We start from the raw sequence: 57671 nt of genomic DNA on the forward strand, positions 1-57671 counted from the left end.
TTTCTTATATAAATAGATAATCTCGAAAATAAATGAGATTTAACATAGGGTTTTTATTTCCTGACCGATCATATTAGTACAAGCAAGTATTAATGCAATATTGTTAAATATAGCTCTCAGTTGTAATTATACTAGCCAAAGCAATAAATAGGTCTGCGACCTTAGTACAAGCAGATGATTATATCAACAATTAAATAATACCAATATGAAAACGACAGGTAAACAAATAGCAGGATTTCTGATTATCCTCTTTTTGGCTTTGAGTGTTTCCTCTGTATCGGCACAAAATGAATCTCATTATACATCGGTAAGTGGGGTGGTAAAGGATAAGAAATCGAAAAAGAAACTCGAGTATGTGAATGTCTCTATTCCGGGAACAGGCATAGGAACAATAACAAACGAAGACGGCGAATTTCTGATTAAGATAAATGATTCTATCAATGCAAAGGAATTGGAAATATCGCATCTTGGGTATTTTAATTACAAATTTCCGATTGACAAACGTGGAACTCCGAAAGCAGAGATATTTCTAACTGCCAATGTCAATTTGCTGGATGAGGTTATAGTAGAATCTATGGATCCTCTCGAATTGGTGAAGAGAGCAATTGACCGGATTGGTAATAATTACTGTCCAGAGACTAATCTTATGACAGGATTTTATCGTGAGACGATTAAGAAAGGACGTAACTACATCAATATTTCGGAGGCTGTGATTGACATCTACAAAACTCCTTACGACAAGGGTGCCGTGGATGACGATCGTATACAAATAGAAAAAGGACGTAAACTATTGAGCCAAAAATCAGGGGATACACTTGCGGTGAAACTGATAGGTGGTCCTAATCTTTCGGTATATCTTGATATAGCTAAAAACAAGGATCTTTTGCTTGATAAAGAAGCGTTGGCAAATTACAAATTCAAGATGGAAGAATCGGTCATGATAGACGAGCGCCCGCATTTTGTAGTAAGCTTTGCTCCGCAAGTAAACTTGCCTTATGCCTTGTATTTTGGAAAACTGTATATTGATAAGCAAAGCATTGCTTTTACACGTGCAGAGTTCAGCTTAAGTATGGACGATCGTAACAAAGCAACTCAGGCTATTCTGAAAAAGAAACCATTTAATCTACGGTTCAAACCCGAAGAAGTTTCGTTTATGGTAACTTATAAATTGCGTGATGGTGTAAGTTATTTGAATTATATAAGAAGTGAATTCAGATTTAAATGTGACTGGAAACGGAAATTATTTTATACCAATTACAGTATTGTTTCGGAGATGGTAGTAACAAGTGGAAAAGTAGGTAATGTTGATAATATTCCGTCGAAACTAGCATTCAAACAAAGTCAGTCGCTATCTGATAATGTGAGTAGCTTTAGAGATGCCAACTTCTGGGAAGACTATAATATAATAGAACCTTCGGAGTCTTTGGAATCAGCAGTAACCAAATTGAAAAAACAGCATTGAGAATAAATGCAAAGAGATATTTATTACTATATTCACCTTCTCCCACTCTTTCTATAACGGAAGTAATAATTGCTTCAATGAAAGAAAGATAGGGAAGACCGAAAAGAATCAGCCTAGCAATCTGATGTTTGTAACAATCTGTTATCTACTGCCTTTATGTTAAACGATTTTTTTATAGTTAGAAAGATAAAAGAGGGAGATATAAAAGTCTTTGAGCAAGTGTTCAGACGCTATTATTCTCCCCTTTGTCTCTATGCTGCCGGAATAACAGGAAGGACAGATATTGCAGAAGAAATTATACAAGATTTATTCTATGTATTATGGCGCGACAAGGAGAGTCTTCAAATATTTACATCTCTAAATGGATATTTGTATGGCGCTGTCCGTAATCGCTCACTTCAATATTGCGAACATCGGGGTGTTCGCGATCGTCACAAGGATAAAACATTCTCAGAAAGTGTAGAGATTTTAGACGCTACTCCCGAAGAACAATTGGAGTACAAAGAATTGGAAGAGCTAATAAATAAAACTCTTGGAAAAATGCCCGAAAGACGACTTCGCATATTTAAGATGCAGCGTTTTGAAGGGAAAAAATACGCTGAAATAGCGACCATACTCTCTATATCGATTAAAACAGTGGAGGCTGAAATGACAAAAGCACTTCAATCGTTACGTAAAGAAATAGAGAATTATACTCAGATATTATGACTCAGATAGAAAAAAAGAAAACACATACTGATCAGGCTTGGGATCTGCTTTACAATCGGTTGGAGCAAGATGGGTTATTGCCTGACACAGAAGGAAACAAAAGAACCTTTTTACGTTCAGCAACGTTTAAATGGGTAGCAAGTATAGCAGTGCTTTTGGTGAGTATGGCTGTTGCTTCTATTGTTATCAACAACAATTTGAAAGAACAACAATTACTCTCTTTACACAACGAAAAGGATGAGGCTACGCTTGTAACAACTTTAGAAGATGGGTCAATAGTATATTTGGCAGATCAAACCTCGTTACATTATCCGAAGCATTTCGAAAAGAAGAAACGAGAGGTCTTTCTTGAAGGAAACGCATTCTTTGATGTAAAGGGAAACAGAGAGCGTCCGTTCGTTATAGAAACAGACCAGATTCAAGTAGAAGTACTCGGAACAGCTTTTAATGTAAAAGGAAAAGATGTAGATAATTTTTCTTTGTCTGTAGATCGTGGAGAAGTAAAGGTGACATTGAAAAAGACGGGACAAAGCATTCATATAAAAGCAGGAGAGACAGGCTTACTTCATTCTAATCAATTGGAAACTGTCGCAACGAAAGATATGAATCAGTTCCAAAGATATACCAAACAAATACAATTTAAAGATGAACGTTTGGTGGATGTCGTTCGGGTAATCAATAAGAATGCAGATGGCGTAGAGTTAGAGGTTGCTCCGGGTCTTGAAGACAGATTACTTACTGTAACTTTCTCTAACGATTCTCCATATTCAATGGCTCAACTTATATGTATGGCTCTCAATTTGGAGTGCGTACAACAACAAAATAAAATACGCATTTCGGAACTAAAATAAACCGTAAATATGAAAAGGACGACTCAATACCTTTTTCATTATGTCATTCCTTTGTTGTTGCTGTTTTCTATAGCTACAACCGCTTTTGGTAATGATGGTGATATTTTGAGTCGTAAAATTGAGTTAAGCAAAAATAAGGGAACAGTATATCAACTATTAAAAGAAGTCTCCGATAAATCGGGTTACCTGTTTATCTACGATAGTCAGATTGTAAATAATGACAAGGCAGTAAAAGTTCCTAAGAAAGAATACACACTTCGTGAGGCTATCTATGCAATAACGGGTAATAAAAGTCTTAATATACGCATTGTTGGAAACCATATTCTTTTGAATCTGCAACCTGTGGAAGATGTGGTTATTGAACCCGTTGTAAAGTTGCAGCCAGAAAAGAAAGACAGTATAATACAATATATCACCTTAGGCGGAACTTTGGTTGATGGTATTAGTGGAGACCCTATTCCTTATGCTGCTGTGGGCATTCTAACTTCAACAATAGGTACTATCACAAATCAGAATGGAGACTTTAGGCTCATACTTCCCGATTCGTTGAGGCATTCTAAAATAAAACTATCACATGTCGGTTATCAATCTCAAGAGGTCGAATTATCCTTTTTAGCCGATCAGCATATAATATTTACTCTTGACCCAAAGGTTATTCCATTGCAGGAAGTGGTTATACGTATCGTAAATCCAGCAGATGTTTTGCGTAATATGTGGCTTAAGCGGAGCGAAAATTATTCATCTTCACCTGTTCATATTACAGCTTTTTATAGAGAAGGTATAGAGCACAAAAATACAAATGTTAGCCTTACCGAAGCTGTTCTTGATATATACAAGATCGGTTTCCAAAGTGGAGAAAAGGGCGATCAAGTGAAGTTGTTAAAGATGAGGCGAATTATAGATAGGCAGAGCCCTGATACATTGATAACCAAAATGAAGTCGGGTATAAACTCCAGTTTGCTACTCGATCTGATAAAGAGTGATACACCCGGTTTTCTGAATCCTATAAATAACGGGCATTATATATACAGACATACGGATATAACGGTGCTTGATGGGAGGCGGGTAAATGTAATTTCTTTTGAACCAACATCGGGAGCAGAGCCTCTATACAAAGGCGAACTGTACATAGATGCTGAAAGTTATGCCTTGGTTCAGGCGAATTTCGAAATTCTACCCGATTATGTAAAAAAGGCTACTGATATGTTTATTGTTCGTAAAAGTCGCGATATAAATATTACTCCTCAGCATATTACTTATGTGGTATCTTATAAATCGTTAGATGGTATTTATTACCTAAGCCATGTTCGTGGCGATTTATATTTCAGAGTAAGAAAGAAGAAGCGAATTTTCAGCACGCCTCTTCATATGTGGTTCGAATTAGTGAATTGTGAAACCGATACCTCTGATAATTCGCGTTTTGCACGTAACGAAAGGTTATCTACCCAAAATATATTTTCGGATACTTCTTTCGAATATGACCCTAACTTCTGGGGACACTTCAATGTTATTATGCAAGAAGATAAATTAAAGGAGTCAGTCTTGCAGATTCTCAAAAAGAATAAGTAGTAGCTGATAAACTATTCGGCAATGAGCTCAACCCTATTGTTATCTACATCAAGTACAACACTTTCGAAGTAACCATCTCCGCTTGTTCTGGGCTCGCCTACTATTTTATAACCATCGGCTCTTAAGCGTTCGGTCAGCTCCAATACCTGATCTTTTGTACCTACCGTAAAAGCGAAATGACATAAACCAAGAGATTCAACTTCTACTTTGTTGGTTATATCCTTACGTCTCATTATTTCGAGAGTTGTATCACCTTCGAAAGTGATGAAATACGATTCAAATTTTTTTACAGGATTGACATATTTTGCATTCGAAATACCTCCAAAATAAGTAGTGTAAAATGTTTTCATTTCTTCCAGATTCTCTGTCCAGATGGCTATATGTCCTATTCTCATATCTATTTAGTTGTTAATTTATATTTTCTATTTCATCTGCTTATTGTGCTGAATGAAGTCCTAACTTATTTCCTTCTGTATCCATAAACAGTGCAAAGAATCCCATTTCAGGACTGATTTGGGTTTTCTGGACAATGATTTGCCCTCCATTTTTGCTTACCTTTTCGAGCATTGGTTGTAGGTCATTTCCTGCATTCAGATAAAGAACCGCTCCATCACTTGTCGGTTTGTAATCGTCGCCTTTAACTAAAGCTACATTTACGGTTTCTCCGTCACTGGGAAACACTCCCATTTGTGTTCCGTCCATATCGACTTCTTCGATTGTAATGCCTAAGATCGTTTGATAAAAATAAACCGCTCTAGAGAAGTCTGTTGTTGGAATTTCTACGATTGAAATTAAATTACGCATAATTTTATTATTTTAGTTAATTAAATTGATTATATCTTACAAAGATAAAATACAGTTAATCTTCAAAATTGTAAAAATACGACAGCCTTAATCTTTTTGGTAGAAAAGGGATGAAAGCACATTTTGTTTGTCTCCTAAAAACTTTTTAGGATTGGTTCCTGTAAATTCCTTAAAGTCTTTAATAAAGTGGGCCTGGTCGTAATATTCGTTTTCGTAAGCGATTTGAGTGAGTGTTTCGGTTTCATGGTTAAGTAACATTTTTAGGGCAGTTTGCAACCGGATTACTTTTCCTAATTGTTTGGGGCTGATTCCGATTTGCTTCATAAAATTTCTTTCCAATTGTCTGCGTTTGGATAAATTTTCTTTGAGGATTGTACTGATCGATGAATTTCCATTTGTTAAGAAAAGTGTATCAATAGTTGATTTTACAATATTGTCGATTGTGATTTTTTCGTTGATTTTGTTCAATAAAAAAGTTTCGACAATCTTAATTCTTTGTTGCGTACCGGTTGCGTGAATGATGTTTTGTTCCAACTCGTTTGCTTTTGTTGCTTCAAAAAGCTCTGTGATCGGGGTTTCCTTATTTGCAAGATTTTTGATAGATGTTTTTACAAAATTTGCAAAACCATAAGGATAGAAACGAACAGCAAAAGTATTTACATAGCCTGTTGGTTGAATGTAAAAAGGGTCGATGGTCTGACCAAGAACCATTGCACGAGGTTGAAGGATAAATTCACATTCGGAAGTAAAACGTCTAATATCGTCTCCGAGAATGAAAGCCATTTCCAAACAGCCGTCGGGTACAATTCGTTGTTTGTCTGTGTTGTTTTCGGCAGGAACTTCCAACGTCCAGTAACATTTAACTAATGACTTAAGGAGATTGCTTGGTTCAAATATTTCGTATTGCATTTTTTCTAAGAGCTTGTTTAAATTTTATTGAATTGTCGTAGACTAGCTGTTCGTTAGTTGTTTAAGTTATGGTTTGTTCGTGGGTTTAAGGATGTTAATCACTTAAATTAATTATGAGTAAAATTTATTCAATCTCTAAGTTATTATGCATTATTTTTTCATTGCTTCAATTCTTAAATCTTGAGGCATCTTTTCTATGGTATATCGTAAAGCCGTTCGGGGCATAATGGTTTTCTTTGATATCACATAATCGAATACTTCGTTTTGATGTGCTTCGCTTGCTGCTTTCAGCATCCATCCGTATCCTTTCTGTACCAAATCGTCGTTATCAAGGAGCAGTATATCTGCGATCTCAAAAATCTCATTCAGAAATAAACCTTTTCGGGCAGGAATTATGAGTGTTACGGCAGCAGCCCGTTTCACCCACCGATTATCCGATTTTGCCCATTCTTTTAACTTGGTTATATATTGAGGATACATTTCTACAAATGTTCCGATTGTATGGTTACACAACGTATCACACGAAGCCCAATTGTTTACATATGTATTTACCCATTCTTCGAAAATGTCGAAGTCTTTAGTTTCATAATTGGAACGAATGTTATACGACCAATTGCAGGCCATAAAAGATTCTTCCAAATACTCCGATTTCCATAATTCACTGCATAATCCGAGAATGTATTCTTTAGGCTTATCCTTGATAATTGCGAATGACTCTTTGCTAATCTTATTGACCAGAGGTACTCGTACCCCATAGAACTTTATCTTCTCTTTGAAGAAGTTTTGACTATTGCTTTTAGTTTTCTCGTCAACACTATCTTTTAAAGCTTGCCGAATCTCTGATAATATATTTTCCATCTAGCTTCTGCTTTATTTTATAAGTAATATACAATTTTAATATTACATTTTATAAAGTTCATAGGCTCTGATTTTATACTAACCAAAGCACTAAATAGGTCTTAGACTTTAAAGGTAGGGTTAAATTGCATAGTAGACAAAAATGAAAGAAGGAACTATTCCTATAGAATAACTCCTTCTTTCATCTATTTATAAACCTTGATATTTTAATATTCAGCAGGTAAAGCCTCTAATTCAACCTTAGAAAATACAGGACCGTCTTTACATACATATTGACTCCCAACATTACAGCGTCCGCATTTGCCGACTCCACATTTCATACGGTTTTCTAAAGTGGTATAGATATTTTCGTCGGTAAATCCTAACTTCTCTAATACTGGAAAAGTAAATTTTATCATAATTGGAGGACCACAAACAATGGCTACTGTATTTTCGGGAGAAGGATTCATTTTCTCTAAAACAGAGGGGACGAAACCTACTTTACCTTTCCAATCGGAGGTCTCACCTCCCGGATCGACAGTTGTAACCAATCGTACATCAGGTCTTTCTTCCCATTCCTTTAGTTCATGTTTATATACCAGATCGGCTACCGATTTAGCTCCATATAGAATACTTATGTCACCAAAATTTTCACGTGTATCTAAAGCATTCCATATTACGCACCGCATCGGAGGCAGAGCAATACCTCCTGCAATAAACAGAAGGTTTTTGCCTTTCCATTCATCCATTGGGAAAGTGTTTCCAAAAGGACCTCTGAATCCCATGGTTTGACCTTCTTCTAGTTTAGCTAAGGCTGATGTCACTTTCCCTGTTTCACGGAAAGTACATTCAATATATCCTTTGCGGGTGGGGGAGGAGGCTATACAAAAAGTACTTTCCCCTTCACCGAAGGCAGAATATTCACCGAATTGTCCTGCTTTAAACTCGAAATTATTTCCTGCTTCTTCATCTTTAAATTTCAAACGGAAAGTTTTTACTCCGGGAGCTTCCTGAGTAATTTTCTCGATGAGCATCAGATTTGGAAGATATATATTAGAATTATCCATATTAAGTAATTTCAGCTATTTAATGAATCATTTTAAAAGCATAAGTATCCATTGTCGTTTCACTAGTCAAAGTAATTAAAAGGTCTGCGACCTTAGTCAAAAGGGTTATGATTTACAGGGTGGCTATTTCACTTAAATGTTCTGCAATATTCATATCCACAGGACAAGCACGTGAACATCTGCCACAGCCCGTACAACCTCTTACGGAAATACGTTCGGGCATATATGAGAATTTATGTAGCAGGCGTTGTCTCCATCGCTGACTTTGTACCTCTCTCGGATTGTGCCCCGAAGTATGCATTGTAAATAGTGAGAAACCGCATGAATCCCAGCAACGAAGTCTATTTCCTGAACTTCCGTGAGCATCTTCTTGAATATCAAAGCAGGCACAAGTAGGGCAGACGTAGGCACATGCTCCGCACCCTAAACAGCGTTCGGACTGTTGTTTCCAAACGGGACTTTCGAACATATTGGAAATCTTTTCATGTAATTCTTCTAAGCTAAACTGAACAGGTACTTTTGCGAGATATTCTTCTTTATTTACATTCGGATCAGCTTCGAAAAAGCTGATGTGTTTATTGACCAGATTCTCTCCTTTTTCGGTAATTATTTCCACTAGATAACCCTCTTTTATGGGCGTTAATAGAATATCGCTTCCCTCTGTATTTCCGGGATTACCATTTACAGATGTGCAGAAGCAAAACTCATCGCATTGAGTACAACTAACTGCAATTAGTGTAGTGCGTTTCATCCTCTCATTGAAAGGTAAATCGGGAGTATCCCAATTGAAAATACCTGAGAGAGGTTTGAATCCTGCCGCATCACATGGATGAATGCCAAAAACAACAGTTTCGGGAATAGTAGTTGTGTCAAAATTTTGAAGCGTTACATTACCCTCTTTTTTTGTGTAGGAGAATAATTTCTCAGTACGAGGAAATGCTATGGCTTTTGCAGATTGTGTAGTTTGTATATGATCCATAGAAATTTCTTCCATAGAGGTTATATGTTTATAGTCAGTTTTATTTCCTTTAGCAACGGGAGCATAAATCTGACTTCCCTCGTCGTTTAGTTGGGTGAGCCAGTTCATTAATGATTTGTGGCTTATGTATTTTCTTTCCATAGCTTACAGTATAAAAGATTCTTTATCCTCGGGTTTGAATGTTGACAGTACATTGCCTTTTTCACTCGAATCACCAAAATTGATTTTTACAGTCTCCGACATTTTGTGTGTCAATAGATGTATTGGAATGCCGATCGGGCACGCTGTTCCACATGAACCGCAGTCGGAACAACGACCAGCCATATGCATTACACGATTGATCTGCCATTCCATATTTCCCAGAGTACTTGCCCATGGTTGAATCCATTGAGGGCGATTTACCTCCACTATGCATTTAGTACAATAACACATCGGACAAGCTGCACGGCAAGCATAGCATTTGAAGCATTTCGATAGCTCGTCTGACCAAAATGCCCAACGTTCGGCAGACGACATTTCATCTATTTGCTTGATCAATTCATCATCTTTGAGCTTGGGAGGTGGAGGAGTATCTTTGAGGTATTGTTTTATTTCTTCTAATGAATTAAGAGCTTGAATTTTTCTATCACTCGATAATCCAAATACTTTTAAGCTCTCTTCTTTTAGCTGATTTTCGACAAAAAGTTGAGCTATACTTTTCAATGCATAATAAGATGCTGATATTCCGACTCTCTTACCCTTTACTAAATCTTTTCGGGTTAAATAAACAGCGAGATTTCCGGTACACATATCATTGAACACCAGTTTTTGAGTCTCATCCGCATTATTCGCAAAAAGAGGTCTTGGATTTCGTGTGCCTTCTTCATATCCGATAAAAATATCAATCTCTCCTTTTTCGAATAGTTCTTTGGCTTTGGTTCTCAATTCATCCATTATTCACCTCCATTTCTTTGGCTAATTCTTCCTCGTTATTGGCTAGGAAATCACCAGCTCTTTGGTATTCGGTATAGGGTCCAAGTTCACGGATAGATGCAACCGTAGTATTTACAATGTCTGCCCATTTTGCTCCTTCGGCAGCCGATACCCACGAAAACTGGATTCTGCGTATATCTATTCCCATAAAATCGAGTAGACTCCTGAAAAGTATCCAACGGCGTCGGGCATGAAAATTACCCGAAGTGTAATGGCAGTCATTAGGATGGCATCCCGATACTATTACCCCATCCGAACCATTCGCAAAGGCTTTGAGCAACAGCATGAAGTCGATACGTCCTGTACAGGGAAAGCGAACGATTTTTACATTAGAAGCATATTTTATCCGGCTTGTACCTGTTAAATCTGCTCCGGCATAGGTACACCAGTTACAGACAAAGGCTAATATTTTAGGTTCAAATTCGTTATTCATATTGTTTGTTTTTTCAAATACAACAAAGTCTGTTTTGTGACTTATGCTTCTAATACAGCCATTACCTCGGCGTACATTTGCTCGTTGGAAAATCCTTGTATGTCGATAGATTTAGATCGACAGAAAGAAACACATGTACCACACCCCTGACATAATCCAGGGTTTACCTGAGCTACAGTTTTGATAACTTCACCCGCTCGGTTTTTAATTTCCTCGTGTACTATTGCTTGATAAGGGCAAGCGGTTTCGCATAAGAAACAACCGACACAAGTAGATACTTCGTGCGACGCTATACGGTTCACAACTGCAACCACGGGTTCACGAGTCAATTCGCTATTCGAGAATAATCCGATTACTTTGGCTGCTGCTCCTGATGCCATTCCTACTGTTTCTGGAATGTCTTTCGGAGCTTGACAAGCTCCACACAAAAATATTCCTGCGGTGTTAGTTTCTACGGGTTTTAATTTAGGGTGAGCCTCTGCAAAAAATTTATAGGGATCATAAGAAATGTGCATCTTTTGAGCCAGTTCTTCTGCTCCGTGACTGGCGACGCCCGCACTGGCAAGCACTACCATATCGGCTTCTATCTCAACGGGCTTACCTCCTAAAAGAGTATCTACACCTTTTACAATCAGTTTACCGTCTTTTTCATACACACGAGCTACACGACCACGGACGTAGTTTACTCCATCGTCTTCAATTGCACGGCGAACAAATTCTTCGTAATTCTTACCTGCTGCCCGAATATCCATATAGAATACATACGATTCGCCATCGTGTACTTTATGTTGATATAACATAGCATGTTTTGCAGTGTACATACAACATATCTTAGAGCAATATGGCAATCCTTTAGCCGGATCACGTGAGCCTGCACAAGCAATAAATACTATTTTCTTGGGTTCAGTACCATCCGAAGGGCGACGGATTGCACCCAAAGTAGGACCTGATGCAGATGCCAAACGCTCGAACTGTAATCCTGTAATTACATCTTTGTATTTACCGTAGCCATATTCGGGGAAGAAATTGGGTTTCAGAACATTGAATCCTGTTGCTGTAACTACAGCACCAATATCTTCGGTTATAAATTCATCGGGTCTGTCGAAGTCAATTGCTCCTGTAGGGCACACTTTCTGGCAAACCTTACATTTTCCTTTCGTATAATAAGTACAATTTGTTTTATCAATAACAGGCTTATTAGGTACAGCCTGAGGAAATGGCGTGTAAATAGCTGTGCGTAAACCAAGTCCTTCGTTAAACTCACTGGGGATTTTCTTTGTGGGACATTTCGAGTAGCAAACACCACAGCCTGTACAGAGTTTAGGATCAACACTTTTTGCTTTAAGACGAATAGTTGCTTTGAAGTTTCCGATGAAACCTTCTAACTTCTCCAGCTCAGCATAAGTATATAGTGTAATATTAGGATGTTGAGCTACTTCCACCATTCGTGGGGTAAGAATACACTGCGAACAGTCGAGGGTAGGGAATGTTTCCGATAACTGAGACATGTGTCCCCCAATAGATGGGTCTTTTTCTACCAGAATAACTTGATGCCCTGCATTGGCAATATCCAAACTTGATTGAATACCTGCTATACCTCCACCTATAACAAGAGCTTTTTTATGAATCGGAACTTTTATCGAATTGAGAGGTTTGTTGAGTTTTGTCTTTTCAACAAGCATTCTCACCAGATCAATTGCTTTTTCTGTTGTTTGATCTCCTTTTTCGTGTACCCATGAACAATGCTCACGCAGGTTGGTCATTTCGCACATATATGGATTTAGTCCTGCTTCGGAACAAGCTTTCCGAAAGGTCGGTTCGTGCATACGGGGAGAGCATGCAGCAACCACAACTCCTGTGAGACCTTTTTCTTTAATAGCCTCTTTTATCATTGTTTGTCCGGGATCCGAACACATATATTTATAGTCAACACTGACTTCTACCCCTGTTATTTTAGAAGCTTCTTCGGCTACTTTCTCACAATCGACAGTGGCACTTATATTCTCTCCGCAGTGGCAAACAAATACTCCTATTTTTGACATAATTTCTTCTGTTTTGGTCGTTTATGCAAACGTTGGTGCTACAAATAGTTTCTTAAGTCCAACCTCCTCTTTACTTAATCCCACGGCTAAACCCATAGCCTGAGTGATATACATAACAGGCGTTTTGATATTCATCTGTAAGTAACTATTAATCTGAGGGCGGCGCATATCCAGATTCGATTGGCACATAGGGCATGCAACAATTATCGCTTCTGCTCCTCTGTCCGAAGCATCTTTTACAATCTTACCTGACAGTTTGGCCACAATATCTGTTCGTGAAACAGAGAATCCTGCACCACAGCATTCGGTTTTATAGCCCCAATCCATAGAGTCAGCACCTATCTTTTTCATTAGTGTATCCATTGATTGCGGGTCTTCTAAGCGGTCAAACTTCAATATATCTTGAGGGCGAACAAGCAGGCATCCATAATAGCATACCACTTTATGCTCGAAAGGTTTCACTACCTTTTCTTCTATTCTATTGGTAATGTATTTGTCTATAAATTGCATCACATTGAGAATCTGAAGATTTCCCGAAAGAGGCATTTGTAAAACTTCGGAAATTTTATCTCTTAATTCTTCGCTTTGATTTAGCTCATGCTGAGTAACTGTCAGTCGGTTATAGCAAGCAGCACAAGGCACAACTATTTCGGTCATACCGTCTTTTTCAGCCAGAGCAAGTACCCGAGCAGGAAGCGCCATTGCCAATTCGTGATTTAGATTGTGAGCAGCAGTTGCTCCGCAACAATTCCAGTCGGTAATCTCCTTTAAGTTGATATCGAAAGCTTTAGCGAGAGCTAATGTCGATTGGGCGTACTCTGAAGAAGTCCCTTTCAGAGAGCATCCCGGATAGAATCCTATTTCCATAGTTTATAATTGATCTTGCCAGACTTCCGAATCATTGAAAGTCGGCGTGTTTTCTTAGTTAATCTTTGGCCTGCTTATTTCTTCGTATTGGAGAAAATAGAAGCAATTTGTTTTTTGTCTTCGACCATTTCGGGTAGGATAGGAAGTTTTCCTTTCGAAAACATTTTAGGAGCTATGTTCATGTCTTGTAATAGATTCAAGGTGCGAGCTTTATAACCTGCAACCAAACCTATTTCATATAATCGTCCGGTAAATTTTACCGAGTCTAGAAAAGCTTTGTGGAAAGAAACTATTTGACTTGATTTTTTATTTATGGATTTCTTCTCAATAGATTTCTCTCTCATATAATCCATCAATTGAGGAATATCTATTTCCATAGGACAGCGGGTCAAGCAATTTTGACAAGATACGCATAGCCATATAGTTTCGGATTGTAGTAAGCTATTGTAATTAGAAATGTCATTGGTTTGCAGCATTCTCATTACCAGACTGGGCGGATAATCCATATCTTCAGCTAAAGCACAACCCGCCGAGCATTTGCCACACTGATAACAGCGGTTGACATTCACTCCCACTTTAGATCTGATTTCAGATATATAACTTTCTTTTTCCATAGAATAGTATAGTTTAGGTCTCTTATCTCTATATTTAGTTTTGTGGCGTTTTATAATCTTTGAATATCACAAAATGAATATTTTGACAAGTATGGATAGCAAAGTACGGGAAAATAAATTTAACTAAAACTATTTATACCCTTTTTATTTTATGTTGTAGGGCATAATTTAAGGTTGAAATTCAGTTTTTAATCTTGTATGGCTTAAGTATGTATCTGTTTACTCTGCGAGAAATTCTGGTTTTATATCTCGAATTATATAGTATCGAATCTAACTGTAGAGTTGTTTAGGCAGTCCTTTGTCTTAGTTTAAGCCCTCTTTCGGCTATGTATACACCAAAGAGTATAAAGACTGAACCAAGTAGAGCTATAGTTGTAATTTGCTCATTTATGACAATGGAAGAAGTTAGCAAAGTTACTAGTGGAACAAAATAGATATAATTTGAAGTTTGTATTACTCCCAGTTCTTTGACCGCACTATTCCACATGATATAGCATAATAATGATGCGACTACTCCAAGGAAAAGTAAATTTGCAATTATTGTAGGATCAGTTAGTAGATGCGTGTGAAAAACATCAGAACTGAATAAAATAAAAGGCAACAAAGTTATAATACCATAAAAGAATACCTTACGGGTAATAAAAAGTGTAGAGTAATGACCGTTAAGTCGTTTGAGTATTATCCCATAGAAAGCCCATGATAATGCTGCCAAAATTGTAAGAATATCTCCTAATGGATTGATCTGTAAAATAAAACTGCCATTGAATACAACAAGGGCAACGCCAAGTAGAGCTATTATTGAGCCAAAGATAAGATGAGGCTTTATATGTTCTTTTCGATAAATGAAATGTGATAGAAATGCGGTGAAGATCGGAGCCGTGCAAATGATAAGAGATACATTAGATGCAAGGGTGATTTTAAGGGCTGTATTTTCGAGGACGAAATACAGTGATCCGGCACTTAAACCTGTACCAACAAATAGTAATTCGTCTTTGATGTTTTTCGCAAAGAGCTTGCGTGGACAGACAAACCAAATACAAACGTATGCTAAGAGGAAACGATAGAATAGAATCTCAATAGGAGATAGTCCATATCCGATAAGTACTTTAGTGGATACAAAAGTAGTACCCCATATAGCTACCGTTAAGATTGTTATTATGTGATACCAATATGCTTTGGATTTTTGCATGATAAGTCTTGTGAATTTCTATATGCAAAAATAAGATCTATTATTGTAATGTTGGTATCTCCACAGCTTTTTGTTCGAATAAAATCTATTCCCTCAATAATCTGAGGATATTATAAGAAAAGAAAGATAAGGAATGATTAATTGTGATAGAAGCTATAAATAGATCGAATTTGAAATTGATTGCTTCTGAGAGTTTGCACAGATAAAAAAGGGCGAATAATTTATTCGTCTTTTGAGTTAGGTCAATCATCTTACTTTAGATGCTGAATGTAGATGAAATAAAAGGTAACTATTTAATCATTGTCATCGTCGTCATCATATAGATTGTTCAATTCAAAGGATAAACTGTCATATTCTTTTATCCACAACTCGCGTATCTCTTTTGGTGTAGCGGCTGGTGGATTATCAATTTTGTCTTGTAGTATCTCAATTTCTTTTTCAAGTTCATTACGCCTATTAGTCATTGGTATAGATATTAAGTTCGTAATATAGATTTAGTATAAGCAAATATTGTCTTATCCTTTCAAAGTACAATAAATTCTTTTTATGCAGGTTCAAAATTAAAGGATAGCATATTATCCTCTACTTTCCATACTTTCCTCGTCAGGGTTTATTTTATTTGTGGCTGCCTTTACTTCCTTCTTTGTTGCAGGTTCGGGAGCTTTACTCGAATCTTGAACTATTCTGGCAGTTTCATAAGACTTAAATTCTTTCGCTTTAGTTGGCTTGTTGATTATCTTCATAATAGTCAGGTTTTTTATATAAACGTATAAGTAAACGATAAAGTTTTAAGAAGATATTGTTAATCCTTATAGTATAACTAAAAAAAGAGGACGAATAATTTATTCGTCCTCTTTTCAATATTATGATGTATGAGTGATTACTACTCTACACTGTCAAAGTCTACAACAGTTTTTCTGTTAGCCATTACTCTGTCAAAATCTTCTTTAGTACCTACAACAAGCTTATCAAAATCTCGTTGACCAGTACCTGCAGGAATCAAGTGACCACAGATAACGTTTTCTTTTAGACCTTCTAATCTGTCAACCTTACCATGGATAGCAGCATCGTTAAGAACCTTGGTAGTTTCCTGGAACGAAGCAGCCGACATGAAGCTGGTTGTTTGAAGAGCTGCACGTGTAATACCTTGAAGTATTTGGTTAGCAGTTGCTGGGATAGCATCACGAACCTCTACGATACGAAGGTCACGACGTTTCAACATCGAGTTCTCGTCTCTAAGTTTACGTGCTGTAACAATCTGTCCTGGTTCGAATGTAGAAGAGTCTCCTGCATCTACAACGACTTTTTTACCCCAGATACGATCGTTTTCTTCCATTACAACATGCTTGTCAATAACTTGTTGTTCAAGGAAACGAGTGTCTCCCGGATCAACCACTTCTACCTTACGCATCATCTGACGTACGATAACTTCGAAGTGTTTATCATTGATTTTCACACCTTGCAGACGATATACATCCTGCACTTCGTTTACGATATATTCTTGTACTGCGGTTGGTCCCATAATTGCAAGAATATCCGAAGGAGTGGTAGCACCATCCGATAGAGGCATACCTGCACGGATGAAGTCATTCTCCTGTACCAGAATTTGTTTAGAAAGAGGTACCAGGTATTTCTTTATTTCACCTGTTTTAGATGTAATAATTACTTCTCTGTTACCACGTTTGATTTTACCAAACGAAGCCTCTCCATCAATTTCAGATACAACAGCAGGGTTAGAAGGGTTACGTGCTTCGAATAACTCGGTAACACGAGGAAGACCCCCCGTAATATCACCGGCTTTACCTACTGCACGAGGTATCTTAACTAGTACATCTCCGGCTTTCATTGTATCGCCATCTTCTTTGATAACGTGAGCACCAAGAGGTAAACTGTATGTTTTGATTATGTTGCCTTTCTCATCCAGAATGTGTGCCTCAGGAGCTTTAGTCTTATCACGCGATTCAATAATGATCTTTTCTTTCAAACCGGTTTGTTCATCCGATTCTACTTTGTAAGTTACATTTTCGATAACGTTTTCAAATTTGATCTTACCTGTTGCCTCTGATACGATAACAGCATTAAATGGATCCCATTCGCAAATTACATCACCTTTTTTAACCGATGTGCCTTCTTTGAAATAAAGTTTAGCACCATAAGGAATATTGTGAGTAAGTAATACGATTTTAGTATTAGGATCTACAACACGTATTTCTACAAGACGGCTTACTACGATTTGTACTTTTTTGCCTGTTTCGTCGATAGTCTCAACAACACGCAAGTCATCAATTTCCAAAATACCATCGTATTTTGTCATGATGCTGTTTTCAGTAGCAATATTCGAAGCAATACCCCCTACGTGGAACGTACGAAGTGTAAGCTGTGTACCTGGCTCACCGATTGACTGAGCAGCGATAACTCCAACGGCTTCTCCTTTTTGAACCATACGACCAGTAGCAAGGTTACGACCGTAACACTTAGCACATACGCCTTTTTTAGATTCGCAAGTTAATACCGAACGGATTTCAACACGCTCAATTGGTGAGTTTTGAATAATTGTAGCAGCTTCTTCTCTGATTTGTTCACCAGACTCTACAAGGATTTCTCCTGTTAGAGGATGTTGAATATCATGAACAGAAACACGACCTAATATACGTTCGTATAATGAAGCTACAACTTCTTCGTTGTTTTTAAGTTCTGTACAAACAAGTCCGCGAAGTGTACCACAGTCTTCTTCGTTGATGATCACATCTTGTGATACGTCAACCAGACGACGAGTAAGGTATCCTGCATCGGCTGTTTTCAATGCTGTATCGGCAAGACCTTTACGAGCACCGTGGGTAGAGATAAAGTACTCTAACACCGACAGACCTTCTTTAAAGTTAGAAAGGATAGGATTCTCAATAATCTGAGCACCTTCCGCTCCACTTTTTTGAGGTTTTGCCATCAATCCACGCATACCTGACAACTGACGAATCTGTTCTTTCGATCCACGAGCTCCAGAGTCAAGCATCATATATACAGAGTTGAAACCTTGGTTATCTTCTGAAAGTTGTTTCATCAAAATGTTCGACAACTTAGAGTTGATGTGTGTCCAGGTATCAATAATCTGGTTGTAACGTTCGTTATAGGTGATGAATCCCATATTGTAGTTTCCTAGAATCTGTTCAACTTCATCATATCCTTGTTTAACAAGCGTTTCTTTTTCTGCGGGGATAATTACATCTTCAAGGTTGAACGACAATCCTCCACGGAATGCCATTGTATATCCAAGATCTTTAATATCGTCAAGGAACTGAGCCGTTTTAGCAACTCCAGCCAATTTGATGATATTACCGATAATATCTCTAAGAGATTTTTTAGATAAGATTTCGTTGATAAATCCTACTTCGATTGGCGTGTTTTGGTTTACAAGTACACGTCCTACCGTAGTTTCGCGCATAATTGTAGCCACTTGTCCATTCTCGTCAAGGTCTCTTACATACACTTTGATAAGGGCATGTATATCAACTTTCTTCTCATTGTAAGCAATGATAGCTTCTTCCGGTCCGTAAAAAGTAAGACCTTCACCTTGTGCTCCCGGACGTATTTTTGTAATATAATACAGTCCTAATACCATATCCTGAGAAGGTACTGTAATAGGAGCACCGTTAGCAGGGTTCAAGATATTATGAGACGCAAGCATCAACATTTGGGCTTCCAATATAGCGTCATTACCAAGAGGTAAGTGAACAGCCATTTGGTCACCATCAAAGTCAGCATTGAAGGCAGTACATGAAAGTGGGTGTAACTGAATTGCTTTGCCCTCGATCATTTTAGGTTGGAATGCTTGGATACCCAAACGGTGCAGAGTAGGGGCACGGTTGAGCAATACTGGGTGACCTTTCATCACATGCTCAAGAATATCCCATACTACAGGCTCTTTGCGATCAACGATTTTCTTCGCAGATTTTACCGTTTTCACGATACCACGTTCAATCAATTTACGAATCACAAATGGTTTGAATAGCTCTGCAGCCATATCTTTAGGAAGACCACATTCGTGCATCTTCAATTCAGGACCAACGACGATTACCGAACGAGCTGAATAGTCAACACGTTTACCTAAAAGGTTTTGACGGAAACGTCCTTGTTTACCTTTCAAACTATCAGAAAGTGACTTAAGAGGACGGTTTGATTCTGTTTTGATTGCACTCGATTTACGAGAGTTATCAAACAATGAATCTACTGCCTCTTGAAGCATACGTTTTTCGTTACGTAAAATTACATCCGGAGCTTTAATGTCGATCAATCGTTTCAAACGGTTGTTACGGATGATAACACGACGATACAAATCATTTAAGTCAGATGTTGCAAAACGACCTCCATCCAAAGGAACCAAAGGACGAAGTTCGGGTGGTATTACAGGAACAATCTTAACGATCATCCATTCGGGGCGGTTTTTCGCCTTCGAACCACGGAAAGCTTCAACAACCTGAAGTTGTTTAAGAGCTTCGTTTTTACGTTGTTGAGAAGTATCTGTATTAGCTCTGTGACGAAGTGTATTAGCTAATGAATCAAGATTCAAACGAGCCAATAAATCGTAAACAGCTTCAGCTCCCATTTTAGCAATAAACTTATTGGGATCCATATCATCCAATAGTTGATTGTCTTTAGGAAGTGTATCTAAATGGTTCAGATATTCTTCTTCAGTAAGTAAGTCTTTGTAGGCTACGCCTTCTTCTTCCTTTACTCCAGCTTGTATTACAACATAGCGTTCGTAATAAATGATCATATCAAGTTTCTTGGTTGGTATACCAAGAAGATAACCCATTTTATTAGGTAAAGAACGGAAATACCAGATGTGAGCAACAGGTACCACCAAATGGATGTGACCGGTACGTTCACGTCTAACTTTTTTCTCAGTAACCTCTACACCACAACGGTCGCAGACGATACCTTTATATCGGATACGTTTGTATTTACCGCAATGACATTCGTAGTCTTTTACCGGACCAAAAATACGTTCGCAGAACAAGCCGTCACGTTCGGGTTTGTATGTACGATAGTTTATAGTTTCGGGTTTCAAGACTTCACCGCTTGAACTTTCTAGAATTTCTTCAGGAGAGGCAAGACTGACAGTGATTTTTGAAAAGCTACTCTTTACTTTACTATCTTTTCTAAAAGCCATATATCAAATTATATAAAGAGTTAAAGTATATTGTAAGTATGTGGAGTATTCCATCGAGAAATACTCCACAATCCTATGTTTTATTAATCAAGAGTTACGCTCAAACCAAGACCTCTCATTTCATGTAGTAATACATTTAATGATTCAGGTATACCCGGTTGTGGCATTGGTTCGCCCTTAACAATAGCTTCATAAGCTTTAGAGCGTCCCATAACGTCATCCGACTTGATTGTAAGTATTTCTTGTAAGATGTGAGCAGCACCAAATGCTTCAAGTGCCCAAACCTCCATCTCTCCGAAACGTTGACCCCCGAATTGAGCTTTACCTCCAAGAGGTTGTTGCGTAATAAGTGAGTATGGTCCGATAGAACGAGCGTGCATCTTGTCTTCAACCATGTGACCTAGTTTCAGCATGTAGATAATACCTACAGTTGCAGTTTGGTCAAAACGGTCTCCTGTACCACCATCGTGCAGATATGCTTTACCGTAGCGAGGCACACCGGCTTTGTCTGTCCAATCATTAAGATCATCAAGACTAGCACCATCAAAGATAGGAGTTGCAAATTTTACACCTAATTCTTTTCCTGCCCAACCAAGTACGGTTTCGAATATCTGTCCAAGGTTCATACGAGAAGGTACACCCAGTGGATTCAATACAATATCAACAGCTGTTCCGTCTGCTAAGAATGGCATATCTTCTTGACGAACGATACGAGACACGATACCTTTATTACCGTGACGTCCTGCCATCTTATCACCTACTTGTACTTTACGTTTTTTAGCTACGTATACTTTTGCGATTTGTACAATACCCGATGGAAGTTCATCACCGATTGTAAGATCGAAACGTTTACGTTTCAGTTCAGCGTCAAGTTCTTTATACTTACGTAGATAATTTACAATTACGCTCTTTATAAGCTCGTTTTTATTATCATCAGTAGTCCAGTTACTAACTTGAATCGATTCGAAGTCGATGCTGTCAAGTGCCGATTTTGTGAATTTAGCACCCTTAGCGATAACATCTGTATTCAAATAATCTTTTACTCCTTGAGATGCTTTACCTTCAGTAAGAACCAATAGCTTATCAACTAAAATAGTTTTTTGTTTAGCCATTTTTTCTTCGTACTCTTCGTCTAATTTAGGAAGTAACGCTTTACTCGAAAGTTTTGTTTTTCCTTTTTTAGCCGCTTTAGAGAACAAATTGGTTCCAATAACAACACCTTTCAATGATGGAGAAGCTTTCAAAGAAGCATCTTTCACATCGCCGGCTTTGTCACCGAATATTGCACGAAGTAATTTTTCCTCAGGTGAAGGATCAGATTCTCCTTTAGGAGTAATCTTACCGATAAGAATGTCACCAGGACCTACACGAGCTCCTATGCGAACGATTCCTCTTTCATCCAAGTCTTTAGTTGCTTCTTCGCTAACGTTAGGAATATCAGAAGTTAATTCTTCAACCCCACGTTTAGTATCACGTACATCAAGAGAAAACTCTTCTACGTGAACAGATGTAAATACGTCTTCACGAACGATACGCTCATTCAATACGATAGCATCCTCAAAGTTATAACCTTTCCAAGGCATGAAAGCAACCTTAAGGTTCTTTCCGATTGCAAGTTCACCATCTTCAGTAGAATAACCTTCGGTAAGAATATCACCTGCTACTACACGTTGTCCTTTTTGACATGTTGGTCTAAGGTCAATAGTTGTATTCTGGTTAGTCTTTCTGAATTTAGGTACTATATATGTCTTAACAGCACTATCGAAGCTTATAAATTCTTCGTCATCTGTACGGTCATATTTAATTTTGATTGTACTCGCATCCACATACACAATTTCACCAGGACCTTCGGCCACGATTTGTGTACGAGAATCTTTAATAAGCAAACCTTCGATACCTGTACCCACAATAGGAGCTTCAGTACGAAGTAAAGGAACTGCCTGGCGCATCATATTAGATCCCATCAGTGCACGGTTGGCATCATCATGCTCCAAGAAAGGAATCAAAGATGCTGCAATAGATGCAATCTGAGTTGGTGATACGTCCATTAATTCGATTTCCTCAGGACCAACTACGGGATAGTCGGCATCCTGACGAGCTTTTACACGAGTATTAATGAAACTACCGTTATCATCTAAAGGAGCATTTCCTTGAGCGATAATTTTTTCTTCTTCCTCTTCCGCAGCAAGGTATATGATACCATCTTCAGAAAGATCTACTTTGTTATTAGTAACCTTACGATATGGAGTCTCAATGAATCCAAGCTCGTTGATTTTTGCATAAACACAAAGAGAAGAGATAAGACCGATATTAGGTCCCTCAGGAGTTTCAATAGGACACAAACGACCGTAGTGAGTAAAGTGAACGTCACGCACCTCGAAACCTGCTCTTTCACGAGAAAGACCACCTGGTCCAAGTGCCGACATACGACGTTTGTGAGTAATCTCAGCTAGAGGATTGGTTTGATCCATGAACTGAGACAAAGCATTCGTTCCGAAGAATGTATTGACAACAGATGAAATTGTTTTCGCATTGATCAAGTCAATAGGAGTGAACACCTCATTGTCGCGGACATTCATTCTTTCACGAATGATACGAGCCATACGGTTAAGACCAACTCCAAACTGGTTGTAAAGTTGTTCTCCTACAGTACGTACACGTCTATTACTTAAGTGGTCAATATCATCTACAATTGCTTTAGAGTTGATAAGCTCAATTAAGTACTTTATAATTTCAATTATATCTTCTTTAGTCAAAACACGAACATCTACGCTCGTATTTAAACCAAGTTTTTTGTTTATTCTATATCGACCTACTTCTCCTAAATCGTAACGTTTCTCAGAGAAGAATAAACTGTTGATAACTTCGCGTGCGCTAGTATCATCAGCAGGCTCAGCACTACGCAGTTGTCGGTAAATATGACGAACCGCATCGATTTCTGAGTTACTAGGGTCTTTTTGTAAAGTGTTATAGATTATTGTATAATCCGAAGCATTTTGATTGCTCTTATGCAATAGTATCGAACCTACACCAGAGTCAAGAATAGCATCCATATGGTCTTTCTCAACGATGGTTTCACGCTCGATGATAACTTCGTTTCGTTCAATAGAAGTAACCTCACCAGTATCTTCATCTACAAAATCTTCCATCCACGTCTTAAGGATACGAGCAGCAAGCCTGCGTCCCTCTATCTTTTTTAGATTTTGCTTATTAACTTTAATTTCCTCGGCAAGGTCAAATATTTCGAGAATATCTTTATCACTTTCAAAACCGATAGCTCTAAGCAGAGTAGTTACCGGTAATTTCTTTTTTCTGTCGATATACGCATACATGACACTGTTGATGTCTGTAGCAAATTCTATCCAAGAACCCTTGAATGGAATGATACGTGCAGAATACAGTTTAGTACCATTGGCATGTACACTTTGTCCAAAGAATACACCTGGCGAACGGTGAAGTTGCGATACAACTACACGCTCAGCTCCATTGATGACAAAAGTACCTTTCTCTGTCATGTATGGAATTAGTCCAAGGTATACGTCTTGAATTACTGTATCGAAATCCTCGTGATCGGGGTCCGTACAGTAAAGTTTTAGCTTTGCTTTAAGAGGAACACTATACGTTAAGCCTCTCTCAACACACTCATCAATAGTGTAGCGAGGAGGATCGATATAGTAGTCCAAAAATTCTAATACAAAGTTGTTGCGAGTATCAGCAATTGGAAAATTCTCAGCAAAAACTTTATATAAGCCTTCTTTCTTTCTTTTTTCAGGAGGTGTATCAAGCTGTAAAAAGTCTCTGAAAGACTTTAATTGTACTTCAAGAAAATCAGGGTACTGAAGAGGATTTTTTATTGAAGCAAAGTTGATTCTTTGATTTGTTGTAGTTGAAGACATGGAATACTCTTTTTTTTGAACTAATTACTTTTGACGCAAAAAGGTCAAGAACCTCCTTTCAAAGAAGGTTCTCAACCAACATCCTGATTAACAGGATCTTTTTGTTTTATTTAAGTTCAACTTCAGCTCCCGCTTCTTCCAGTTGTTTTTTCAATGCATCAGCTTCGTCTTTGCTAACACCTTTTTTCAATTCTGAAGGAGCAGCATCTACTAGATCCTTAGCTTCTTTTAAACCTAAACCTGTAAGTTCTTTAACAGCTTTTACTATAGCTAGTTTGTTTGCACCTGCAGATTTCAAAACAACATCAAATGCTGTTTTTTCTTCAGCAGCCTCTGCAGCAGCAGCAGGAGCAGCAACAGCAACAGCTGCAGCAGCTGGTTCGATACCGTATTCTGTTTTAAGAGTTTCAGCCAATTCGCTAACTTCTTTAACTGTCAAATTTACTAGTTGTTCAGCAATAGCTTTTACGTCTGCCATTTTTGTATGTATTAAAATTGTTATTACTTCTTTTGTTTAATTTATCTTTTCGATAGAGTCTCAAGTACTCCGTGGATGGTGTTACCACCTGATTGAAGAGCAGATACAACGTTCTTGATTGGTGATTGTAACAATCCGATAACTTCACCAATAAGTTCATTTTTACTCTTAACATTTACTAATGCCTTAAGATTTTCAGCTCCAATATAGAAGCTTTCTTGCACGTATGCAGCCTTAAGACTTGGTATACCTTCTTTGCTATATTTATCTATTAATTTAGCAGGAGCATTTGCTACGTTAGAAAGCATGATAGCTGTGTTACCTTTCAAGACAGGAGTCAATTCAGAATAATCAGTATCTAATGATTCTAGTGCTTTTTGCAACAAGGTATTTTTTACTACCATTAGTTTGATATCACTCTTGTAGCATTCAGCTCTTAAAGCGCTGGTTTTAGCTGCATTTAGTGTAGAGATATCAGTTAAATAAAAGTAATCATATCCTTTTATCGTAGCTGCAATGGTATCTATAATGGTGCTTTTGTCTTCCTTTCTCATAATTCCGTAGTTTTAATTAGTTTTCGTCTACTGATTTAGGGTCGATTTTAATACCCGGACTCATAGTGCTAGAAAGAAATACACTCTTCACATAAGTACCTTTTGCCGAACTAGGTTTCAATTTGATAAGCGTATTGATAAATTCTTTAGCATTATCTTTGATTTGATCAGCAGTAAATGATACTTTGCCTATAGATGCATGGATAATACCTGTTTTATCAACCTTAAAGTCAATCTTACCTGCTTTAACCTCAGTAACGGCTTTCGCTACGTCAACAGTTACAGTACCGCTCTTTGGATTCGGCATAAGACCACGAGGACCTAATACACGACCTAAAGCTCCGATTTTACCCATAATGGCAGGTTGAGTGATGATAACATCAATATCAGTCCAGCCACCTTTTATTTTTTCGATATATTCATCAAGACCAACATGGTCTGCACCAGCTTCTTTAGCAGCAGCTTCGGCGTCTGGCGAACATAATACAAGAACTCTAACTTGTTTTCCTGTTCCATGAGGAAGAGATACTACACCTCTTACCATCTGGTTAGCTTTACGTGGATCTACACCTAGACGTACATCTACGTCAACAGATGCATCAAATTTACTTGTAGTAATTTCTTTTACAAGTTCAGATGCTTCCTTAAGTGAATAAGATTTCCCTGCTTCAATTTTGCTAAAAGCTAACTTTTGATTTTTTGTAAGTTTACCCATTTCTCAATTGAAGTTTATTATTTAACATCAGGGAAAGCCCCTTTTACAGTGATCCCCATACTTCTTGCTGTTCCAGCAACCATTTTCATAGCCGATTCGATTGTAAAACAATTCAAATCACCCATTTTATCTTCTGCTATAACTTGTACTTGATCCCAAGTTACTTCAGCGATTTTTTTACGGTTAGGTTCAGCAGAACCACTTTTAAGCTTAGTAAGCTCAAGTAGTTGTATTGCTACAGGAGGATTTTTGATTATAAAATCAAATGACTTATCAGCATAGTAAGTTATTACAACTGGTAATATCTTGCCTGCTTTGTCTTGAGTTCTGGCATTAAATTGCTTGCAAAAATCCATGATGTTGATCCCTTTAGAACCTAAAGCAGGTCCTACGGGAGGAGATGGATTTGCTGCACCGCCTTTAATTTGTAATTTTAATTGTCCAGCAATTTCTTTAGCCATTTTTGTTTTAAATTTTTTTGTTTTTGTTTAAAACTTAGTGGAAAATCAATAAAAAATGCGTAACCAAATTTATTGTTCTTTTTCGACTTGTAAGTAATTCAATTCGAGAGGAGTTTTCCGTCCGAATATTTTCACCATCACTTTGAGTTTCTTTTTCTCTGCGTTCACTTCTTCAATAATACCAGAGAAGCCGTTGAATGGTCCATTATTGACCTTCACTGTTTCACCAACGATATATTGAACATCCATTTCTTCGGCTTGCTCATCTAACTCATCCATTGTTCCCAAAATGCGGTTTACCTCAGATTGGCTCAACGGTTGCGGATTAGTGGCATTTGGAAGAAAACCGGCAACATAATTAATGTTGCGAAGTTCATGCACAACTTCACCCACCAAAGCAGCTTCTATCAAAATATATCCAGGGAGGTAAGCTCTTTCTTTAAGAACCTTCTTCCCGTTACGCATGATATAAGTCTTTTCGGTAGGTATAAGAACTTGAGAAATGTATTTTCCTAACTCGGTTTTCTTTATTTCCGCCTCAAGATACTCTTTGACCTTATTTTCTTTTCCGCTAACAGCACGCAATACGTACCATTTCTTTTCGATTTCAGTCATTTTAATAAATTAAAGAGGATTATTATACAAGATTGTAAAAATACTTAAGTGCCCATTCGAAAACAGAGTCTATCCCAAATACTATTAGTGCCATAATAAAGGAAGCTATCATAACAACAACAGCACTGCTCGTGAGCTCTGTACGTGTAGGCCAAGAAACCTTGTGTACAAGTTCGTTATATGAGTCTTTTACGTATTGAATTATTTTTTTCATTACCCATTAAGAGATTTGCACGGGTTGAGAGACTCGAACTCCCGACACCTGGTTTTGGAGACCAGTGCTCTACCAACTGAGCTAAACCCGTAAATAAAGTCGGCTATATGATTATAGCCGACTTGGCTTTATTTTTTGATTAAATAATTAATCAATAATTTCTGTAATCTGACCAGCACCTACTGTACGACCACCTTCGCGGATTGCGAAACGTAGACCTACGTTACATGCTACTGGGTAGATCAATTCTACATTGATTGTTAAGTTATCACCAGGCATTACCATGTCTGTTCCTTCTGGAAGAGTGATTTCACCTGTAACATCTAATGTACGGATGTAGAATTGAGGACGGTATTTGTTGTGGAATGGAGTGTGACGTCCACCTTCTTCTTTTTTCAAGATATATACCTCAGCTTTGAATGTAGTGTGAGGTGTTACTTTTCCTGGGTGAGTTATAACCATACCACGTTTGATATCGTCTTTGTCAACACCACGAAGTAATAAACCTACGTTATCACCAGCTTGACCTTCGTCTAGGATTTTACGGAACATTTCAACACCAGTTACTACTGATTTTTTTCCTTCTGATCCAAGACCGATGATTTGAACTTCTTCACTTGTTTTGATGATACCTGTTTCGATACGACCTGTTGCTACAGTACCACGACCTGTGATCGAGAATACGTCCTCAACTGGCATAAGGAATGGTTTGTCAACATCACGTGGAGGTAATTCAATCCAAGTATCAACAGCGTTCATAAGCTCCATAACTTGGCTAACCCAAGGCTCAACACCGTTTAATGCTCCAAGAGCAGATCCACGGATAACTGGAGTATTGTCACCGTCGAAATTGTAGAATGAAAGAAGTTCTCTCATTTCCATTTCAACTAGTTCCAACATTTCTTCGTCTTCAACGATATCGCATTTGTTCATGAATACAACTAGACGAGGTACGTTTACCTGACGTGCTAGAAGGATGTGCTCACGAGTTTGAGGCATAGGACCATCAGTTGCAGCAACTACAATGATAGCACCGTCCATTTGTGCAGCACCAGTAACCATGTTCTTTACGTAGTCAGCGTGACCTGGACAGTCAACGTGAGCGTAGTGACGATTAGCTGTTTGATATTCTACGTGAGAAGTATTGATAGTGATACCACGTTCTTTTTCTTCAGGAGCATTATCAATTTGGTCAAATGATCTAGCTTCAGAGAACCCTTTATCTGCTAATACTTTAGTGATAGCAGCAGTAAGAGTAGTTTTACCGTGGTCAACGTGACCGATTGTACCGATATTAACGTGTGGTTTCGACCGGTTAAAATGTTCTTTTGCCATAATAAAGTGTACTTATTATTAATTAATGATTGCTTTTTAAATTCTTTTCTATAAGTGACAATAAATCACTTTTTATAACATTGCCTGCCGCAATCTCTAGAGCCTATGACGGGACTTGAACCCGTGACCTCTTCCTTACCAAGGAAGTGCTCTACCAACTGAGCTACATTGGCGATGAGAGCGAAAGACGGGGCTCAAACCCGCGACCCTCAGCTTGGAAGGCTGATGCTCTATCAACTGAGCTACTTTCGCGATAAAAAGAGTGGGCAGTGATGGATTCGAACCACCGTAAGCTTACGCTATCTGAGTTACAGTCAGACCCATTTGGCCACTCTGGTAACTGCCCTTTCTTTTGAGCCTCTTGTCGGATTCGAACCAACGACCCCGAGATTACAAATCACGTGCTCTGGCCAACTGAGCTAAAGAGGCATAGGCTTGATTATTCTTAAAAAAATAATCGCCGCTTCGCAGATGTGCTTTATGCGAAACGGCGACAAAAATAGAAAGAAATTTCTTAAGTCCCAAGAAAATATCAGTAATTTTTACTTAGACTGCACTTTTTCTTTGTACTTGATGAGTTGTTTCTCTAAAGCCTCTGTGCATAAATCGATTGCTTCTTCGAAACTTTCAGCTGTTTTGTTAGCGTAAAGCTCATCGCTCTTGACGTTTAGCTTTATTGAAGCGTCTTTGTTATTGCTAGTTTCGGGCTTTACAACTTTAAGTATAATATCTGCACTTAATATGTCGTCTGAATATTTTTCAAGTTTAGTAACTTTCTTTTGGATAAACTCTCTAAGTTTATCAGCAGCATCGAAATGTAGAGCTTGAATTTTAATGTCCATCATGATTCCTCCTTTTGTTTTAATAATTTATGCTCGAGGATGAGCTTTATTGTATATCTTTTTCAGTTCGTCAAAAGACGTATGTGTATAAATTTCTGTTGATGCTAGGCTCGAGTGTCCTAGCAATTCTTTTACAGCATTTATGTCAGCTCCATTATTAAGCATTCCTGTTGCAAAGGAATGACGTAATACGTGTGGACTCGCTTTCGCTAAAGTGGGAATCCATTTGAGGTGGTTGCTGACTACCCGGTGGATTAGCATGGGGTAGATTGGCTCTCCATCTTTCTTAACAAAGAAGGCGGCGGTTTGGTTCTCGAAATTATTATTGCGAATTTCTATATAGGAGTCGATCAATGCTATTGTGTTTTTACTAATAGGTATGATACGCTGTTTGTTGCGTTTTCCGGTGACTCGTATGTTTCCTGCGTAAAGATCCACATCTTTATCTGTTAATCCAATAAGTTCGGCTCTCCGCATTCCTGTTACATAGAATAGTTCGAGAATTACTTTGTCTCGGAACGATTCGTAATCATTGTCTTGAACTTCGAGATCAAGCACTTTTTCCATGTCTGAATAGTTTACGAACGAAGGTATCGGCTTTTTAGCTTTGGGTCCGCTAATTTTCTTGAGTGGGCTTATTGATGTTTGTCCCATTTTTTGGAGATAGCGATAAAATGACTTCAAAGAACTGAGTTTCCTATTTACTGATCGGGCAGATGTTTTACTTTCCATCAAGGAGATAATCCATGCCCTAACGATGTCTCCGTCTACGGATTCTAATTCTACTTCTGGATAATACGTCTCTATAAAGTTTTTGAACTGGACAAGGTCTGTATAATAAGAAATCTCCGTATGAGAAGAGTAGTTCTTTTCATAACGGAGATATTCTATATATTTATCGACTGTCGCCATTCTTTTCCTTTATGGGATGAGTGACGAAGTTATGCAATCGTTGTTATAAATACAAATGTTTTAATCTTCGATTTGGTGAAGTTTTTGTACGTATGCAGCGTGTATTCTTTGTTTTCTATTTGTAATAGAAGGCTTTTCGAAAGCTTGACGGCGTCTCAATTCTTTTACAACACCAGTTTTTTCGAATTTTCTTTTGAATTTTTTAAGTGCTTTTTCGATGTTTTCACCTTCTTTTATAGGAACAACTATCATAATTTTTTGTTTTAAATTTCGATTTGAGAAAAATTTTGTTTTGATTTTTTAAAATAACGAGGTATTCATCATTATTAATGAATAGCCCTAGATGTGCTGTGTTTCTAATGCACTTCTATACCTTATATTATATGTTACTCTAAGTATTAATCAAAACCTCCTTTCTTTTTCGGGAGGCAAAGGTAAGAGTTTCAATGATAAAAACAAAAAAAAGATCAATTTATTACATTTCGGAAATTGTTAAGGTGTTTTGAGTTTTATCTCCTGATAAAGCTTGAGTATATCCGGTTGATTGATAAATTGTTATTTTCAAGGTGCCATTTTGAGCCAGATAATGAAAACTTTTACAGGATATGGTCAATGGTACACCGTTTACACTGCTTGTATATCCTACAAGAGTGGAAGCGGTAGCAGAAGCTCCTCCATCGTGAGAAAGTTCGACTTGGCTAGTTGGTCCTGCGGTGATATTACCGATTTTGAAAACTAGAGACGATGATACAGAGTAAATTCCTGACCTTCTAGCTGTAAAGATGCCGGTTGCGGCGTTAAAATCATTGTTTTGGTCAAATGTTTTTGTCCAATTTGTAATAGGAACACCTGCTGTCCCTAAATTAATGAAGGATTGCTGTGTGCTATTTTGAGCAATAACCAATGCTTTAGGTGGTTGGTTTTGTAATGTTATCCATTTGTTGCCATCGGAGTATTGTATTGCTCCATTAGTTATTAAGGGGTTGTATCTTATTGCGCCTGCCATCGCGTCGCTGGCTGTCATTGTTGTATAGCCAATGCCAATTGCATTGTCTATTCGTGAGGTTGATCGCAGATCAATTTTTGTACTAGGATTATCAATGCCTAAGCCTAAATTTCCTTCATCGGTTAATGTTAGAATATTCATATTGTTAGAGTCAGTTATTTTTATGGTCTTTGTTGTGGATGTATTTCCTTGTGATACAATATTTATTGTTGCAGCAGAAATGTCTTCTGTGTTTATCCCTATTTGAGCATTAATATTGAATGCTATTATAATGACTATGATAAAAGAGCAAACTAATCGTTTCATATTATTCTTTTAATTTGATTATTTCTTTCGGACTGTCTGGTTATTCAGCAACAATAGCCAAGTTTGTAAATCGCTCATTAGTCCATATCTGGCAAGTGGCGCCAACATTATGAGATACATTTATGCGTAAAGTTTCACCTTTTTGCAGGGCGAATGAGCCTGAGCCTACTATGCTTGGGTAAATACTTCCGCTAGACGAGTATGCGTTGATCCATTTCAAACTACTTCTTTCAGATATCAATGTGGCTTGAATATAACTATTGGCATTCACAGTTATTGTTCGGCACAATATCATAAAGCAGGCAGTGTAAACACCATCTTTTGGTGCAGTAAATATGCCGGTCGTTGGATTGAAATTATTATTGGCGTCGTATGTTGTAGTCCATTTAGTGATAGTGGTAGAAGTGTTATTTGGAAATTGTACGGTCGCATTCCCATTGTTAGCTATAATGCAGGTTCTAGCTTCTGATGTAACTAGCGACATCCATTGTACGCCATCTGAGTATTGTAGCATTTCTGTGCTAGGGTCATATCTTATAGCTCCTGCACCAATAGTAGCGGCTGTGATTGATGTGGTGCCAATACCTATGCTTGAGTTGTTGGAAGGGTTACGAATGTCGAGTCGTGTAGCTGGTGATGAATTAAGAGAGCCAAATCTACCTAGATTAGTGGTAGTCGCTATTTCTGTAGCATTCGAATTGGTTACTTTTAGAACTTTAGCAGAAGCTGTCTTCTCTGTAGATGCAATAATGTCTAATGTTGCTAGTGGATTGATTGTGTTGATGCCTACAGTTTGCCCTATTGAATTAGTTGCGACTAGTAGCATTGAGGTTGTGCTGATAATAAAAAGGAAGAGTCTCATATTAATTTTCTATTATGGTTAAGTTGTTGTAGCCACTCTTTAATGATTTGCTTGCTGCAAGATTTTGCCAAATAGATGCAGTTAGAGTTTCGTTAGTCGTCAGATGAAAACTTGCCGAACATAAAACACTTCCGGGTAGACTCGTTGCTGCTGTGTTGAAGGTTGTGATACTTTTCATGCTCATGCCATTTGATGCTAGCCATTGTGCTTCGATATAGCTTTTGGCAGCAATAGCTCCATCGTTCAAGGTTAGAATAAGGGTGGCCGTGTAGATTCCAGTTTTGGAAGCCGTAAACACTCCAGTTGTTGGATTGAAGTTGTTGGTGTTGTCTACTGATTCGTTCCAATATTGAACTTGTGTTCTTGTATTTTGAGTGAAAGTTTGGGTTGAGCCATCAAGGTTGGCTATGACATAGGCTCGAGGAGCATTTGCGGAAAGATCATTCCATTGAGTGTTGTTTGAATAGGATAGAGTTTTCGCGTCGGATTTATACATCAAAGCTCCGGCTTTGGCATCAGATGCGCTTTGGTTTGTTTCTCCTACGGCGATTATGGGTGCAATTCCTCCATCTCTAACATCTAAGTGGGTTATAGGATTGGCGACTCCTATCCCAATTTTTCCATCGTTGAAGATTGTTAGGATTTCTTTTTCATCAGAATTTACAACTTTTAGAGCTTTGCTTGAAGCAGTATTTCCTGTAGTGATTACGTCAAGCATTGCTAGAGGGGTGTTAGTGTTAATCCCCACTTGAGCTTGGCAAAGCCCAGTGAGGAGCAAGCTGAAGATGATTGAAAAGGATGTTTTCATTTTTATAATGTTTTTAGTGTGAGTTGAATACGAAAGACAGCAGCGTGTAATCGCTACACGCTGCTGTCGAGTATAGTTGTGACATGGGTAAACGGTTGATTCATCTTGATTTTGAACGACAACAAAAAACAAACCAGCTAAACGAAAACGTTTACCGAAACAACTTGAAATGTATTTATTGGGGAAATATTGTAAAATTTGAAAGGATGCGCTATTTTTATGCGCAAACAAAAAAAGACGAAAAACTCCGTCTGTAAATTTTTTATAGTAAACCTGTTTGTTATCTAGTCTCTCTCTCTCTCTCTCTCTCTCTCTCTAGTGTTTCGACGCAAATATCCAAATCTAAAAAGTTAAATTCTAGATTGTTGTTGCTTAATATATTTGTTAATCGATATTTCATTAGTAGCATAAAAAGGTATTTTACAGAAACAAAGATAAATATTAATTTATTGCATATGCAAATATATCTATTGATTTCTTTTGTAGAATAGAGCGAATTATGTTCAGTCTATGCTAGCTTATTTGGAGTCGGTATATCAGGATTTGTGTCTGTCATTAAGTTTGTTTCAGTTGGTAGCTTTTATTCTAAGGATTGATAAAAACTGCTGCTGCTGATTGATTAAGAGTATATGTTTCAATTTTGGATAATGCCAATAAGTGGCTCTTCTGTTTTTGAAAATATAAAATATCCACTTTCCTCTTATGTATAATAGAGAAAGTAAGAAAGAGAGAACTGATATATTAATTATTGTAGCTTTTTTAGCTCGTAATATAAGTATTGAGATATCTTATTTTTAGGATGACTCTATTGAATAAAAATTGATTCGAAACTTACTTTCTCTTTTTCTTTAATTAAAAATATAGATTCTCCTTAATTGCAATGTAATAATATATATGATATGTACGTATATTGTGGGTGTAAAATGTTGATATGTATTTGTTTATGAAATTTTGTAAAAAAAGCAATCTATAATTGCACATTTTTAGTATTTTTGTGCCATTCAACAATCAAAAAAGAATATTATTCACTAATAGAAAAATAAAAATGAGTCATAACTTATTAAAGGGCAAAAGAGGTATCATCTTTGGAGCTCTAAATGAAATGTCAATAGCATGGAAAGTTGCAGAAAAAGCTGTAGAGCAAGGAGCAACAATTACATTATCAAATACTCCTATGGCTATGAGAATGGGAGAAACTAATGCGTTGGCTGACAAGTTAAAAACAGAAGTGATTCCTGCTGATGCTACAATTGTAGAAGATTTAGAGCAAGTTTTTGCTAGATCACAAGAGATTCTTGGTGGTAAAATTGACTTTGTTCTTCACTCAATAGGTATGTCTCCAAACGTACGTAAAGGACGCGATTACGATGATTTAGATTATAAGTTTTTAGATAAAACATTAGATATTTCGGCTGTATCGTTTCACAAAATGATGCAAGTTGCGAAAAAAATGGATGCAATTGCAGAAGGCGGTTCAGTTTTAGCTCTTACTCATATTGCTGCACAACGTACTTTTGCAGGATATAATGATATGGCTGATGCAAAATCGTTGCTAGAATCAATCGGTCGTAGCTTTGGTTATGTATATGGACGTGATAAAGGTGTACGTGTGAATACTATCTCGCAATCTCCTACAATGACTACTGCTGGAGCAGGTATCGGAGGTATGGGTGGATTTCTTGAATTCGCCGAAAAAATGTCACCCTTAGGAAATGCTAATGCTGAAGAGTGTGCCGATTATTGTATCGTTATGTTCTCGGATTTGACTCGCAAGGTAACTATGCAAAATCTGTTTCACGATGGAGGTTTCTCTAATATGGGATTAACTGCTGCCGTGATGGACGAGTTTAATGCAAACAAATAAGCTAGGATTTATTCCTATAATAAAAAATAGAAGGCGGTAAGCCTTAAGAGGCAGAAAACAAGCGTTTTCTGTCTCTTTTTTTTATTATATTTGCGAAGTTGTAAAGAAATGTAAAACAGTCTGAAAAGGATTCCTTTTCGGTAATAAGAAAAAGTTTAGTAATAATTATGTTAATAAAGATATATCCCGAGAATCCGAATCAGAAGGAAATCGATAAAGTTGTGAAGGTGTTGCAGGATGGAGGGTTGGTTATTTATCCGACCGATACTGTTTATGCTATTGGGTGCGACGCTCTGAATGTAAGGGCTGTAGAGAAAATTTGTAAAATGAAAGGTATCAATCCGGCAAAGAGTAATTTGTCTATTATTTGCTATGATTTAAGTAATATCAGTGAATATGCCAAAGTGGATACCTCTACATTTAAGCTTATGAAGAAGAATCTTCCAGGGGCTTTTACCTTCCTGCTTAATACAACTTCATCATTGCCTAAGATATATAAGGATAAAAAGACAGTAGGAATAAGGATCCCCGATAATAATATAATCAGAGAAATTGTAAGGATTCTGGGTAATCCGGTTTTGACAACATCTGTTAAAAATGACGATGAAATTATTGAGTACTCAACAGATCCAGAACTTATAGAGGAAAGGTATGAAAAAATAGTAGATCTTGTTGTTGATGGGGGATATGGAGGTTTAGATGCTTCAACCATAGTTGATTGTACTGATGGAGAGCCTACTATAACCCGTCAGGGAAAAGGGGAGCTAATTTGGTAGGAATAAATAAAATACGTATTTTTACACCCAGCATTAATTATAATACGTAAAGAAAATATGAGAAAGAAACTTTTTACAATACTTACTATTGTTTTAGGGACTATGTTTATGGTGTCTTGTGGCAGTGATGAGCCAAAGACAGAACCGATTACTCCAGTTGTTAATGAAGACATTTTGGGGATAATGACCAGAAATTACCTTTGGGCATTACCTACTGAACCTAATTTATATCAGGCGACAGAGCCTTTCTTTGGGTCATTGCTAAATGCAAAAGATGTTTACACTGATAATGGTAATAAGTATACATATTCAAAAATATCACCGGTAAGTGGTCAAGCAGGTACTGTTTATGATCCAGGGTTTGAGTATGCGATTAACAATTATAGAGATGATGCAAATCCAGGTAAAGTAATAACTTATTACGTAATTTTATATGTAAAACCACGTACTGTTGCTGCTGAATACCTTTTAAGAGGGTTGTATATTACAACTGTTAACGGCGAAGCCGTTACTGCTGCTAATGCACCAACATTATTATATGATGCATACAAAGATGGAAAAGCCGTTGATTTAATGATCAGAACCCCTCAGATTGTAGCAGAGAGAAAGATCACTATAACACCATATGGTAATTATGTTGAAGCTCCATTGCACACTGCAAAAACATTAACTGCAGGAGCTCAAAAAGTGGGCTATGTACTATATAATCATTTTTCTTCGGGTACTAAGACTGGTGATTATACTTATGATAATGCTTTAGCTGCTCAATTGACCAAGTTCAATAATGAAAAAGTAACAACTCTAGTATTTGATGTTCGTTATAATTCAGGCGGAAGTGTTTCTGCTATTCAGGCTTTAGGAAGTGCTTTAGTAAAGAATCGTGATACTAGTAAAGCTTTTATAGAGCAATTATTCCGAGCTGATTTAGCTAACCCAAATATTCCTTTAAAATTTTTAGAGAAAACAGGGGGAAATACTGCTATACCTAAGTTGGGCGATCAATTAGAAAAGATATATATAATTACAGGGCAATCTACTGCAGGTGCATCGGAAGCTCTTATTAATGCTTTGAAAGCATATAATAAAGAAATTATATTGGTTGGAGAGCAGACTAAAGGACGCCCTGTTGCAACTAGTAATACTCAAGATGTTACAAAACAGTGGAATCTACGAATTGCTTTGTCCTATTTAGCAGATGTAAATAAGACCTACAATTATGCGAATGGTTTTACTCCAAATCATATTATTAAAGAGGTACAAGCAAATGCTGATTTAAATGAGAATACAACTCTTTTAGGAGAATTGGGTACCGACAAAGAGATTATTCTTTCTCAAATCCTTAATATGATCAAAGGAAATCAGTTTGAAGCTGCTTCAGGTACAAGATCTGCAGGAATTGACAAAGAAGTGAAAACTTCATTATCTAGAAGACCAGGATCTAATGAAACTTCAGTAGAATTGATCGATCTTAATTAATAAAATAAGACTTAGAATTTAAGTAATATAGAAAAGTGGCGGAATCTTTATTGATTTCGCCACTTTTTGTGTTTCTAAGTGTATCGTTTTCTTAATTTTGTAAACAAAGATTAAATCTTTATATTTGCGATAGTCTGTAAATCACAAGACAGCAGATATAATCAATCCGAAGAGTCATTCTAAAAAAGATATTTATGAAGATCAGATATTCGTTATTACTAATGGCTTGCATGAGCCTGATCACCTTTACTTCTTGTGAAGATAAGGATGATGAAGACAATAATGGAGGAGGGAATTCTTCATTGTCAGATAATGAATATGTCAATAAATGGATTTATGAGCAGATGGATGAGTGGTACCTGTGGCGTGATCAGATGCCGAACGAAAGTAAGCTTAATTTAGATCAGGATCCGACAGCTTTTTTCAATAGCCTATTGTATGCCCGTGAAAGCACAAAGGGATATACATTCTCTACAATAGAAAGCACTCATGATAATATGTTGAAATCAGCCAGTCTTGATAATAACGGAGTATCGTCTGATCTGGGTTTTGAATATATTCCGGCTAGAACATCTTTAGCTGATTCTCCAATTGCTTTTATTGTGGTTTATATAAATAAAGGAACCAATGTGGCGGCTCAAGGAGAGCTCAAGAGAGGAGATGTTATTTTTAAAGTGGACGATCAGGCAATCACGATGAATAACTATCAGACAATCTTGTATCAAAATAAGTCTAGTTATAAATTGGGCTTTGGCAATAATTTGCCAGCTAAAACAATAACGATAACTTATAATTATGAAGAAAATCCGATATTTTTGGATTCTATTTATGTTGAGAATAATAAAAAAATAGGTTACTTGGTTTATAACTCCTATAAGATGGGAGATAAGTCGTCTCGCGTTTATGATGTACAGATGGCTCAGATATTAACTAAGTTCCAGCAACAGGGAGTTACAGATTTAGTATTAGATTTACGTTACAACTTAGGAGGCTATCTCGAATCTGCCAAAGTTTTGTGTAGTGCATTGGTTCCTAATAGAAGTACTAAGAATATACTTCAGATAAGTGGTTATAACTCGGTTAAGCAAGCACAAATAGAAGCTATGTCTACAGCTGCAAAAAACAGTTATTTATATGACTATTTTACTGATAATGTTGTAAATTTCAATACCGGAGGCACTTTAACTTCGATACCTAAGCTAGGAGACCAATTGAAGAATATCTATATCATCGGAACGGGTAATACAGCATCAGCAAGTGAGATGACTATAAATGCACTGACTCCGTACATTAAAGAAGCAGGTAAGAAAATTGTTCTTGTAGGAGAAACAACAATGGGTAAAAATGTAGGTTCATCTCCTCTTTCTAAGGATAATGATACTCGAAATACTTATGTGTTGCATCCAATTTCATTTAAAACATATAACAAAGATAAGGAGTCTAATTATGATGCCGGATTTGATCCGGATATAGATGCAGATGACTTTGAGTTGTTATTTACTCAAGGAGGAATGAAACCTTTAGGTGACAGGAATGAAACCATGCTAAATGTTGCAATTTCGAGTATTACAGGAGCTAGCAGAACTCGAACGGCAGCAGTAAGTACTGGTAACTATAAGAAATTACCAGGCTCTTCCTTAGAGCATAAACCAACAGCTTATCAACTGATAAGCAATAAAGGGAATTAAATAGAATCATTTAATACTATATTTTAGAGTTGTAACAATACAATTGTTATACCTACTTGGAAATAAATAGGTCTGAGACCTTTTATCAGAATCTTTGAAAGAAAAAAGAATAAAATTTTAGACAAGACAGAGCTATGAAAGTAATGAAATTTGGCGGAACGTCTTTAGGTTCTGCTCAAAACATATTGAATGTAAAGAAGATAATAGATGCCGAGAAAGGCTCTTTAGTGATTGTCGCGTCTGCTTTTGGAGGAATAACGGACAAGCTAATGGCTACCTCTTTGCTTGCTGCAGATGGTAATGCCTTGTATGAGACTAGCTTTAAAGAAATAATAGAAAGACACCTTACGATAATTCAGGAGATACACTTTGATAAGAAGGTTGAGGCTGATCTGGTATCGAAAATTAACGTTCTATTGGATGAGCTTAGTAATATATTCAAGGGGGTTTATCTGATAAATGATTTGTCGCAACGTACATCCGATAAAATAGCAAGTTATGGAGAGAGACTTTCTTCTCTGATTGTGAGCTATGTTTTAGGTGATTTTGAATATCTGGATGCTATTCAATTAATAAAAACGAATTCAGCTTTTGGAAAACATACCCCTGATATAGAACTTTCGAGTTCTTTGATAAAGAATGCCTTTGCTACTTCGTCGGGTAAAGTATTAGTTGCCGGTTTTATCTCAGCATGCAAATCTCGAAATGAGATTACCAATCTGGGTAGAGGTGGTTCAGATTATACAGCTGCTATATTCGCTTCGGCTTTAGATGCTGATGTGTTGGAAATATGGACAGATGTGGATGGCTTTATGTCTGCTGATCCTAAGGTGATTAGTGGGGCTTATGTGATAGAACATCTGACATTTACCGAAGCTACAGAATTATGTAATTTTGGTGCAAAGGTGATATATCCGCCTACAATATTTCCGGTCTATCATAAGAATATACCTATTCGTATAAAGAATACTTTCCATCCAGAATTACCCGGAACATTCATATCTCATGATGGGGGTGAAAATAAGCGTAAGGCATTGATAAAGGGTATTTCTTCCATTGATGACACCTGTCTGCTTACGGTTCAAGGACTGGGTATGGTTGGTATCATTGGTGTCAACTACCGTATATTTAGAGCTTTGGCTAAAAATGCGATTAGTGTTTTTTTAGTATCACAAGCATCATCCGAAAACAGTACATCAATTGGGGTTCGTTCTGTGGATGCCGATTTGGCGGCACAAGTGTTGGAAGATGAGTTTGCGAACGAGATAGCTTTGGGTAGTATCAATAGAGTACAGTTGGAGCGAGATCTGGCAACGGTTTCTATTGTTGGAGAAAACATGAAATATACTCCCGGTATTGCAGGGAAACTATTCGAAACTTTAGGTAAAAGCGGTATTAGTGTAGTTGCTTGTGCTCAGGGAGCTTCGGAGGTAAATATCTCTTTTGTTATTAAAAATAAATATTTGAGGAAAGCTCTGAATTCTATTCACGATTCATTCTTCCTATCAGAATATAAGGTTTTGAATTTGTTTATTGTTGGAGGTACGGGTATTGTCGGAGGTCATTTAATTGAACAGATAAAAAAGCAGCAACCTAAATTGAAACAACAATATTCTCTCAAATTGAATGTGGCCGGTATAGCAAACGGACGTAAAGCATTGTTCTGTCGTGAGGGTATTGATCTGGATAATTATAGAGAACTTTTGGATAAAGAGGGCATAACCAGTTCTCCAAGTATCTTACAGGATAAGATATTGGATATGAATATCTTTAATGCCGTATTTGTTGACTGTACAGCAAGTGAGGCTGTTGCGTCGTTATATGATGGATTGTTGGCAAATAATGTATCGGTTGTTACTGCAAATAAGATTGCCGCATCTTCTCCTTATGAGAACTATTTGAAATTGAAAAATACGGCTCGTGAGCGGAATGTGAAGTTTTTATTTGAAACAAATGTAGGAGCAGGTCTTCCTATTATAAATACAATGAATTCCCTTACCAATTCGGGAGATAAGATTATAAAAATAGAAGCAGTATTATCAGGTACGCTTAATTTTATATTCAATACTATAAGTAAAGATATTCCATTTAGTAAGGCTGTAAAGATGGCTAAGGAGGCAGGATATGCCGAGCCCGATCCTCGTGTTGATCTATGTGGACAAGATGTAATCCGTAAATTGGTTATTCTGAGTCGTGAAGCCGGTCATAAAGTGGAACAAAAAGATGTAAAAGTGAAACTTTTTGTGCCTCAGAAGTATTTTGATGGAACACTCAATGAATTTTGGAGTAGCATCAATGAAGTAGATAAAGGCTTCGAAGAAAGACGTCAGAATCTGGAAGCTGAAGGGAAACATCTTCGTTTTGTAGCTAAATATGAAGATGGTGAATGCGGAGTTGGTTTACAAGAAGTAGATATGAGCCATCCGTTCTATGAACTGGAGGGAAGCAACAATATAATTCAGATTACAACCGAACGTTACAACGAGTATCCTATGATTATAAAAGGATATGGGGCGGGAGCAAGCGTTACTGCTGCCGGAGTATTTTCAGATATTATAAGTATTTCGAATGTGAGATAAATGCTTATGTATCTTTTTATTCCTTACCTAGGTGAAAGAATAATTATAGATTGTGAATCTAATATATAGTTATTGTTTCATAATAGTAATAGCTGAATAAAGCCTCAAAATTGTTTTATCCGATCAAAAGGATAAAGCAATTTTTTTATTAATATCTTTGTATTCTCAAATAAGTTATAAATAAAAAATGATAGAAATACATAAAGTACCCTCGCCATGTTTTGTGATGGAAGAGGAATTGTTACGTAAGAATTTATCGTTGATAAAATCGGTAAAAGATCGTACAGGTGTCAATATAATATTGGCATTTAAGGCTTTTGCTATGTGGAAGTCTTTTCCTATTATCAGAGAATATATACCATATTCTACTGCTAGCTCGGTGTTTGAAGCGCAGTTGGCTTATGAGGAAATGAAGAGTCCGGCACATACATTCTCGCCCGCTTATACAAATGAAAATTTTCCAACATTTCTAAAATATAGTAATCATATTACATTTAATTCTTTAACTCAATTTGAGAGATTCTACCCTCAGGTTGAAGCTGATGGAAATAAAGTGTCGTGTGGAATACGTATCAATCCCGAATATTCGGAAGTTGAAACAGATTTGTACAACCCATGTGCTCCCGGCTCTCGTTTTGGTGTAACACCTGAAGCTTTGGGTAATTGTTTACCTGAAGGTGTTGAGGGATTGCATTTCCATACGTTGTGTGAGTCTTCTTCTTATGATTTGGAAAAGACATTAAATGTAGTGACAGCTAAATTTGATAAATGGCTTAAGCAAGCTAAATGGTTGAATATGGGTGGTGGACATTTAATGACTCGTGATGATTATGATGTAGAGCATCTTGTTAAGTTGTTATTGGCTTTAAAGGAGAAGTACCCGCATCTTGAAATCATAATGGAGCCGGGAAGTGCTTTTGCTTGGCAAACCGGTGTTTTGGTTTCGACGGTTATAGATGTAGTGGAGAATCAAGGAATAAAAACTGCAATTCTGGATGTTTCTTTTGCGTGTCATATGCCCGATTGTTTAGAGATGCCATATAAGCCAAAAATCAGAGGAGCATACCACGATCCGGTGGAAGGTAAGCCTACTTATCGAATGGGAGGTAATAGCTGTTTAAGTGGCGATTTTATGGGTGATTGGTCTTTTGACGAACCTCTAGGAATAGGAGATAAAATTGTATTTGAGGATATGATTCATTACACCATCGTTAAGACAACAATGTTTAATGGAATATCTCACCCGGCTCTTGCTTTGTGGCATCAAGATAACAAACTTGAGATATATAAAGAATTCGACTATACAGATTATAAGAATAGAATGAGCTAATTGGGATGAAAGTCTAAAATCAGTATAATTTAATTATATGTATATCTTCTATTTTCTGATTATCTGGAATATCGTTGTTTTCTTTCTATATGGATCGGATAAACGTAAAGCAAAGACTAATAAGTATAGAATTAGTGAAAAAACATTGCTCCTTAGTTCCTTTTTATGGGGAGCTATAGGAGCTTTTTTAGGAATGTATGTCTTTCATCACAAGACTAAGCATGTGAAGTTTAAAATTCTTGTTCCAATATTCTTAATTCTCAATTGTATCTGTTTCTACTATTTCCGAGATTACCTTTTGATCAAATTATAAGATTAAAGATTCAGAGCTTTGTTTTCTTCTCTGATTCTTAAAGCTAACATTAATCCATTGAGCAAAGTAAAGATAATTGCTGTGTAATACAGATGAAATATAAGGGGTATAATTACGATTTCGGCAATGACTATAATATAATTAGGATGTTTAATGTATTTATAAGGACCTTTCTTTACCAAAGGAAAATGTGCTACTCGATAGATCTTTGTATTCCAGAATTTACCCAGTGAAAAAATAATCCAGACTTTTAAAGCCAAGAGCACAAAAAATAAAATAAGCAGCGGCAAACTATAAGCTGACACTCCAACAATGGAGTATTCAATAATTAAAGAGATAATAAAAAGGATGTGAAGTGCTACAATGAAAGGGTAGTGCTTTTGTCCATATTCTATTGCCCCATTTTGTAACAACCATTGTTCATTCTTTCGGGCAAGGAGTAGTTCTGCAATCCGTAATAGGATAATAAATAAGATAAAAAAGGTAAATATCATACTGTAAAGTGTTGTGAAGTTTATTTTCTCATTTGAAGTAAAACCATCTCACAAGAGAAGCCGGGGCCCATTGACATCATTAAGCCATAACCATTCTCAAAACCTTTACTAAAGAATTTTTCTAATACGTACAATACGGTCGAACTTGACATATTACCATAACCTTGCATTATCTCGCGTGTGGTTTTCAGAAAATCGCCCTCTATGGCAAGTGCTTCCTGATAAGCTGTGAGTACTTTTTTACCTCCCGGATGGAAGATGAAGTTCTTAATATCCGCTAACTCTAATTGATTCTTAGCCAAGAATGAAGTGACGTCGTTTCTTACATTCTGAGCAATAATAGAGGGGATGCCGGATGAAAATAAAACTTTAAAGCCATTGTTTCCAAAGTCCCATCCCATAATATCAAGAGTGTCAAAATATAACTTACTTTGATTATCTACGAATGTAATTTCATTTTCTTTTTTTGTATGGTTGTCTCCCATGATGAGGCAGGCTGCAACTCCATCAGCAAATAAGCTGGCTCCTATAAAGTTACTTTTACTGAAATCATCACGCAGAAAAGTCAAAGAGCATAATTCGGCAGTAACCAAAAGTACTACAGCATCGTTATTAGCTTTTGCTAAAGTACAAGCTTTTGCATACCCTGAAACACCGCCTCCACAACCTAACCCAAAAATAGCCATATGATTGATATGCTGATTAAGTCTCATTTTGTTGATTATAAGTGCATCCATACTAGGCGTGGCTAGGCCGGTGGTAGACACAAAAATAATATCGGTAATATCATCTTTGTTGATTTGTGCAGAAGATATACATTTTTCAATGGCATCAACGGAATATTCGAGGGTTAGCCGAATATATTCGAGATTCTGATCTTGAAAAGTATGTACTTGGGAATAGTAGTCGAGTGGTTTGCAAAGATTTCTTGTTGCAATTTCTGTATGATCGAACGTACTTAGCATTCTTTCTACTTCGGGAAAGGACACAGCAAATAATTTTTTCGCATATTCCTTTACGTCTTGTTGATCTGTTTTGAAAGGGAAATCTATTTTGGAGATTGCTGCTAATGAAGGCATGGTTTTCTTGTTTTATATTAAGTAACAGTAAGTATTAATGCAATGTTGTTGTATTAAACAAGTAACAAGAGAGAATAGTTCTGTTTTTCGTCTTTAAGATTCTTTTAGTCAGGGTGTTTCTTTTTGTAATAAAGAGTTGATGTGTGGTGGATTATAATTGTTATTGCCTAAAAAATAAAAGGACTTCGGATAATAAGCCATTATATCCGAAGTCCTTTTATTTTATCTTTTGCTGTCGGTCACTTACGTGGCTTGCAGCGAGCTAAATTTATTTTGTTTTTTCTTTAGTCTTTAAATCCAATATAGTCAAGTATTCATTAGTAAGAAGCTCCTTGATCTTAGCGTATGGTAAGCTTACTTCTACTAGACCATCTGAATAAGGCGCTACTTCGTAACTGTTATAAACATATACAATTCCTCGGTTGTCGAAGTAGAAGTTTACACTGGGTACTATTGCTTCGGGTTCAAGCAATGTAATAGTGTCACCCTGCGAATTTAAAGTTTTGGCTAACTCATCTTTGATGTATTGAGTTATTTTTTCCTTTGATCCGCTTTTGAAGAGTTTATCTTCTTTTATAATAGAGCCGTTTCGAGTATCAATATTATAGTAAGAAATATATTGAGAGCCATGTGCACCTCCCATATATTCGTTTGTTTCGGTTCTGGCTGTTATTGTAATATCTGTGGTGTCGAATACCGATGTTATTACATTTTTGTAATAGTCAGAGAGGTCGCTTTTATCCCTTGTAGCCAACTTGGCTATATCTATACTCTCTTGGATAGATCTCTCGGTGAGCGTATCAAAGGCGCTTTGTGGTGTGAGATTTTTATAATCGTCACCCGCAAAAGCGGTTGCAAATTGAGATTGTATAATTGTAAGAAGCGAGTCATTCCCCACTTTTGATGGGTAGTTGAATTCGAAACTAAGTTTTATACCTCCTTTTGTAGAATCGTTATCCAGGAATATTTTTTTCTCAAGACTTAACTTGTCAAATTTCCATTTTTCGCTGACAGGAGCGTCAGGTTGTGTTTTTTTACAAGAGGTGATCGCAATAATTACTAATAAAAGAGCTAAGCTTATTTTTTTCATGATTGAGATGTTTTATGTTTTATTAAGAACAAATGTAAGATAAAAACGTAATCTATACATAATAAGTTCAATTAAGTAACGTTTATAAAGAGTAATTAGTAATAAGGGAATCAAAAAGTAATAAAATTGGGGAAAGCCTATGGATGAAAAATCTACACAAGTAACGGGCGATGAAAAGTTAGTGGAAATGTTGGAGAATAAAAAAGGACCATCAGAAGAAACTTTGAATTTTTTGAGAATGTTTGCGCATAGCTATTATGCGGAACCATCGTTGCCGGAATCACTCAACGCTACATGTTTAAATTAAAACAGTAGCTAAGAAACAGAAGCTAGCAGTCTTTCCTCTAAATGCAGGAAAGACTGTTTTTTTATTATCTTTGCTTATATAAGATAGATAAGTAATTAAAAAGTATTTAATAAACTGTTTATAGCTATAACAGGCTATGGTTTTTATACTTAACAAAACATTAAACAGGTCTGAGGCCTAATTGCATTATGAGTCATAAAATATCACCCTCACTTCTTTCTGCGGATTTTCTGAATCTTCAAAAAGATATTGAAATGTTAAATAATAGTGAAGCCGATTGGTTACATTGCGATGTAATGGATGGTGTATTTGTTCCTAATATCTCCTTTGGATTTCCCGTTTTAGAGCGAGTTAAAGAGATCGCGAAAAAGCCTTTGGATGTACATTTGATGATTGTACAACCTGAGAAGTTTATTCAGCAGGTAAAAGATATAAATGCATATATGATGACTGTTCATTATGAAGCATGTACGCATCTTCATCGTACAGTTGGTGCAATACATGAAGCAGGAATGAAGGCCGGAGTAACGCTTAACCCTCATACACCGGTTGAACTTTTAGAGGCTATTCTAGAAGATATTGATATGGTTTTGATTATGTCAGTAAATCCTGGGTTTGGCGGACAGAAGTTTATCGAACGTTCGTTGTCTAAAGTATCACGTCTTCGAAAAATGATTAATGAGCGTAATCTTTCCACTTTGATAGAAGTGGATGGAGGAGTAAATCTTGAAACTGGAAAACGTTTACTTGATGCGGGAGCCGATGTTCTTGTTGCAGGTAATGCGGTATTTTCTGCACCGGATCCTACTCAAATGATTCATCAATTGAAGAATTTATAAGACTTGTTTCTGAGGTTGAGGTATGGATAAAATGATGAAATCACCGTTTTTCCGATTGTTGTTACCTCTACTCTTAGGTATTGTAATTCAATATTATTATCATATAGGGAAATGGAGTATAATTCCGATAGTTTTAGGACTTGGAATTATGCTCTATTCTTATTTTGTACCCCAAGTCAAAAGGCTAAGTTCTCAATTTGTATTTGGTTATGGTGTTTATATGATATTGTTGGGCATAGGAATAACTTCTACTATGTTGAGGCAGCAAATATCAGCTTTTACTTTTCCTGAAGTTAGTGAATCTTACACTGCTACTATTGTTGATCTACCTCAGAAAAAGCCCCGATCATATGCCTATAAAGTAAAGCTAAAAGATTCAGGTAAACTTATTGTGTGTTATTTTTCGGAAGATAATCTTCCTGAAAATCTCAAAGTAGGGGATACTTTTACTTTCTTTTCTCAAGTACAGCCTTTCAAAAGTAGGGGTAATCCTGATGAGTTTAATTATGCTCGTTACATGTATAATAAAGGATATTCGGGGATGACTTTTGTCAGATCCGATAGATGGGAAAAAGAAGAGGGCTCTTCTAATAGCTTATTTATTAAAGCAACGCAATGTCGCCAATACATTCTTAGTATATATGAATCGCTCGACTTGACGATTGATGAATATGCGATGCTTTCTGCTCTTACATTGGGATACACGGATGCCTTGTCGGATGAAGTCATCGAATCATTTAGAGCTACCGGTGTTGCACATATTTTAGCTGTAAGTGGTATGCACGTGATGATTATCTTTACAGTCATTACTTCATTATTGGGTTTTATTTCGCGACATTCTAAATACCATTGGCTAAAGCAGGTAATTATTATCTTGCTTTTGTGGATGTATGTCTTTGTGATTGGTTTTCCACCCTCGGCTCTTCGGGCTTGTATTATGCTTACCGTGTTTTGTGTCGCTTCTATCCGAAAGGTAAGGAGTTATTCGTATAATACACTTTTCGTAACAGCTTTTTTGATGCTCGTATGGAATCCTCTCTGGCTTTTCGATATGGGATTTCAACTGAGCTTTCTTGCAGTATTATCAATGCTCTTCTTTATGCCCATATTCTCTAAAATAATACCAGTTAGAAATAAGTATCTAAGATACTTCCGAGATATATTTAATGTTTCGTTATCTGTGCAATTGGGAGTATTTCCTCTATGTTTATACTATTTCGGAACTTTTCCTGTGTATTTCTTTATAACCAATCTCATTATTATACCTCTCATAACACTTGCTATTTATGATGCAGTTCTTGTTTTGTTCTTATCTATAATAGGGCTTTTTAATACTTCTGTGGCTAGTTTTCTGTGTTATCTGCCGATTCAATTCTTCAAATTATTAGTAAAGGGTACTACTGCTGTTGCTTCATTCTTTGAGCATTTACCTTTTGCTTCGTTGCAGGGGTTAAAGCCGTCTTTTATAGGTCTGATTTTGTTATGGATTATAGTTATATCAATGAGCTACTTTTTAGTAAAGAGAAAATCAAAAGCCTTGATTACATCTTTGATCTGTGTTTTAGTCCTTATAGGTTTAGGAATCAAGCGTACTATTGATGATAAGAATACGTTAGTTGTATATAATAGAGCAAAATCAACACAAATAATATATCATATTGGATATTCAGCAGAAGAGATAACCGGTGTAGACGGTCATCAACTTATATGTTTGAATGGATTGAAATATTTGATAGTCTCAAAAGATACATGGAAAAATAAGGTGTCTTCTCAAAAAATGAGGGTGGATTACCTGCATCTGGTCGAAAATAATTCTTTGTCTTTATATTCTCTGAATCAGGTGTTTGCTTTTGATAAGGTTATATTGGATAGTTCCTTATCTGAGAAAACTTTAAAAAGATTTGTGTTAGAATGTGAAAAATTACGAATTCCGTATTACGATGTAAGTAATAATGGAGTTTTACGGATATTTTTTTAGTATTTTTGCACAATTGTGTTTTAACTAAGGCCGTAGGCTATTTGCTATTTTAATAAGTATAGCAAACACAGTTTGTTGTAGTAGAATTTAAGTAGCAAAATATATCACTTTACTTGCAATGTTTACAAAAATAATAGATCAGGATAAGATAACTAAAGTAGCGGATTTAATTGATAAGGCAGACAAGGCTATCATCGTGACACATGTTTCGCCGGATGGAGATGCTATCGGCTCTTCTTTAGGGTTATATCATTATCTGATCGATCAGGGATTGGATGCAACCATAATAGTGCCTAACGAATTTCCTTATTTCCTGAAATGGCTTAAAGGGGCAAAGGATATTCTTATTTATGAGAAATATTCAGAGTTCGCAGAAAAACTGATTAGTGAAACTGACCTTATCTTCTGTTTAGACTTTAATGTTTTGAGCCGTATCAAAAATGTAGGAGTTGCTGTTGAGGCTTCTAAGGCGAAGAAAGTATTAGTGGATCATCATCCATATCCATCAGAATTTAGTGATGTATGTATCTCTCATCCAGAGATTTCATCAACCAGCGAATTGGTCTTTAGACTGATATGTCGTATGGGCGATTTTGAAATGATGAGCAGAGATTCGGCAGAGGCTATTTATATGGGAATGATGACCGATACGGGTGCATTTACGTATAACTCGAATGATGCGCAGATATATTATATTATAGCACAGCTTCTGAATAAAGGAATAGATAAAGATTACATTTATTCTAAAGTCTATCATAGTTATACAGCCGATCGCTATCGTATGATGGGGCATATGCTGTCGGAACGGATGAAGATTTATGAAGAGTACGGTGCCGGATTAATATGGTTAGATAATGAAGATCAAAAGCGATTTAATTCTCAAAAAGGAGATACCGAAGGCTTTGCCAATCTTCCGTTAAATATAAAAGGAGTAACTTTCGCCGTTTTTTTACGTGAAGATGATGATATGATTAAAGTCTCGCTTCGTTCGCAAGGAGATTTTCCCTGTAATACATTTGCTTCACAGTGTTTCAATGGTGGAGGACATTTAAATGCATCAGGTGGTGAATTTTTTGGTTCATTAGTGGAGGCGATAGATCTTTTTGAACGTACTTTGCCAGAATATGCTGATTTGTTGATAAATAATAAGAATAATCTAGAGAAAAAATGAAAAAAGTACTAGGTCTGGTTTGCTTTGTTATTGGATTGTGTATTGCATTTGGGGCTTGTAGTAGCACTGAGACATACGCAGATAAATTAAAAAAGGAACGTAAAAATATTGCCCGTTTCATTAACGAAAATAATATAACTGTTAGAAGTGACTATCCTGCTAGTGGGGTTTTTGCCGAAAATGAGTTTTTTAGAGATCCTGCTACAGGTGTTTATATCCATGTGATTGATTCGGGTAATGGTGTTAGAGCAAACGCCGCTAAGCGTTCAGTTATAAATGTAAGATGTAACGATGCTCTTTTGTTGCCTTCGGATACTGTTGCCGGAAATAATATCGCTGGATTTCAACCTATACAATTCACTTATGGTATAGTTGCTACTTATACAGGTGTGAATAGTGCAAATATGCATGACTATGTTTTATTATCGGCAGGTATTGTTGCACCTCTAAAGTTTGTAGGAGAGAATGCAAGGGTTAGTCTAATTGTTCCTTTTGCTCAGGGTTCTACTTATCAGGGCTCTAGTTTTCAGGCATTGTACTATCCAATGTTACATTATACGAGAATTATTAACAACTAATCTATAGGTTATTATGGCATTAATTAAATCAATATCAGGTATCAGAGGTACCATTGGCGGATATGCTGGTGAAGGACTGAATCCTCTTGATGCTGTTAAATTTGTGTCGGCTTATGCCACTTTTATTCGGAAAAACACAACAGCTACTAGCAATAAAATAGTAGTTGGCAGAGATGCTCGTATTTCGGGAGCTATGATGGAGCAAGTCGTTGTAGGTACGCTTATGGGAATAGGCTTTGATGTTGTAAACATAGGGTTGGCAACCACTCCTACAACAGAATTGGCTACTGCAATGGAAGGTGCTTGTGGTGGGATTATTCTTACAGCAAGTCACAATCCACGACAATGGAATGCTTTGAAGCTTCTTAATCAAAATGGAGAGTTCCTTAATGCTGAAGAAGGTGCTGAAGTGCTGCGCATTGCTGAAGCTGAGGAATTTGTTTTTGCAGATGTTGATCATTTGGGGAAAATAACCCAAAAAGACTATACGGATGCACATATTAAGGCAGTGCTCGATCTAAAATTGGTAGATGTTGCTGCAATTAAAGCTGCTAACTTTAAAGTAGCTATAGATTGTGTTAACTCGGTTGGAGGAATAGTTGTGCCTAAGCTTCTTAAAGCTTTAGGTGTAAATGATATAGTAGAGCTCAACTGTGAGCCTACAGGTGATTTCGCTCATAATCCTGAGCCTCTGGCTGAAAACTTGACTGAAATATCGGGTTTGATGAAGTCAGGAAAAGCGGATATTGGTATCGTTGTAGATCCTGATGTTGACCGTTTGGCATTAGTGGATGAAAAAGGTGAAATGTTTGGCGAAGAATATACTTTAGTTGCTGTTGCCGATTATGTGTTGAAGCATACTCCGGGTAATACGGTATCCAATTTAAGTTCAAGTCGCGCATTGCGTGATGTAACCAATCGCTATGGTATGCAGTATAATGCAGCCGCAGTGGGAGAAGTGAACGTAACTACAAAGATGAAAGAAACCAATGCTGTTATTGGTGGAGAAGGTAATGGAGGGGTTATATATCCTACTAGCCATTATGGACGTGACTCTTTAGTAGGTATTGCATTGTTTTTAACTCATTTGGCTCACGAGAAGAAAACGGTAAGCGAGTTGCGTGCAACTTATCCCGAATACTATATTGCAAAACAAAAAATAGAGTTAACTCCCGAAATTGATGTTGATGCCATATTGAAAGCTGTGAAAGAGAAGTTTTCGTCTTATGATGTAACTGATATTGATGGGGTGAAAATTGATTTCCCTGATAAATGGGTGCATTTGCGTAAGTCGAATACCGAACCGATTATTCGTATTTATTCAGAGGCTTCAACAATGGAGGATGCTGAATTTGCTGGTGCTGAAATTATTGAAATTATAAAATCGTTAGCGAAATAGACTTTCGATAAAGTAAATAGAATCGGCTTGTATCATTACAAAAATGATACAGGTCGATTTTTCCGTCTGAAAAGACAGGCATATTATTACAAATACTTACTCACTCCATAAGTTTTTAATGTTATATTTCGGATGTAAAAGGAGTATTGAATGAAACTTGCAGAAACATAATAGGTTAAATTAGATGAAGGAGAAACTAATCAGTGTCGACGAAATTCGCAACATACATCCTATCTTTAGAGGACGCTTTGGGAATATTCTTATTAAGATAGCGATGAGCCTTACAGGTTTAAATAAGGTTAATCGAATTTATGACACATCTAAGCAATATGAAGGTGTTGATTTTTGCAATCATCTTTTAAAAGATGTCGGTGTAAATATAGTAGTTGAGAATCCCGAAGTCTTGAATCAATTTGAGGGGCAGGCATTTATTACTGTATCTAACCATGCGTATGGACATATTGATGGAATTACAGCAATTGATGTGGTCGGCTCTATACGACCAGACTACAAGATGATGGTTAATTTCATTTTAGGGATGATAGATACTATGTCGATGCACTTTATTGCGGTTAATCCTTATCAGAGTGGAAAGCTTGCTAGTAAGTCAAGTCTCGATGGTGTAAAGCAATGTATAAGCCATATAAAAGGAGGTCATCCACTCGGTTTTTTTCCCGCAGGTGCAGTATCAAAGACTAAGATAAGAAAAGGTAAAATGATTGTTAGAGATAGAGAATGGCAACCATCGGTTATAAAGCTGATTAAGGGATCTAAAGTTCCTGTTGTACCTATGTATTTTAGTGGGAAGAATTCTTGGTTTTTCAACATTCTTGATCTTATTGATTGGCGATTACGTAGTTTGCGCTTAGGGCATGAGGTATATAATAAGAAAGGAAAAACAATTCGTGTTGTTTTTGGAGAACCCATTATGCCGGATGAAATAGCTAAGCATACCGATCTAGAGGAGCTTGGTAACTTTCTAAAGGATAAAACTTATGCTTTGGCTAAAGACGGAGAATAAATATAAAGAGTCAAATGTTTTTATTTTTTATATAGAAATATAAGGTGATACTCTGATGAAACAGGAATGGATTATCATCTGTGATGTTTTCCGATAAATATTCTGCCTTATTTAAAGAAGCTTCTTTTTAGGAGGTTCGTTTGTTTGAGATCAAATTAAATATGTAAATTTGTCAGTATAGCTGACAAAGCACTTATAATTATACGATATGGCAAAACCCGATATGCAACAGGTAAAGCAACGATTTGGAATTATAGGCAATAGTCCCGATTTGAACAGAGCTATTGATATAGCTTTGCAGGTTGCGCCCACAGATATGTCTGTGTTGGTGACAGGAGAGAGTGGAGTCGGAAAGGAAAGTTTCCCGCAGATTATCCATCAGTTTAGTCGCCGTAAGCATGGTACTTATATCGCAGTAAACTGTGGCTCTATTCCGGAAGGAACAATCGATTCAGAGTTATTCGGGCATGAGAAAGGTTCTTTTACAGGAGCTACAGGCGAACGTAAGGGATACTTTGAAGTTGCCAATGGAGGAACTCTATTTCTGGATGAGGTAGGGGAGCTTCCTTTATCTACTCAGGCTCGTTTGTTACGTGTTCTGGAAAGTGGAGAGTATATGAAAGTAGGCTCTTCGAAAGTGGAGAAAACCGATGTGCGAGTAGTTGCTGCAACCAATCTGGATATGGTGACAGCTACGGCAAACGGAAGGTTTCGCGAAGATTTATATTATCGTTTAAATACTGTTCCGATTCGTGTACCAGCATTACGAGAGCGTAAGGATGATATTCCTCTACTATTCAGGAAATTTGCGAGCGAATGTGCCGAAAAATATCAAATGCCATCTATTGCTTTAACTGCTGATGCACGCGAAGTTTTGAAGAATTACAGATGGCCGGGAAATGTGCGTCAACTAAAAAATATAACAGAACAAATTTCCATTATCGAACAGGTGAGAGAAATTGGCTCTGATATATTAAAACAATATCTTCCTGCAAACGAAGTAGGTATCGTACCCATAGGGACTATCAATGCAGGCGGAACTGATAATAAGTTGTTTAATAGCGAGCGTGAAATTCTCTATCAAGTGCTTTTTGATATGAGAAAAGATATGAATGAATTAAAGAAGGTTGTGCATGATCTGATTGCCGGTAAAGATTCTTCTCATTTAGGAAGTGAATCGGTAATTCCTACATCATCTGCATTTACTGTGATTGATAAAGATACAAATACGAACATAACAGTTCCCGTTAAATATAATGAGAATCCATCTGTAGCCTCTCTTCCTATATCGAAAGATGCAGAGGATATAGACTCCAACGATTATGAAGAGGAAGCTGTTTCGCTTCAGGATGTGGAGAAGGATATGATTAAAAAAGCTCTAGAGCGCCATAGTGGAAAACGTAAATATGCGGCTCAGGATTTAAAAATATCGGAGCGTACATTGTATCGAAAAATCAAAGAATACAATTTAGAGAATTTATGAGAAAACTGATTTCTTGCTTATTAATATTAGTAGTTGCTGTATCGTGTCGTATTTCGTATCAGTTTAATGGTGCATCGATTGATTATAGTAAGATAAAGACTTTAGAAATTAAAGATTTTCAGAATCAAGCCAGACTAGTATATCCTCAGTTGTCACAAGAGTTTAGTGAGCATATGAGAGATGTGTTTCTTCGAAATACAAAACTTCAGTTAGTTACAAACAGAGTTGCTGACCTTGAGATAGAAGGAGAGATTATAGGTTATGATCTTATGCCTTTGGCCGTTCAGGATGGTCAATTTGCATCGCAAACGCGTTTGACGATGACCGTAAGAATGCGTTTTCATAATAACGTAAATCCTCAAGAGGATAAAGAGGAAACTTTCTCTGCTTATCAGAATTTCGATAGTAATAAGATGTTGACGGACATAGAGGCCGAGCTGGTAGAAGAATTGAATAAGGAGATTGTAGACCAGATATTTAATGCGACAATGGCAAATTGGTAATATATATAATACCTGAAAATACGAGAAGGCTATGAATATAAAGGATTTTTATGAATTGGTTGAATTGAAGAAAGAGCCAGATGCTTCTATGCTTCTTAAATTACAACTATTGACGAAAAAATACCCGTTTTTTCAAGCTGGATTATATACTTATATAAAGTGTTTGCATGTTTGCGAATCGGATAGTTTTTCCTCGGAACTAAATAGATTAGCTCCTTTTGTAATGGATAGGAAGGCGCTGTTTTATTATGTAATGAGTGCCGAATATAAAGAATTTCAGAAACAAACGGGGCATACCCTATCCGAGAGCCGTACCAATGTGCTAATAAGCGCATTTTTTGAGACTCTGGATAACGTGGATGAACAACGAGAACTGGAGCATGCTATAATAAATTCGAGTATGGCTTCTCTTGATTACTTTTCATATCTCGAGTCCTCTGAAGATACAGCACTTGATGAGAAGGTTAATGTTGATAGTATCCCTTCGTTTTCGATAGAGGATATAGATATTCATAATAAAGGAACGGAAGAGGCTATTGTATCTGATGATATAGAGACAGAACTTGAAATTGTAGAGGAACTTGAATCTTTTGAAGATACTGTTCAACTGAAGCATCAGAGTATTATTGATAGCTTTATGACTAAAGCTCAGGATAAAGAAAGCCTGCGAATCACTTTTGATCCATCAATCGAAGATAATTTATATGATGGAGACGATGTGCCTTTACAGGATGAAACAGAGGAGGAATTGGATGATGATTTCTTTTTTACGCAAACTCTTGCTAATATTTATATTAAACAGAAGAAATATAACCGTGCATATGAAATTATTAAGCGTTTGAGCTTGAATTATCCCGAAAAAAATATTTACTTTGCAGACCAATTATCATTTTTAGAAAAAGTAATAAAAAATTCGAATAAAAATAAATAAAAGATATGGAAATTGTTCTTTCTATTTTGACCATTATAGTGTCTATTGTTTTGGTCTTGGTTGTTTTAGTTCAAAAATCAAAAGGTGGAGGTTTATCTTCTAATTTTTCATCGTCTAACCAATTTATGGGAGCTCCTAAAACAGCTGACGTTTTGGAAAAAACTACATGGGTTTTGGCTGGAACAGTTATTCTTTTAAGTATGGTAAGTACAAAAGTGATAACTAGCAATACTCAAAATAGACAACCACTTCAGATAGCAGCACCAGTTGATAATACTGAAACTCCTGATATGCAATCGCCACAACCAACAGCGGTTCCTCAATTGCCACAAGCGCCAGAGTCAACTCCAGAGCCAGCTAATTAATTTTAGTCTAAGCTAATAAGAGTCCTTAAATATATAAAGAGAAAAGCTTCGTAACTGTTGCTTTTCTCTTCTTTTTTGTTTGTAGTTGAGCGATTTAAAAAAAGGAAGATATGAGTAATTTTAGTGAAACTAATGAAGATAGTAAACAGCGCTGGGAAACTAATGCTGATTATTGGGATTCAGTCATGGGGCAGCAATCTAACTATTTTCATTGCAATATAGTACGACCATCAGTAGAAAAACTATTAGATAGTAAAGAAAATGATCTGATTTTGGATATTGCTTGCGGTAATGGTAATTTTTCTGAGCGGTTAGCCCAATCTGGAGCTTCTGTTATTGCTTTTGATTATAGTGAAAAGCTCATTGCTCATGCTAAGAAAAGACGCGCTGATTGGTTGTCTAAAATTAGCTTTCATGTTTGTGATGCAACTGACTATTCTCAACTATTATCATTAAGGGGAAAGCGACCTTTTGATAAGGCTGTTTCTAATATGGCAATAATGGATATCTCTGATATAGAACCATTACTAAAAGCTGTTTACGAAATGTTGAAAACAGGAGGTGTATTTGTTTTTGCTACACATCATCCTTGTTTCGAAAGACCTGAAGGGAGGTATATGACAGCTTATGCTCACGAAGATATTGCAATAGAAGGGCAGCCTGTATTGCATTACTATTATCACAGACCTTTAAATGACTTACTGCGACAATGTTTCGAAGTGGGATTTGTAATGGATGGTTTTATAGAAGAGGTGGATAAGAATAAAGAATACCCGATCATTGCTATTGTTAGATTACGTAAAATATAAGTAATAGATTAAAAACCTCGTTGTCGCATAGCCTCGAAGGTTATAACTGCCGTAGAGACTGATACATTCAGGGAGTCAATTTTACCCCTCATCGGAATTTTAATCCTACGATCAGCATTATTCA

Annotated in this window: 56 protein-coding genes and 5 tRNA genes (1 of these 61 running past the window's edge); 23 read left to right on the forward strand and 38 right to left on the reverse strand. The window is 36.8% G+C overall.

The genetic code is table 11. The annotated features are described in order from the left end of the window. Positions 1 to 205 precede the first annotated feature (205 nt). The 4 genes from HGC4_RS01255 to HGC4_RS01270 all read left to right on the forward strand — a co-directional run bounded on the left by HGC4_RS01255 (position 206) and on the right by HGC4_RS01270 (position 4590). The gene (locus tag HGC4_RS01255) at positions 206 to 1462 is read left to right on the forward strand and encodes a carboxypeptidase-like regulatory domain-containing protein (RefSeq protein WP_050708302.1); all 1257 of its coding nucleotides are present in this window, start codon (positions 206 to 208) and stop codon (positions 1460 to 1462) included. A gap of 156 nt (positions 1463 to 1618) precedes the next feature. Further along, complete coding sequence (locus tag HGC4_RS01260) at positions 1619 to 2170, forward strand: RNA polymerase sigma-70 factor (RefSeq protein ID WP_050708303.1); 552 nt, start codon at positions 1619 to 1621, stop codon at positions 2168 to 2170. Then, on the forward strand, positions 2167 to 3021 hold the full coding sequence (locus tag HGC4_RS01265) for a FecR family protein (RefSeq protein ID WP_050708304.1): 855 nt from the start codon (positions 2167 to 2169) through the stop codon (positions 3019 to 3021). Before HGC4_RS01260 ends, HGC4_RS01265 begins: the two co-directional genes overlap by 4 nt. A gap of 9 nt (positions 3022 to 3030) precedes the next feature. Further along, on the forward strand, positions 3031 to 4590 hold the full coding sequence (locus HGC4_RS01270) for a carboxypeptidase-like regulatory domain-containing protein (RefSeq protein ID WP_050708305.1): 1560 nt from the start codon (positions 3031 to 3033) through the stop codon (positions 4588 to 4590). 11 nt (positions 4591 to 4601) lie between these two features. Here the strand turns inward: HGC4_RS01270 and HGC4_RS01275 are convergent, their stop codons facing one another. From HGC4_RS01275 to HGC4_RS01430, 34 genes are all read right to left on the reverse strand, one after another. Next, positions 4602 to 4985: a VOC family protein gene (locus HGC4_RS01275; RefSeq protein ID WP_050708306.1), complete on the reverse strand. Its 384-nt coding sequence runs from the start codon at positions 4983 to 4985 to the stop codon at positions 4602 to 4604. Positions 4986 to 5025: 40 nt separating this feature from the next. Continuing rightward, on the reverse strand, positions 5026 to 5394 hold the full coding sequence (locus HGC4_RS01280) for a VOC family protein (protein ID WP_050708307.1): 369 nt from the start codon (positions 5392 to 5394) through the stop codon (positions 5026 to 5028). A gap of 87 nt (positions 5395 to 5481) precedes the next feature. Continuing rightward, the gene (locus HGC4_RS01285) at positions 5482 to 6303 is read right to left on the reverse strand and encodes an AraC family transcriptional regulator (protein ID WP_050708308.1); all 822 of its coding nucleotides are present in this window, start codon (positions 6301 to 6303) and stop codon (positions 5482 to 5484) included. A gap of 150 nt (positions 6304 to 6453) precedes the next feature. Continuing rightward, positions 6454 to 7161 (reverse strand): DNA alkylation repair protein, encoded by a 708-nt coding sequence (locus HGC4_RS01290; RefSeq protein ID WP_050708309.1) that lies wholly within the window; start codon positions 7159 to 7161, stop codon positions 6454 to 6456. A gap of 206 nt (positions 7162 to 7367) precedes the next feature. After that, positions 7368 to 8207: an FAD/NAD(P)-binding protein gene (locus HGC4_RS01295; RefSeq protein ID WP_050708310.1), complete on the reverse strand. Its 840-nt coding sequence runs from the start codon at positions 8205 to 8207 to the stop codon at positions 7368 to 7370. Between the two features lie 112 nt (positions 8208 to 8319). Further along, positions 8320 to 9327, reverse strand: coding sequence for a 4Fe-4S dicluster domain-containing protein (locus tag HGC4_RS01300; RefSeq protein WP_050708311.1), 1008 nt, complete (start codon positions 9325 to 9327; stop codon positions 8320 to 8322). Positions 9328 to 9330: 3 nt separating this feature from the next. Beyond that, positions 9331 to 10119: a 4Fe-4S dicluster domain-containing protein gene (locus HGC4_RS01305; RefSeq protein WP_050708312.1), complete on the reverse strand. Its 789-nt coding sequence runs from the start codon at positions 10117 to 10119 to the stop codon at positions 9331 to 9333. Then, positions 10112 to 10591, reverse strand: a complete 480-nt coding sequence (locus tag HGC4_RS01310) for a hydrogenase iron-sulfur subunit (protein WP_050708313.1) — start codon at positions 10589 to 10591, stop codon at positions 10112 to 10114. The genes HGC4_RS01305 and HGC4_RS01310 overlap by 8 nt, the downstream gene beginning before the upstream one ends. Before the next feature lie 41 nt (positions 10592 to 10632). Further along, on the reverse strand, positions 10633 to 12633 hold the full coding sequence (locus HGC4_RS01315) for a CoB--CoM heterodisulfide reductase iron-sulfur subunit A family protein (RefSeq protein WP_050708314.1): 2001 nt from the start codon (positions 12631 to 12633) through the stop codon (positions 10633 to 10635). Between the two features lie 21 nt (positions 12634 to 12654). Further along, the gene (locus HGC4_RS01320; protein ID WP_050708315.1) at positions 12655 to 13500 is read right to left on the reverse strand and encodes a CoB--CoM heterodisulfide reductase iron-sulfur subunit B family protein; all 846 of its coding nucleotides are present in this window, start codon (positions 13498 to 13500) and stop codon (positions 12655 to 12657) included. Between the two features lie 74 nt (positions 13501 to 13574). Continuing rightward, entirely contained in the window at positions 13575 to 14114 is a 540-nt protein-coding gene (locus tag HGC4_RS01325) for a 4Fe-4S dicluster domain-containing protein (RefSeq protein ID WP_050708316.1), read from the reverse strand. Between the two features lie 286 nt (positions 14115 to 14400). Beyond that, positions 14401 to 15303 (reverse strand): DMT family transporter, encoded by a 903-nt coding sequence (locus tag HGC4_RS01330; protein WP_050708317.1) that lies wholly within the window; start codon positions 15301 to 15303, stop codon positions 14401 to 14403. A gap of 293 nt (positions 15304 to 15596) precedes the next feature. Beyond that, on the reverse strand, positions 15597 to 15767 hold the full coding sequence (locus tag HGC4_RS18775; RefSeq protein ID WP_185099932.1) for a hypothetical protein: 171 nt from the start codon (positions 15765 to 15767) through the stop codon (positions 15597 to 15599). 111 nt (positions 15768 to 15878) lie between these two features. Further along, positions 15879 to 16046 carry a hypothetical protein gene (locus HGC4_RS18780; RefSeq protein ID WP_185099933.1) on the reverse strand — a complete coding sequence of 56 codons (168 nt, stop codon included), beginning with the start codon at positions 16044 to 16046 and terminating at the stop codon, positions 15879 to 15881. 140 nt (positions 16047 to 16186) lie between these two features. Further along, positions 16187 to 20470: a DNA-directed RNA polymerase subunit beta' gene (gene rpoC, locus HGC4_RS01335; protein ID WP_050708318.1), complete on the reverse strand. Its 4284-nt coding sequence runs from the start codon at positions 20468 to 20470 to the stop codon at positions 16187 to 16189. 83 nt (positions 20471 to 20553) lie between these two features. Next, positions 20554 to 24366, reverse strand: coding sequence for a DNA-directed RNA polymerase subunit beta (gene rpoB, locus HGC4_RS01340; protein ID WP_050708319.1), 3813 nt, complete (start codon positions 24364 to 24366; stop codon positions 20554 to 20556). A gap of 106 nt (positions 24367 to 24472) precedes the next feature. Beyond that, a complete protein-coding gene (gene rplL, locus HGC4_RS01345) occupies positions 24473 to 24844 on the reverse strand; it encodes a 50S ribosomal protein L7/L12 (protein ID WP_050708320.1) in 372 nt (123 codons plus the stop codon). A 41-nt stretch (positions 24845 to 24885) separates the two neighbouring features. Next, positions 24886 to 25398 carry a 50S ribosomal protein L10 gene (gene rplJ, locus HGC4_RS01350; protein ID WP_050708321.1) on the reverse strand — a complete coding sequence of 171 codons (513 nt, stop codon included), beginning with the start codon at positions 25396 to 25398 and terminating at the stop codon, positions 24886 to 24888. 16 nt (positions 25399 to 25414) lie between these two features. Then, positions 25415 to 26113, reverse strand: coding sequence for a 50S ribosomal protein L1 (rplA, locus tag HGC4_RS01355; RefSeq protein ID WP_050708322.1), 699 nt, complete (start codon positions 26111 to 26113; stop codon positions 25415 to 25417). Between the two features lie 17 nt (positions 26114 to 26130). Then, a complete protein-coding gene (gene rplK / locus HGC4_RS01360; protein ID WP_050708323.1) occupies positions 26131 to 26574 on the reverse strand; it encodes a 50S ribosomal protein L11 in 444 nt (147 codons plus the stop codon). 69 nt (positions 26575 to 26643) lie between these two features. Beyond that, positions 26644 to 27189 (reverse strand): transcription termination/antitermination protein NusG, encoded by a 546-nt coding sequence (gene nusG, locus HGC4_RS01365; protein WP_050708324.1) that lies wholly within the window; start codon positions 27187 to 27189, stop codon positions 26644 to 26646. Positions 27190 to 27211: 22 nt separating this feature from the next. Continuing rightward, positions 27212 to 27403: a preprotein translocase subunit SecE gene (secE, locus tag HGC4_RS01370; RefSeq protein WP_050708325.1), complete on the reverse strand. Its 192-nt coding sequence runs from the start codon at positions 27401 to 27403 to the stop codon at positions 27212 to 27214. Between the two features lie 18 nt (positions 27404 to 27421). Further along, positions 27422 to 27494: transfer RNA gene (locus HGC4_RS01375), tRNA-Trp, on the reverse strand. Positions 27495 to 27550: 56 nt separating this feature from the next. Next, complete coding sequence (tuf, locus tag HGC4_RS01380; RefSeq protein WP_050708326.1) at positions 27551 to 28738, reverse strand: elongation factor Tu; 1188 nt, start codon at positions 28736 to 28738, stop codon at positions 27551 to 27553. Between the two features lie 100 nt (positions 28739 to 28838). Continuing rightward, positions 28839 to 28911: transfer RNA gene (locus HGC4_RS01385), tRNA-Thr, on the reverse strand. A gap of 6 nt (positions 28912 to 28917) precedes the next feature. Next, positions 28918 to 28990: transfer RNA gene (locus HGC4_RS01390), tRNA-Gly, on the reverse strand. 11 nt (positions 28991 to 29001) lie between these two features. After that, a tRNA-Tyr gene (locus tag HGC4_RS01395) sits at positions 29002 to 29084 on the reverse strand. A gap of 9 nt (positions 29085 to 29093) precedes the next feature. Next, positions 29094 to 29167: transfer RNA gene (locus HGC4_RS01400), tRNA-Thr, on the reverse strand. Between the two features lie 113 nt (positions 29168 to 29280). Next, positions 29281 to 29580, reverse strand: coding sequence for a ribosome hibernation-promoting factor, HPF/YfiA family (gene hpf, locus HGC4_RS01405; protein WP_050708368.1), 300 nt, complete (start codon positions 29578 to 29580; stop codon positions 29281 to 29283). 27 nt (positions 29581 to 29607) lie between these two features. Continuing rightward, complete coding sequence (locus HGC4_RS01410) at positions 29608 to 30492, reverse strand: tyrosine-type recombinase/integrase (RefSeq protein WP_050708327.1); 885 nt, start codon at positions 30490 to 30492, stop codon at positions 29608 to 29610. Between the two features lie 60 nt (positions 30493 to 30552). Further along, a complete protein-coding gene (rpsU, locus tag HGC4_RS01415) occupies positions 30553 to 30744 on the reverse strand; it encodes a 30S ribosomal protein S21 (protein ID WP_050708328.1) in 192 nt (63 codons plus the stop codon). A 223-nt stretch (positions 30745 to 30967) separates the two neighbouring features. After that, positions 30968 to 31804, reverse strand: a complete 837-nt coding sequence (locus HGC4_RS01420) for a hypothetical protein (RefSeq protein ID WP_050708329.1) — start codon at positions 31802 to 31804, stop codon at positions 30968 to 30970. A 40-nt stretch (positions 31805 to 31844) separates the two neighbouring features. Next, a complete protein-coding gene (locus tag HGC4_RS18555) occupies positions 31845 to 32666 on the reverse strand; it encodes a complement C1q domain-containing protein (protein WP_157258062.1) in 822 nt (273 codons plus the stop codon). Position 32667: 1 nt separating this feature from the next. Beyond that, entirely contained in the window at positions 32668 to 33474 is an 807-nt protein-coding gene (locus HGC4_RS01430; protein ID WP_050708331.1) for a hypothetical protein, read from the reverse strand. Positions 33475 to 34519: 1045 nt separating this feature from the next. Between HGC4_RS01430 and HGC4_RS01435 the strand changes: the two genes are divergently transcribed. From HGC4_RS01435 to HGC4_RS18300, 7 genes are all read left to right on the forward strand, one after another. Then, positions 34520 to 35338 carry an enoyl-ACP reductase FabI gene (locus HGC4_RS01435; protein WP_050708332.1) on the forward strand — a complete coding sequence of 273 codons (819 nt, stop codon included), beginning with the start codon at positions 34520 to 34522 and terminating at the stop codon, positions 35336 to 35338. 167 nt (positions 35339 to 35505) lie between these two features. Further along, on the forward strand, positions 35506 to 36114 hold the full coding sequence (locus tag HGC4_RS01440) for an L-threonylcarbamoyladenylate synthase (RefSeq protein ID WP_050708333.1): 609 nt from the start codon (positions 35506 to 35508) through the stop codon (positions 36112 to 36114). A 57-nt stretch (positions 36115 to 36171) separates the two neighbouring features. After that, complete coding sequence (locus tag HGC4_RS01445) at positions 36172 to 37590, forward strand: S41 family peptidase (protein ID WP_050708334.1); 1419 nt, start codon at positions 36172 to 36174, stop codon at positions 37588 to 37590. 194 nt (positions 37591 to 37784) lie between these two features. Further along, entirely contained in the window at positions 37785 to 39278 is a 1494-nt protein-coding gene (locus HGC4_RS01450) for a S41 family peptidase (RefSeq protein WP_050708335.1), read from the forward strand. A 134-nt stretch (positions 39279 to 39412) separates the two neighbouring features. After that, positions 39413 to 41857 carry a bifunctional aspartate kinase/homoserine dehydrogenase I gene (gene thrA / locus HGC4_RS01455; protein ID WP_050708336.1) on the forward strand — a complete coding sequence of 815 codons (2445 nt, stop codon included), beginning with the start codon at positions 39413 to 39415 and terminating at the stop codon, positions 41855 to 41857. 187 nt (positions 41858 to 42044) lie between these two features. Then, positions 42045 to 43187: a carboxynorspermidine decarboxylase gene (gene nspC, locus HGC4_RS01460; RefSeq protein ID WP_050708337.1), complete on the forward strand. Its 1143-nt coding sequence runs from the start codon at positions 42045 to 42047 to the stop codon at positions 43185 to 43187. A gap of 37 nt (positions 43188 to 43224) precedes the next feature. Further along, a complete protein-coding gene (locus HGC4_RS18300) occupies positions 43225 to 43500 on the forward strand; it encodes a DUF1294 domain-containing protein (protein ID WP_082204031.1) in 276 nt (91 codons plus the stop codon). A gap of 2 nt (positions 43501 to 43502) precedes the next feature. Here HGC4_RS18300 and HGC4_RS01465 read toward each other — a convergent pair whose 3' ends face one another. The 3 genes from HGC4_RS01465 to HGC4_RS01475 form a co-directional block, all read right to left on the reverse strand. Further along, positions 43503 to 43994, reverse strand: coding sequence for an isoprenylcysteine carboxyl methyltransferase family protein (locus HGC4_RS01465; protein ID WP_050708338.1), 492 nt, complete (start codon positions 43992 to 43994; stop codon positions 43503 to 43505). 20 nt (positions 43995 to 44014) lie between these two features. Then, positions 44015 to 45073, reverse strand: a complete 1059-nt coding sequence (locus HGC4_RS01470; RefSeq protein WP_050708339.1) for a type III polyketide synthase — start codon at positions 45071 to 45073, stop codon at positions 44015 to 44017. Positions 45074 to 45341: 268 nt separating this feature from the next. After that, positions 45342 to 46163, reverse strand: coding sequence for an RsiV family protein (locus HGC4_RS01475; protein WP_050708340.1), 822 nt, complete (start codon positions 46161 to 46163; stop codon positions 45342 to 45344). Positions 46164 to 46302: 139 nt separating this feature from the next. Here HGC4_RS01475 and HGC4_RS18785 point away from each other — a divergent pair, with 139 nt between their 5' ends. The 12 genes from HGC4_RS18785 to HGC4_RS01530 all read left to right on the forward strand — a co-directional run bounded on the left by HGC4_RS18785 (position 46303) and on the right by HGC4_RS01530 (position 57547). Next, positions 46303 to 46470: a hypothetical protein gene (locus HGC4_RS18785; RefSeq protein WP_185099934.1), complete on the forward strand. Its 168-nt coding sequence runs from the start codon at positions 46303 to 46305 to the stop codon at positions 46468 to 46470. A gap of 188 nt (positions 46471 to 46658) precedes the next feature. Continuing rightward, positions 46659 to 47309 (forward strand): ribulose-phosphate 3-epimerase, encoded by a 651-nt coding sequence (rpe, locus tag HGC4_RS01480; protein WP_050708341.1) that lies wholly within the window; start codon positions 46659 to 46661, stop codon positions 47307 to 47309. Between the two features lie 31 nt (positions 47310 to 47340). Beyond that, positions 47341 to 49287: a ComEC/Rec2 family competence protein gene (locus tag HGC4_RS01485; RefSeq protein ID WP_185099935.1), complete on the forward strand. Its 1947-nt coding sequence runs from the start codon at positions 47341 to 47343 to the stop codon at positions 49285 to 49287. Between the two features lie 118 nt (positions 49288 to 49405). Continuing rightward, positions 49406 to 50458, forward strand: coding sequence for a DHH family phosphoesterase (locus HGC4_RS01490; protein ID WP_050708343.1), 1053 nt, complete (start codon positions 49406 to 49408; stop codon positions 50456 to 50458). Beyond that, positions 50455 to 51036, forward strand: coding sequence for a DUF4827 domain-containing protein (locus HGC4_RS01495; RefSeq protein ID WP_050708344.1), 582 nt, complete (start codon positions 50455 to 50457; stop codon positions 51034 to 51036). The genes HGC4_RS01490 and HGC4_RS01495 overlap by 4 nt, the downstream gene beginning before the upstream one ends. Before the next feature lie 13 nt (positions 51037 to 51049). Then, positions 51050 to 52435, forward strand: coding sequence for a phosphoglucosamine mutase (gene glmM, locus HGC4_RS01500; RefSeq protein ID WP_050708345.1), 1386 nt, complete (start codon positions 51050 to 51052; stop codon positions 52433 to 52435). A 184-nt stretch (positions 52436 to 52619) separates the two neighbouring features. Further along, positions 52620 to 53456, forward strand: coding sequence for a lysophospholipid acyltransferase family protein (locus HGC4_RS01505; RefSeq protein WP_050708346.1), 837 nt, complete (start codon positions 52620 to 52622; stop codon positions 53454 to 53456). A gap of 208 nt (positions 53457 to 53664) precedes the next feature. Further along, the gene (locus HGC4_RS01510) at positions 53665 to 54939 is read left to right on the forward strand and encodes a sigma-54 interaction domain-containing protein (protein ID WP_050708347.1); all 1275 of its coding nucleotides are present in this window, start codon (positions 53665 to 53667) and stop codon (positions 54937 to 54939) included. Next, positions 54936 to 55442 (forward strand): LptE family protein, encoded by a 507-nt coding sequence (locus HGC4_RS01515; RefSeq protein ID WP_050708348.1) that lies wholly within the window; start codon positions 54936 to 54938, stop codon positions 55440 to 55442. The genes HGC4_RS01510 and HGC4_RS01515 overlap by 4 nt, the downstream gene beginning before the upstream one ends. A 31-nt stretch (positions 55443 to 55473) precedes the next feature. Further along, the gene (locus HGC4_RS01520) at positions 55474 to 56373 is read left to right on the forward strand and encodes a hypothetical protein (protein WP_050708349.1); all 900 of its coding nucleotides are present in this window, start codon (positions 55474 to 55476) and stop codon (positions 56371 to 56373) included. 5 nt (positions 56374 to 56378) lie between these two features. Continuing rightward, positions 56379 to 56738: a preprotein translocase subunit SecG gene (gene secG, locus HGC4_RS01525; RefSeq protein ID WP_050708350.1), complete on the forward strand. Its 360-nt coding sequence runs from the start codon at positions 56379 to 56381 to the stop codon at positions 56736 to 56738. A 110-nt stretch (positions 56739 to 56848) separates the two neighbouring features. Continuing rightward, complete coding sequence (locus HGC4_RS01530; protein WP_050708351.1) at positions 56849 to 57547, forward strand: class I SAM-dependent methyltransferase; 699 nt, start codon at positions 56849 to 56851, stop codon at positions 57545 to 57547. 8 nt (positions 57548 to 57555) lie between these two features. On the opposite strand, the gene HGC4_RS01535 is transcribed toward HGC4_RS01530, so the two are convergent. Next, positions 57556 to 57671 carry the final stretch of a TrmH family RNA methyltransferase gene (locus HGC4_RS01535; protein WP_050708352.1) on the reverse strand. 676 nt of this gene lie beyond the right edge of the window, so only the last 116 of its 792 coding nucleotides appear in the window; the start codon falls outside the window, past its right edge; its stop codon occupies positions 57556 to 57558.

This window comes from Dysgonomonas sp. HGC4, assembly GCF_001261715.1.
GTDB lineage: Bacteria > Bacteroidota > Bacteroidia > Bacteroidales > Dysgonomonadaceae > Dysgonomonas_A.

What these genes read in the sequence shown, in the direction of transcription:
- HGC4_RS01255 (WP_050708302.1), top strand. Translation starts at nt 206, where the DNA reads ATGAAAACGACAGGTAAACAAATAGCAGGATTTCTGATTATCCTCTTT.
- HGC4_RS01260 (WP_050708303.1), top strand. Translation starts at nt 1,619, where the DNA reads ATGTTAAACGATTTTTTTATAGTTAGAAAGATAAAAGAGGGAGATATA.
- HGC4_RS01265 (WP_050708304.1), top strand. Translation starts at nt 2,167, where the DNA reads ATGACTCAGATAGAAAAAAAGAAAACACATACTGATCAGGCTTGGGAT.
- HGC4_RS01270 (WP_050708305.1), top strand. Translation starts at nt 3,031, where the DNA reads ATGAAAAGGACGACTCAATACCTTTTTCATTATGTCATTCCTTTGTTG.
- HGC4_RS01275 (WP_050708306.1), bottom strand. Translation starts at nt 4,985, where the DNA reads ATGAGAATAGGACATATAGCCATCTGGACAGAGAATCTGGAAGAAATG.
- HGC4_RS01280 (WP_050708307.1), bottom strand. Translation starts at nt 5,394, where the DNA reads ATGCGTAATTTAATTTCAATCGTAGAAATTCCAACAACAGACTTCTCT.
- HGC4_RS01285 (WP_050708308.1), bottom strand. Translation starts at nt 6,303, where the DNA reads ATGCAATACGAAATATTTGAACCAAGCAATCTCCTTAAGTCATTAGTT.
- HGC4_RS01290 (WP_050708309.1), bottom strand. Translation starts at nt 7,161, where the DNA reads ATGGAAAATATATTATCAGAGATTCGGCAAGCTTTAAAAGATAGTGTT.
- HGC4_RS01295 (WP_050708310.1), bottom strand. Translation starts at nt 8,207, where the DNA reads ATGGATAATTCTAATATATATCTTCCAAATCTGATGCTCATCGAGAAA.
- HGC4_RS01300 (WP_050708311.1), bottom strand. Translation starts at nt 9,327, where the DNA reads ATGGAAAGAAAATACATAAGCCACAAATCATTAATGAACTGGCTCACC.
- HGC4_RS01305 (WP_050708312.1), bottom strand. Translation starts at nt 10,119, where the DNA reads ATGGATGAATTGAGAACCAAAGCCAAAGAACTATTCGAAAAAGGAGAG.
- HGC4_RS01310 (WP_050708313.1), bottom strand. Translation starts at nt 10,591, where the DNA reads ATGAATAACGAATTTGAACCTAAAATATTAGCCTTTGTCTGTAACTGG.
- HGC4_RS01315 (WP_050708314.1), bottom strand. Translation starts at nt 12,633, where the DNA reads ATGTCAAAAATAGGAGTATTTGTTTGCCACTGCGGAGAGAATATAAGT.
- HGC4_RS01320 (WP_050708315.1), bottom strand. Translation starts at nt 13,500, where the DNA reads ATGGAAATAGGATTCTATCCGGGATGCTCTCTGAAAGGGACTTCTTCA.
- HGC4_RS01325 (WP_050708316.1), bottom strand. Translation starts at nt 14,114, where the DNA reads ATGGAAAAAGAAAGTTATATATCTGAAATCAGATCTAAAGTGGGAGTG.
- HGC4_RS01330 (WP_050708317.1), bottom strand. Translation starts at nt 15,303, where the DNA reads ATGCAAAAATCCAAAGCATATTGGTATCACATAATAACAATCTTAACG.
- HGC4_RS18775 (WP_185099932.1), bottom strand. Translation starts at nt 15,767, where the DNA reads ATGACTAATAGGCGTAATGAACTTGAAAAAGAAATTGAGATACTACAA.
- HGC4_RS18780 (WP_185099933.1), bottom strand. Translation starts at nt 16,046, where the DNA reads ATGAAGATAATCAACAAGCCAACTAAAGCGAAAGAATTTAAGTCTTAT.
- rpoC (WP_050708318.1), bottom strand. Translation starts at nt 20,470, where the DNA reads ATGGCTTTTAGAAAAGATAGTAAAGTAAAGAGTAGCTTTTCAAAAATC.
- rpoB (WP_050708319.1), bottom strand. Translation starts at nt 24,366, where the DNA reads ATGTCTTCAACTACAACAAATCAAAGAATCAACTTTGCTTCAATAAAA.
- rplL (WP_050708320.1), bottom strand. Translation starts at nt 24,844, where the DNA reads ATGGCAGACGTAAAAGCTATTGCTGAACAACTAGTAAATTTGACAGTT.
- rplJ (WP_050708321.1), bottom strand. Translation starts at nt 25,398, where the DNA reads ATGAGAAAGGAAGACAAAAGCACCATTATAGATACCATTGCAGCTACG.
- rplA (WP_050708322.1), bottom strand. Translation starts at nt 26,113, where the DNA reads ATGGGTAAACTTACAAAAAATCAAAAGTTAGCTTTTAGCAAAATTGAA.
- rplK (WP_050708323.1), bottom strand. Translation starts at nt 26,574, where the DNA reads ATGGCTAAAGAAATTGCTGGACAATTAAAATTACAAATTAAAGGCGGT.
- nusG (WP_050708324.1), bottom strand. Translation starts at nt 27,189, where the DNA reads ATGACTGAAATCGAAAAGAAATGGTACGTATTGCGTGCTGTTAGCGGA.
- secE (WP_050708325.1), bottom strand. Translation starts at nt 27,403, where the DNA reads ATGAAAAAAATAATTCAATACGTAAAAGACTCATATAACGAACTTGTA.
- tuf (WP_050708326.1), bottom strand. Translation starts at nt 28,738, where the DNA reads ATGGCAAAAGAACATTTTAACCGGTCGAAACCACACGTTAATATCGGT.
- hpf (WP_050708368.1), bottom strand. Translation starts at nt 29,580, where the DNA reads ATGGACATTAAAATTCAAGCTCTACATTTCGATGCTGCTGATAAACTT.
- HGC4_RS01410 (WP_050708327.1), bottom strand. Translation starts at nt 30,492, where the DNA reads ATGGCGACAGTCGATAAATATATAGAATATCTCCGTTATGAAAAGAAC.
- rpsU (WP_050708328.1), bottom strand. Translation starts at nt 30,744, where the DNA reads ATGATAGTTGTTCCTATAAAAGAAGGTGAAAACATCGAAAAAGCACTT.
- HGC4_RS01420 (WP_050708329.1), bottom strand. Translation starts at nt 31,804, where the DNA reads ATGAAACGATTAGTTTGCTCTTTTATCATAGTCATTATAATAGCATTC.
- HGC4_RS18555 (WP_157258062.1), bottom strand. Translation starts at nt 32,666, where the DNA reads ATGAGACTCTTCCTTTTTATTATCAGCACAACCTCAATGCTACTAGTC.
- HGC4_RS01430 (WP_050708331.1), bottom strand. Translation starts at nt 33,474, where the DNA reads ATGAAAACATCCTTTTCAATCATCTTCAGCTTGCTCCTCACTGGGCTT.
- HGC4_RS01435 (WP_050708332.1), top strand. Translation starts at nt 34,520, where the DNA reads ATGAGTCATAACTTATTAAAGGGCAAAAGAGGTATCATCTTTGGAGCT.
- HGC4_RS01440 (WP_050708333.1), top strand. Translation starts at nt 35,506, where the DNA reads ATGTTAATAAAGATATATCCCGAGAATCCGAATCAGAAGGAAATCGAT.
- HGC4_RS01445 (WP_050708334.1), top strand. Translation starts at nt 36,172, where the DNA reads ATGAGAAAGAAACTTTTTACAATACTTACTATTGTTTTAGGGACTATG.
- HGC4_RS01450 (WP_050708335.1), top strand. Translation starts at nt 37,785, where the DNA reads ATGAAGATCAGATATTCGTTATTACTAATGGCTTGCATGAGCCTGATC.
- thrA (WP_050708336.1), top strand. Translation starts at nt 39,413, where the DNA reads ATGAAAGTAATGAAATTTGGCGGAACGTCTTTAGGTTCTGCTCAAAAC.
- nspC (WP_050708337.1), top strand. Translation starts at nt 42,045, where the DNA reads ATGATAGAAATACATAAAGTACCCTCGCCATGTTTTGTGATGGAAGAG.
- HGC4_RS18300 (WP_082204031.1), top strand. Translation starts at nt 43,225, where the DNA reads ATGTATATCTTCTATTTTCTGATTATCTGGAATATCGTTGTTTTCTTT.
- HGC4_RS01465 (WP_050708338.1), bottom strand. Translation starts at nt 43,994, where the DNA reads ATGATATTTACCTTTTTTATCTTATTTATTATCCTATTACGGATTGCA.
- HGC4_RS01470 (WP_050708339.1), bottom strand. Translation starts at nt 45,073, where the DNA reads ATGCCTTCATTAGCAGCAATCTCCAAAATAGATTTCCCTTTCAAAACA.
- HGC4_RS01475 (WP_050708340.1), bottom strand. Translation starts at nt 46,163, where the DNA reads ATGAAAAAAATAAGCTTAGCTCTTTTATTAGTAATTATTGCGATCACC.
- HGC4_RS18785 (WP_185099934.1), top strand. Translation starts at nt 46,303, where the DNA reads ATGGATGAAAAATCTACACAAGTAACGGGCGATGAAAAGTTAGTGGAA.
- rpe (WP_050708341.1), top strand. Translation starts at nt 46,659, where the DNA reads ATGAGTCATAAAATATCACCCTCACTTCTTTCTGCGGATTTTCTGAAT.
- HGC4_RS01485 (WP_185099935.1), top strand. Translation starts at nt 47,341, where the DNA reads ATGATGAAATCACCGTTTTTCCGATTGTTGTTACCTCTACTCTTAGGT.
- HGC4_RS01490 (WP_050708343.1), top strand. Translation starts at nt 49,406, where the DNA reads ATGTTTACAAAAATAATAGATCAGGATAAGATAACTAAAGTAGCGGAT.
- HGC4_RS01495 (WP_050708344.1), top strand. Translation starts at nt 50,455, where the DNA reads ATGAAAAAAGTACTAGGTCTGGTTTGCTTTGTTATTGGATTGTGTATT.
- glmM (WP_050708345.1), top strand. Translation starts at nt 51,050, where the DNA reads ATGGCATTAATTAAATCAATATCAGGTATCAGAGGTACCATTGGCGGA.
- HGC4_RS01505 (WP_050708346.1), top strand. Translation starts at nt 52,620, where the DNA reads ATGAAGGAGAAACTAATCAGTGTCGACGAAATTCGCAACATACATCCT.
- HGC4_RS01510 (WP_050708347.1), top strand. Translation starts at nt 53,665, where the DNA reads ATGGCAAAACCCGATATGCAACAGGTAAAGCAACGATTTGGAATTATA.
- HGC4_RS01515 (WP_050708348.1), top strand. Translation starts at nt 54,936, where the DNA reads ATGAGAAAACTGATTTCTTGCTTATTAATATTAGTAGTTGCTGTATCG.
- HGC4_RS01520 (WP_050708349.1), top strand. Translation starts at nt 55,474, where the DNA reads ATGAATATAAAGGATTTTTATGAATTGGTTGAATTGAAGAAAGAGCCA.
- secG (WP_050708350.1), top strand. Translation starts at nt 56,379, where the DNA reads ATGGAAATTGTTCTTTCTATTTTGACCATTATAGTGTCTATTGTTTTG.
- HGC4_RS01530 (WP_050708351.1), top strand. Translation starts at nt 56,849, where the DNA reads ATGAGTAATTTTAGTGAAACTAATGAAGATAGTAAACAGCGCTGGGAA.